General features: G+C 37.3%; 58 protein-coding genes and 2 pseudogenes (2 of these 60 cut by a window edge). 23 read left to right on the top strand and 37 right to left on the bottom strand.

Annotated elements, in window-relative coordinates; all coding sequences use genetic code 11:
* A protein-coding gene (locus DR017_RS05760; RefSeq protein WP_002677519.1) for an ABC transporter permease crosses the window boundary here: on the top strand, nt 1–374 show its 3' portion. It extends 883 nt beyond the left edge of the window; the window shows 374 of its 1,257 coding nt (coding positions 884–1,257); its start codon lies beyond the left edge, outside the window; the stop codon is at nt 372–374.
* Nucleotides 349–798 (top strand): acyl-CoA thioesterase, encoded by a 450-nt coding sequence (locus DR017_RS05755; protein WP_002677628.1) that lies wholly within the window; start codon nt 349–351, stop codon nt 796–798. The genes DR017_RS05760 and DR017_RS05755 overlap by 26 nt, the downstream gene beginning before the upstream one ends.
* 72 nt (nt 799–870) lie before the next feature.
* Here the strand turns inward: DR017_RS05755 and DR017_RS05750 are convergent, their stop codons facing one another.
* From DR017_RS05750 to DR017_RS05625, 26 genes and pseudogenes are all read right to left on the bottom strand, one after another.
* Nucleotides 871–1,485 carry a hypothetical protein gene (locus tag DR017_RS05750; protein WP_002677249.1) on the bottom strand — a complete coding sequence of 205 codons (615 nt, stop codon included), beginning with the start codon at nt 1,483–1,485 and terminating at the stop codon, nt 871–873.
* Between the two features lie 6 nt (nt 1,486–1,491).
* The gene (gene flxY / locus DR017_RS05745) at nt 1,492–2,802 is read right to left on the bottom strand and encodes a flexirubin biosynthesis putative acyl-CoA ligase FlxY (RefSeq protein ID WP_002677406.1); all 1,311 of its coding nucleotides are present in this window, start codon (nt 2,800–2,802) and stop codon (nt 1,492–1,494) included.
* 127 nt (nt 2,803–2,929) lie between these two features.
* Nucleotides 2,930–4,933, bottom strand: coding sequence for a DUF3857 domain-containing protein (locus tag DR017_RS05740; RefSeq protein ID WP_002677536.1), 2,004 nt, complete (start codon nt 4,931–4,933; stop codon nt 2,930–2,932).
* 79 nt (nt 4,934–5,012) lie between these two features.
* Nucleotides 5,013–6,266 carry an NAD(P)/FAD-dependent oxidoreductase gene (locus DR017_RS05735; protein WP_002677171.1) on the bottom strand — a complete coding sequence of 418 codons (1,254 nt, stop codon included), beginning with the start codon at nt 6,264–6,266 and terminating at the stop codon, nt 5,013–5,015.
* A gap of 45 nt (nt 6,267–6,311) precedes the next feature.
* A complete protein-coding gene (locus DR017_RS05730) occupies nt 6,312–7,985 on the bottom strand; it encodes a vWA domain-containing protein (RefSeq protein ID WP_040360616.1) in 1,674 nt (557 codons plus the stop codon).
* Nucleotides 7,986–8,037: 52 nt separating this feature from the next.
* A complete protein-coding gene (locus DR017_RS05725; protein ID WP_002677354.1) occupies nt 8,038–8,394 on the bottom strand; it encodes a 4Fe-4S binding protein in 357 nt (118 codons plus the stop codon).
* A gap of 79 nt (nt 8,395–8,473) precedes the next feature.
* Entirely contained in the window at nt 8,474–9,124 is a 651-nt protein-coding gene (locus DR017_RS05720) for a SanA/YdcF family protein (protein WP_002677390.1), read from the bottom strand.
* Between the two features lie 31 nt (nt 9,125–9,155).
* Nucleotides 9,156–10,319, bottom strand: coding sequence for a sigma-54-dependent transcriptional regulator (locus DR017_RS05715; protein ID WP_009414234.1), 1,164 nt, complete (start codon nt 10,317–10,319; stop codon nt 9,156–9,158).
* Nucleotides 10,320–10,456: 137 nt separating this feature from the next.
* Nucleotides 10,457–11,008, bottom strand: a complete 552-nt coding sequence (locus tag DR017_RS05710; protein ID WP_002677498.1) for a thioredoxin family protein — start codon at nt 11,006–11,008, stop codon at nt 10,457–10,459.
* A 30-nt stretch (nt 11,009–11,038) separates the two neighbouring features.
* Complete coding sequence (gene lpxK, locus DR017_RS05705; protein WP_002677393.1) at nt 11,039–12,049, bottom strand: tetraacyldisaccharide 4'-kinase; 1,011 nt, start codon at nt 12,047–12,049, stop codon at nt 11,039–11,041.
* Between the two features lie 42 nt (nt 12,050–12,091).
* Nucleotides 12,092–12,652 carry a hypothetical protein gene (locus tag DR017_RS05700; RefSeq protein WP_002677315.1) on the bottom strand — a complete coding sequence of 187 codons (561 nt, stop codon included), beginning with the start codon at nt 12,650–12,652 and terminating at the stop codon, nt 12,092–12,094.
* A gap of 40 nt (nt 12,653–12,692) precedes the next feature.
* Nucleotides 12,693–13,176: pseudogene (locus DR017_RS14490) on the bottom strand (hypothetical protein).
* A 257-nt stretch (nt 13,177–13,433) separates the two neighbouring features.
* A complete protein-coding gene (locus DR017_RS05690; protein ID WP_002677604.1) occupies nt 13,434–14,285 on the bottom strand; it encodes a hypothetical protein in 852 nt (283 codons plus the stop codon).
* 38 nt (nt 14,286–14,323) lie between these two features.
* Nucleotides 14,324–15,215 (bottom strand): annotated as a pseudogene (locus DR017_RS05685) (IS1595 family transposase).
* 58 nt (nt 15,216–15,273) lie between these two features.
* The gene (locus DR017_RS05680; protein ID WP_002677387.1) at nt 15,274–15,951 is read right to left on the bottom strand and encodes a TIGR02117 family protein; all 678 of its coding nucleotides are present in this window, start codon (nt 15,949–15,951) and stop codon (nt 15,274–15,276) included.
* A 232-nt stretch (nt 15,952–16,183) separates the two neighbouring features.
* The gene (locus DR017_RS05675) at nt 16,184–17,182 is read right to left on the bottom strand and encodes an NAD-dependent epimerase/dehydratase family protein (RefSeq protein WP_002677532.1); all 999 of its coding nucleotides are present in this window, start codon (nt 17,180–17,182) and stop codon (nt 16,184–16,186) included.
* Complete coding sequence (locus DR017_RS05670) at nt 17,182–17,712, bottom strand: ferritin (protein WP_040360619.1); 531 nt, start codon at nt 17,710–17,712, stop codon at nt 17,182–17,184. The genes DR017_RS05675 and DR017_RS05670 overlap by 1 nt, the downstream gene beginning before the upstream one ends.
* Before the next feature lie 80 nt (nt 17,713–17,792).
* Nucleotides 17,793–18,560 carry an ABC transporter ATP-binding protein gene (locus tag DR017_RS05665; protein ID WP_002677316.1) on the bottom strand — a complete coding sequence of 256 codons (768 nt, stop codon included), beginning with the start codon at nt 18,558–18,560 and terminating at the stop codon, nt 17,793–17,795.
* Nucleotides 18,557–19,438, bottom strand: coding sequence for an ACP S-malonyltransferase (fabD, locus tag DR017_RS05660; RefSeq protein ID WP_002677346.1), 882 nt, complete (start codon nt 19,436–19,438; stop codon nt 18,557–18,559). The genes DR017_RS05665 and fabD overlap by 4 nt, the downstream gene beginning before the upstream one ends.
* 36 nt (nt 19,439–19,474) lie before the next feature.
* Nucleotides 19,475–20,659 carry a bifunctional phosphopantothenoylcysteine decarboxylase/phosphopantothenate--cysteine ligase CoaBC gene (coaBC, locus tag DR017_RS05655; protein ID WP_002677521.1) on the bottom strand — a complete coding sequence of 395 codons (1,185 nt, stop codon included), beginning with the start codon at nt 20,657–20,659 and terminating at the stop codon, nt 19,475–19,477.
* Between the two features lie 84 nt (nt 20,660–20,743).
* On the bottom strand, nt 20,744–21,058 hold the full coding sequence (locus DR017_RS05650; protein WP_002677367.1) for a DNA-directed RNA polymerase subunit omega: 315 nt from the start codon (nt 21,056–21,058) through the stop codon (nt 20,744–20,746).
* Between the two features lie 7 nt (nt 21,059–21,065).
* Complete coding sequence (locus tag DR017_RS05645; RefSeq protein ID WP_002677223.1) at nt 21,066–21,872, bottom strand: outer membrane protein assembly factor BamD; 807 nt, start codon at nt 21,870–21,872, stop codon at nt 21,066–21,068.
* A gap of 36 nt (nt 21,873–21,908) precedes the next feature.
* Entirely contained in the window at nt 21,909–22,655 is a 747-nt protein-coding gene (gene fabG / locus DR017_RS05640; RefSeq protein WP_002677431.1) for a 3-oxoacyl-[acyl-carrier-protein] reductase, read from the bottom strand.
* Nucleotides 22,656–22,689: 34 nt separating this feature from the next.
* The gene (locus tag DR017_RS05635; RefSeq protein ID WP_002677555.1) at nt 22,690–23,013 is read right to left on the bottom strand and encodes a translation initiation factor; all 324 of its coding nucleotides are present in this window, start codon (nt 23,011–23,013) and stop codon (nt 22,690–22,692) included.
* A gap of 2 nt (nt 23,014–23,015) precedes the next feature.
* Nucleotides 23,016–24,539 carry a DUF4270 domain-containing protein gene (locus DR017_RS05630; RefSeq protein WP_002677588.1) on the bottom strand — a complete coding sequence of 508 codons (1,524 nt, stop codon included), beginning with the start codon at nt 24,537–24,539 and terminating at the stop codon, nt 23,016–23,018.
* Nucleotides 24,540–24,549: 10 nt separating this feature from the next.
* Nucleotides 24,550–25,359, bottom strand: a complete 810-nt coding sequence (locus DR017_RS05625; protein ID WP_002677247.1) for a glycogen/starch synthase — start codon at nt 25,357–25,359, stop codon at nt 24,550–24,552.
* 56 nt (nt 25,360–25,415) lie between these two features.
* Between DR017_RS05625 and panC the strand changes: the two genes are divergently transcribed.
* The gene (panC, locus tag DR017_RS05620; protein ID WP_002677163.1) at nt 25,416–26,312 is read left to right on the top strand and encodes a pantoate--beta-alanine ligase; all 897 of its coding nucleotides are present in this window, start codon (nt 25,416–25,418) and stop codon (nt 26,310–26,312) included.
* A 255-nt stretch (nt 26,313–26,567) separates the two neighbouring features.
* Here the strand turns inward: panC and DR017_RS05615 are convergent, their stop codons facing one another.
* The 3 genes from DR017_RS05615 to glmM all read right to left on the bottom strand — a co-directional run bounded on the left by DR017_RS05615 (nt 26,568) and on the right by glmM (nt 30,621).
* Complete coding sequence (locus DR017_RS05615; RefSeq protein ID WP_002677538.1) at nt 26,568–27,191, bottom strand: rhodanese-like domain-containing protein; 624 nt, start codon at nt 27,189–27,191, stop codon at nt 26,568–26,570.
* Between the two features lie 25 nt (nt 27,192–27,216).
* On the bottom strand, nt 27,217–29,040 hold the full coding sequence (locus DR017_RS05610; RefSeq protein ID WP_002677484.1) for a vWA domain-containing protein: 1,824 nt from the start codon (nt 29,038–29,040) through the stop codon (nt 27,217–27,219).
* A 195-nt stretch (nt 29,041–29,235) separates the two neighbouring features.
* Complete coding sequence (gene glmM / locus DR017_RS05605; RefSeq protein ID WP_002677229.1) at nt 29,236–30,621, bottom strand: phosphoglucosamine mutase; 1,386 nt, start codon at nt 30,619–30,621, stop codon at nt 29,236–29,238.
* Nucleotides 30,622–30,772: 151 nt separating this feature from the next.
* Between glmM and DR017_RS05600 the strand changes: the two genes are divergently transcribed.
* From DR017_RS05600 to DR017_RS05580, 5 genes are all read left to right on the top strand, one after another.
* Nucleotides 30,773–31,927, top strand: a complete 1,155-nt coding sequence (locus tag DR017_RS05600) for an ATP-binding cassette domain-containing protein (protein ID WP_002677453.1) — start codon at nt 30,773–30,775, stop codon at nt 31,925–31,927.
* A 59-nt stretch (nt 31,928–31,986) separates the two neighbouring features.
* Nucleotides 31,987–33,021, top strand: coding sequence for a hypothetical protein (locus DR017_RS05595; RefSeq protein WP_002677562.1), 1,035 nt, complete (start codon nt 31,987–31,989; stop codon nt 33,019–33,021).
* Nucleotides 33,022–33,095: 74 nt separating this feature from the next.
* On the top strand, nt 33,096–34,121 hold the full coding sequence (locus DR017_RS05590) for a hypothetical protein (RefSeq protein ID WP_002677180.1): 1,026 nt from the start codon (nt 33,096–33,098) through the stop codon (nt 34,119–34,121).
* 72 nt (nt 34,122–34,193) lie between these two features.
* Complete coding sequence (locus tag DR017_RS05585) at nt 34,194–35,057, top strand: hypothetical protein (RefSeq protein ID WP_002677286.1); 864 nt, start codon at nt 34,194–34,196, stop codon at nt 35,055–35,057.
* A 66-nt stretch (nt 35,058–35,123) separates the two neighbouring features.
* Nucleotides 35,124–35,969 (top strand): hypothetical protein, encoded by an 846-nt coding sequence (locus tag DR017_RS05580; protein WP_232501540.1) that lies wholly within the window; start codon nt 35,124–35,126, stop codon nt 35,967–35,969.
* A gap of 11 nt (nt 35,970–35,980) precedes the next feature.
* Here the strand turns inward: DR017_RS05580 and DR017_RS05575 are convergent, their stop codons facing one another.
* Together DR017_RS05575 and DR017_RS05570 are read right to left on the bottom strand one after the other, a co-directional pair.
* Complete coding sequence (locus DR017_RS05575; protein WP_040360625.1) at nt 35,981–38,011, bottom strand: transporter-like protein; 2,031 nt, start codon at nt 38,009–38,011, stop codon at nt 35,981–35,983.
* A 139-nt stretch (nt 38,012–38,150) separates the two neighbouring features.
* On the bottom strand, nt 38,151–41,027 hold the full coding sequence (locus tag DR017_RS05570) for a TonB-dependent receptor (RefSeq protein WP_002677420.1): 2,877 nt from the start codon (nt 41,025–41,027) through the stop codon (nt 38,151–38,153).
* A gap of 354 nt (nt 41,028–41,381) precedes the next feature.
* Between DR017_RS05570 and DR017_RS05565 the strand changes: the two genes are divergently transcribed.
* A complete protein-coding gene (locus DR017_RS05565; protein WP_002677503.1) occupies nt 41,382–42,701 on the top strand; it encodes a sugar MFS transporter in 1,320 nt (439 codons plus the stop codon).
* Between the two features lie 44 nt (nt 42,702–42,745).
* Here the strand turns inward: DR017_RS05565 and DR017_RS05560 are convergent, their stop codons facing one another.
* From DR017_RS05560 to DR017_RS05545, 4 genes are all read right to left on the bottom strand, one after another.
* Nucleotides 42,746–43,396: a hypothetical protein gene (locus tag DR017_RS05560; protein ID WP_002677625.1), complete on the bottom strand. Its 651-nt coding sequence runs from the start codon at nt 43,394–43,396 to the stop codon at nt 42,746–42,748.
* 78 nt (nt 43,397–43,474) lie between these two features.
* Nucleotides 43,475–45,163 carry a lysine--tRNA ligase gene (gene lysS, locus DR017_RS05555; RefSeq protein ID WP_002677212.1) on the bottom strand — a complete coding sequence of 563 codons (1,689 nt, stop codon included), beginning with the start codon at nt 45,161–45,163 and terminating at the stop codon, nt 43,475–43,477.
* Between the two features lie 32 nt (nt 45,164–45,195).
* Nucleotides 45,196–46,149, bottom strand: a complete 954-nt coding sequence (locus DR017_RS05550; RefSeq protein ID WP_002677623.1) for an acetyl-CoA carboxylase carboxyltransferase subunit alpha — start codon at nt 46,147–46,149, stop codon at nt 45,196–45,198.
* Between the two features lie 81 nt (nt 46,150–46,230).
* Nucleotides 46,231–47,247: a hypothetical protein gene (locus DR017_RS05545; protein WP_002677488.1), complete on the bottom strand. Its 1,017-nt coding sequence runs from the start codon at nt 47,245–47,247 to the stop codon at nt 46,231–46,233.
* A gap of 167 nt (nt 47,248–47,414) precedes the next feature.
* Here DR017_RS05545 and gcvH point away from each other — a divergent pair, with 167 nt between their 5' ends.
* The 13 genes from gcvH (at nt 47,415) to DR017_RS05480 (ending at nt 54,239) form a co-directional block, all read left to right on the top strand.
* Complete coding sequence (gene gcvH, locus DR017_RS05540; RefSeq protein WP_002677366.1) at nt 47,415–47,795, top strand: glycine cleavage system protein GcvH; 381 nt, start codon at nt 47,415–47,417, stop codon at nt 47,793–47,795.
* Nucleotides 47,788–48,168 carry a VanZ family protein gene (locus DR017_RS05535; protein ID WP_040360627.1) on the top strand — a complete coding sequence of 127 codons (381 nt, stop codon included), beginning with the start codon at nt 47,788–47,790 and terminating at the stop codon, nt 48,166–48,168. The genes gcvH and DR017_RS05535 overlap by 8 nt, the downstream gene beginning before the upstream one ends.
* Before the next feature lie 43 nt (nt 48,169–48,211).
* A complete protein-coding gene (locus tag DR017_RS05530) occupies nt 48,212–48,943 on the top strand; it encodes an energy transducer TonB (protein ID WP_002677414.1) in 732 nt (243 codons plus the stop codon).
* A gap of 98 nt (nt 48,944–49,041) precedes the next feature.
* Complete coding sequence (locus tag DR017_RS05525) at nt 49,042–49,467, top strand: energy transducer TonB (protein WP_050772779.1); 426 nt, start codon at nt 49,042–49,044, stop codon at nt 49,465–49,467.
* A gap of 13 nt (nt 49,468–49,480) precedes the next feature.
* Nucleotides 49,481–49,906 (top strand): energy transducer TonB, encoded by a 426-nt coding sequence (locus DR017_RS05520; RefSeq protein WP_002677182.1) that lies wholly within the window; start codon nt 49,481–49,483, stop codon nt 49,904–49,906.
* 40 nt (nt 49,907–49,946) lie between these two features.
* On the top strand, nt 49,947–50,381 hold the full coding sequence (locus DR017_RS05515; protein WP_040360629.1) for an energy transducer TonB: 435 nt from the start codon (nt 49,947–49,949) through the stop codon (nt 50,379–50,381).
* Between the two features lie 120 nt (nt 50,382–50,501).
* Nucleotides 50,502–51,224 carry an energy transducer TonB gene (locus tag DR017_RS05510; RefSeq protein ID WP_002677437.1) on the top strand — a complete coding sequence of 241 codons (723 nt, stop codon included), beginning with the start codon at nt 50,502–50,504 and terminating at the stop codon, nt 51,222–51,224.
* A gap of 80 nt (nt 51,225–51,304) precedes the next feature.
* Nucleotides 51,305–51,766, top strand: a complete 462-nt coding sequence (locus DR017_RS05505) for an energy transducer TonB (RefSeq protein ID WP_040360631.1) — start codon at nt 51,305–51,307, stop codon at nt 51,764–51,766.
* A gap of 1 nt (nt 51,767) precedes the next feature.
* Nucleotides 51,768–52,214 carry an energy transducer TonB gene (locus tag DR017_RS05500; RefSeq protein WP_040360633.1) on the top strand — a complete coding sequence of 149 codons (447 nt, stop codon included), beginning with the start codon at nt 51,768–51,770 and terminating at the stop codon, nt 52,212–52,214.
* Nucleotides 52,215–52,222: 8 nt separating this feature from the next.
* Nucleotides 52,223–52,642, top strand: a complete 420-nt coding sequence (locus DR017_RS05495) for an energy transducer TonB (protein WP_002677590.1) — start codon at nt 52,223–52,225, stop codon at nt 52,640–52,642.
* 15 nt (nt 52,643–52,657) lie between these two features.
* Complete coding sequence (locus DR017_RS05490; protein ID WP_002677199.1) at nt 52,658–53,113, top strand: energy transducer TonB; 456 nt, start codon at nt 52,658–52,660, stop codon at nt 53,111–53,113.
* A 14-nt stretch (nt 53,114–53,127) separates the two neighbouring features.
* Nucleotides 53,128–53,670 (top strand): energy transducer TonB, encoded by a 543-nt coding sequence (locus tag DR017_RS05485; protein WP_002677165.1) that lies wholly within the window; start codon nt 53,128–53,130, stop codon nt 53,668–53,670.
* A gap of 101 nt (nt 53,671–53,771) precedes the next feature.
* Nucleotides 53,772–54,239, top strand: coding sequence for an energy transducer TonB (locus DR017_RS05480; RefSeq protein WP_040360635.1), 468 nt, complete (start codon nt 53,772–53,774; stop codon nt 54,237–54,239).
* A gap of 64 nt (nt 54,240–54,303) precedes the next feature.
* Here the strand turns inward: DR017_RS05480 and DR017_RS05475 are convergent, their stop codons facing one another.
* On the bottom strand, nt 54,304–55,806 hold the full coding sequence (locus tag DR017_RS05475; protein WP_002677236.1) for a GH3 auxin-responsive promoter family protein: 1,503 nt from the start codon (nt 55,804–55,806) through the stop codon (nt 54,304–54,306).
* A 49-nt stretch (nt 55,807–55,855) separates the two neighbouring features.
* Between DR017_RS05475 and DR017_RS05470 the strand changes: the two genes are divergently transcribed.
* Entirely contained in the window at nt 55,856–57,544 is a 1,689-nt protein-coding gene (locus DR017_RS05470) for a hypothetical protein (RefSeq protein ID WP_002677269.1), read from the top strand.
* Here DR017_RS05470 and dnaB read toward each other — a convergent pair.
* On the bottom strand, nt 57,541–57,671 hold the final stretch of the coding sequence (dnaB, locus tag DR017_RS05465; RefSeq protein WP_002677577.1) for a replicative DNA helicase. 1,444 nt of this gene lie beyond the right edge of the window; only the last 131 of its 1,575 coding nucleotides appear in the window; its start codon lies beyond the right edge, outside the window; its stop codon occupies nt 57,541–57,543. The genes DR017_RS05470 and dnaB overlap by 4 nt on opposite strands.

Raw genomic sequence — 57,671 nt, 5'->3', positions numbered from 1 at the left:
CATTGGACGTGGGAGGTAAACTTTTACCCTTGTTGTTAGTCGCCATAGCCTCAGGGCTTTCAGCAATAGGATTGGGGGTACTCTTAGGTACTTTAGCAAAAACACAAGAACAATCAGCGCCCTTGGGAGCTACCCTCACAGTGCTTTTTGCAGCCATTGGAGGTGTGTGGATACCTACCTTTGCAATGCCCCATATTATGCAATTACTTTCTAATATTTCCCCTATGAACTGGGGATTACAAGCCTTCTACGAGGTATTACTAAGAGGCGGTTCTGCGAGTAGTTTGTTGCCTAAAATAGGCGCTTTACTGCTCTTTTTCATCACTTGTATTCTTATCTCTATTTATTATGACAAAGCCAAAAGAAACGTATAAACCTGCGAATTTATCTGAGAGTTTTATTATTACGGTACGCTTTAGCGAAACCGACCCGCTTGGTATTGTGTGGCACGGCAACTATATCAAATATTTTGAAGACGGACGAGAAGCCTTTGGGAGAAAGTACGGCATTTCTTACCTTGATGTAGAGCGCGAAGGCTATGCAACCCCTATTGTGAAGAGCGTATGCGAACACAAAAAAATGGTACGATATGGCGAACGCTTGCGTATTGAAACTCAATATATTCCCTCCAATGTAGCGAAACTCATCTTTCAGTATTTTATCTACAACGAAGCTAATGAGTTAGTTTGTACGGGAGAAACTGTACAGGTATTTACTTCATTAAAAGACAATAGCTTATCACTGTATAAACCGACTTTCTATGAAGAATGGGAGAAACAAATGACAAGTAACAGGTAATAAGTAGCAATACCCTTTGTCAAAGTTTTGAGACTTTGACAAAGGGTATTGCAATTAAGAGTGTTGTAATTATTATTTTTTAAGGCGTTTGACAATGAGCTTTCCAAAGGATTTAGCCGTTTTTGCAAAGCCCTCGCCTATACGTGATTCATTGCTAAAATTATTACCAAACTGATCACCTGGAGCCTCAATAGAACGCAACTGAAATAGTTCTTTATCTTTGTTTTGTGTTTCTACAAATTTCAAGACCATTGTTACTTTGGCAGCTTGTTTCATCACCCAAGCATCCCAACCTGGGTATATCCATTGTACATCCACAATGAGAGTATAAGGGGCATCAGTAGCTCCTTCTTTAAATTCAATACCTTTAGATGATGTAATAGTCTTTACCATAAGCTCTAAAAACTTGGGTTGCCAAATACCTTCTTTAGCATTTTCCCACTTCTTAAACCAAACATCGCCATTCCCTTTATCTTTGTTATTTAAATATTCGCGGCGTTCATCTACATATTCTTTTTCGGTAACATTGTCTTTCATTAGTCGCAAATTATCGTATTTGAACTCTACATTTACGACTTTTTGATCTTTTAGGAAAGACAAATTACCTCTTTCTTCTTGAAAATCTTGGGCTGTTACAGCTAAAGTAACACATAAAAATAAGATTGCTAATAGTTTTTTTGTCTTCATATATAATTAATTTAATGGTTTGCGTTTATCTACAAATTTCATCGGTTTGCGACTGCCTAACGGGTAGAGCTGCTGCTCAATGAGGGCTATATCGCAGAACTCAATCTTAGGGACTACCCTTAGTTTAGCGCGAAAATGGTTGCATATTTGCTCGCGAAGAGCTTCAGTAGGAGTTTTTGTTCCTATTTTGATAAGAATTTCATCGGTGAAGATATCATTGGTATTGATTTCTATAATGTAATTCTCTATAGCTTCAAACCCCGTAAGCAAATCCATTAGAGCTGGTGGGTAAAGAGTCGTTCCTTTGTATTTGATCATCTGCTGTTTACGACCCAATACAGGACTCACTCGTGCCGTATGTCGCCCGCACTTACAAGGGGTGTTGTGCATCGCTACTATATCGCCTGTGCGAAAACGCAATAGTGGCATACCTTCCACTCCCAAAGTAGTAATCGTTAGCTCTCCACTCTCGCCATCGGGTACGGGATGACCATCGTCGTCTAATACCTCAGTGATGATGAGCTCGGGGTGGTGATGCCCTCCGTGTTGGTACTCACACTCGGTGAAAGTAGTGCTCATCTCGGTAGAAGCATAAGTGGAGTAAAGTTGCAATCCCTGCCATTTTTCAGTAATCTTTTTTGCTAAGAGTGTAGGACTAAAATCCTGATTGCGCAACGCCTCACCTATACACACCACTCCTTTCACGGAAGAAGCGCGATAGTCGATACCATTCTTTTCGGCATATTCTATCATTTTCAGCACAAAGGAAGGCACTGCAATAAGGTATTTAGGTTCGTACAATCGGATAGAATCCCATTGCAATTCAGGAATTCCTGCCCCTACCCTAATGATGCTTGCCCCCATTTTGCGTATGCCTAAGAAATAAGCTAAACCTGCCATAAAACGGCGGTCGATAGTAGTCATCAGTTGGACTACATCGCCTTTTTGAATGCCTGCACAAGCCAATGAGATAGTTTCGTTGTACGCCAAACGATCTAAATCCTTGTCGGTAAGACCAAAAGTAACGGGCGTTCCCATAGTACCTGAGGTAGAAGCATAGTCTACAATAGCACTTTTAGGCACGCAGAGAAAAGCATCGTTTTCACGCTGCAAATCGTCTTTATGGGTTGTGGGTATTTTTTGTAAATCGGCAAGAGTGCGGATATCCTCTATACGGATATGGTGCTTGCGGAAGAGATTTTGATAAAAAACCGATTTTTTATTGAGATATTGCAATAGTTCTCTCAGTTTTTCTTCTTGAAAAGCAATAATTTCGGCTTCAGATTGGGTTTCTATGGTTGGAAGCAGTGTGTTCATTGTTATTTTATTGATAATACATCATAAAAACTTTGCCAAAGGTGCGAGCCGCACAGGCTGGAAACTTTGGCAAAGTGTAGTGACGCAAAAGTGATTTTGAGACTTTTTGGACAGCGCCATAAGTATCTTATTTAAAAAGTCGTTTTAAGGAGTTTAAAAATCCTTTTTCTACCACATCGATACCGATACCGAAGTTGCTATCAGCCATAGTGTGATAATCTTCACGAATAGGCTCCAACTTATGTAGTGGCAATTCGATATTTGTGAGCGGATTGTACTCTACAATCACCTTACCAGAGTTTTTAGTGATGAACTTTTGGGTTTTATGAGTAAAATACTCATTTTTGATATCACACTCTTGTACGGTGTATTTTTCCTTAGTATCGATATTCTCATCGGTTTTGAGTTCGATTTCATAACGCTCGCTATCGAAGTTATGCCAAAAACTCGCATCGCTGTGCTGGTGTTCACGAATGCTGTTTTTCAACACACTACCATCGTAGTACATCAAGAAACGACGACCTTCACTATCTACAAAGTAAGGTTGCTCAATAGTTGCTTCGTACTTCACTACAAATTCATTTTCTACCTTGTCATCCTTTACTATTTGCAAAGTAGCATCTTTGAATATCTCGCGAAAATCTTTGCCTTTGCGGTCGTTCACATAGTTGAGCGCATAGAACAAAGAGTTGTTCCAGCTGTCCAAACGTTCGTTTTTGTTGCTTGACTTGAAGTAACCACGCATAGAATTAGCACGATTATAACGATAAGTAGTTAGCAGTTGGATTTTACCTATATTGCCTTTGGCTTCTAAAGTGATGCGTTCATCGATACAAAAATCATCGAAATAAGTAGGTTTGCGCACTTGTAACTCTTGGTTAGGCAAGATTTCCATAAAGTGACAGAAAGAAATCACAGCGCGTTTCTCCAATCTACCAAACTCATTACGAGCAGTGGCATCCACAAAATACTCTTTCCCTTTATAGTTGATTTTCACTATCACGTGGTTGAACGAAAGCAATGAAGGAAGGTAGAACTGCATATAATAATCGGAATTGTAGTTCACCAATACCACTGAAGCCTCTACACCTAGATAGTTGAGGATAGATTTCAACAATACACATTTCGCCTTACAGTCACCTTGTTTATTTTGGTAAGTAAGCGCGGGCGCTTGTGGTTTGTGTCCGTTCATCTCATCGGCGTTGTACACGTAGTAGATATTATTTTGCACGAACTCTATAGCGTATTGCAATTTTTCGTCGAGGGTAGCCATACTGTTGAGTTTCTCTACCAAATCGGGGGCGAAATCAGCGGGCTGTGCTTTGAACACCTCTTCATAAAGCGGATAGATATAGTTAGACAAGTCTTTCCAAGTACTATCGGTAGCAAAGTCTATAAAAGGGAAGATTTCGCGGTTAGGGTCTACTGGGTTGATGTAGTTTTCTTGTACTATTTCAAATGCCTCTCCTTGCGCTAAGTATTTCACCTGACTTGGGATTACGTTACCTTGCTCGTCGCGGAAGAACACATCTTTATAAGCTACGCGTTTGTTGCGATTGTTGATGAGCTTGAAGTGGTATTTGCCATACGCCCAATAAGTATCGGGGGTTACATATACGTACTTCATAAAGTCGCGACGCAAGAATTCTTTTTCGGTAAACACTTTTTCTTTAGTGTCTTCCAAAATGAGGATATCGTCTAGGTGAAGGTCTTTGATAGAGAAGTTCAGTTTTTTAGAACTGCTAATAATACCACGACCGCTTTGTCCTTCGTTATCCAATACTTTTATAGTGGTATCGGCAGTTTTATCAATCAGCTGACCGTTGCGATACACACTAATACGATGGATGCTAAAGTACTCATTTTCCTCAAGTACCATATCGTACATAGAGGCACGTTCCAAGTTTTCGGGTTGAGTGAGGGTGTAAGCCATCAACGTATAATCGGAAGTACTATTATTATCTACTTTGCTGTATTTATGTAAGAAATAGCAGTAGTCACGTCCCTCATCAGTTTGTTCACGAGAGAAATCAGTTTCTACTAAAAGTTGTACCATTTCATTATCTGAAAGGGATTTAGCCCAATCAGGTGCTTCTGAGAAGCTGTATAGTTCTTTTTCTTCTGTTTGCACTTTTTTGTTTAGAGTTTTTAAATTAAGAGTTATGAAAGGCGCAAAGGTAATACTTTTTTACTATTTAGCCAAAAAACACTTACGCTTCTTTCATTCCCAAGCCGTTGTTGATAGCATACGCCATATTTTCGATGATGTGTTTGTGTTTGGTTACAAACGGATTGGTGGTATCCCACACATAACCTGCTAATACTGCACAGATTTTTTCTTTTACATCCTCGTTACCAGGCTGGTGGAAGAAAAGCGTTTGCAAATTACCTGTATACCACTCTCTTACATAAGAAGTAAACACATCGATACCGCGTTGCATATACTCTGTATATTCTTTTTGCCAATCTACTTTTTCACCTGCAAGTTCGCGTTTTACCAATTTGGCTGCCAACATACCCGATTCGGTAGCAAAAGCCACTCCTGATGAGAACACAGGATCTAAGAACTCAGTGCTATTACCTGTGAGTACAAAGCCATTGCCAAAGAGTTTTTTCACTGAACAAGAGTAGCTTTGTATCTTGTTAGGTTCAAATAGAAAATCGGAATGCTGGAAGCGCTCTCTATAAAAATCTGAAGTTACGATAGCCTTGCGCAAAGCTTCAGCAGTATCACCAGAAGCCGATAGACTATTGATGTAGTGCGTAGGCCCTACGACTCCTACACTGGTATTGCCATTAGAGAAAGGAATCACCCAGAGCCATACTTCTCTCTCTAAAATATCAAAAGAAATGAGTGTTCCTTCTTCACCTTCAGGACGTACCTTATCTTCTTTGATATGCGTGAATATAGCAGAGTGATCGTCTAATTTAGAAGGAGAATTCAAGTCTAACAAGCGAGGCAATACACGACCGTAGCCACTGGCATCAATGACGAATTTAGAGGTGATTTCATACACTTCCCCATTCTTGTCTTTAACAGTAGTAACTTGATGATCGTCAAAAAACTGTACGTTCGTAACTTCGGTTTCAAAACTAAGAGGCACACCTTTGCGGATGATTTCTTGAGCCAAAACATTATCGAAATCAGCGCGAGGCACTTGCCACGTCCAATCCCAACCTTTGCCGTACTTCTTACCAAAATCAAACTGACATACTTGTTCACCACGGATAAAACGGGCACCCCATTTTACTTCGTACTTTTGGGCTTCCAAGGCAGGCATAAAACCCGCTTCGTCAAAATGATCCATCACACGCGGAATAAGGCTCTCCCCCACTACCAAACGCGGGAATTTAGTTTTTTCTACTACGCGTACTTTTACGCCATTATTGTGCAAATAGGCAGCTGACACACATCCTGAAGGTCCTGCGCCTATTACTAATACATCAGTTACTTCTTTTTTCATAAAAACTTTTTTTTAAAGCTACGGGGCAAATATAGTATTTTTTTACTATTTAGCCAACAATTTTGCACTTTTTACCAAGCGCACAAATTCTTTGCGATAGCCTTCTTCATCTTTGCCTATAGCACCATTAGCTAATTCTACTACTTGATCGTAAGTAGCTTGGGCTTTATTGCTATTACCACGCAGAAGGATACCAAACTCGGCTACACTGGCTGCAAAGCGAAAATCTACAGAAGTTTCATTTAAAGATTTCTTAGCAAATAACAAAGGTTCGGTTACTTCTACACTTTTGGCATCTTTTACCTTAGGGTCTTTATAACGTATTTTGAGGAATCCTAACTCATTGCCTTTACCTTTTTCGTTGAGTTCTTTTGTTTGATAACGGAGATTTTGAGCCACTTTACCTTCCGATGGAATGAGTTCATAGAGGGCTGTGACAGTATGCCCAGCACCTATTTCACCTGCATCTTTCTTATCATCAGTAAAATCCTCATTGGCAAGCATACGGTTTTCATAACCTATGAGCTTATACTCTTTCACGTATTTAGGGTTGAACTCGATTTGCAACTTCACATCTTTTGCTACGGCGAAAAGCATACCGCTAAACTCGTTTACCAATACTTTTTTAGCTTCGGTAAGATCATCGATATAAGCGTAGTTACCATTACCTTTATCGGCTATGGTTTCGGCCATATCATCGCGATAATTACCCATACCAAAACCTAAAACTGACATATAAATACCACTTTCGCGCTGTTTTTCAATGAATTTTTCTAACTCTCTTGGATTACTAATCCCCACATTGAAATCGCCATCAGTAGCTAAAATAATACGGTTATTACCATTTTTAATGAAGTTTTTTTGAGCTTCTTTGTAAGCTAATTGAATACCACTACTACCTGAGGTAGAACCACTTGCATACAGATTATCAAGTACTTTTTCTATTTTTTGTCTCTCTTTTACAGGAGTAGACGAAAGGGCTACTTTTGTACCGCTGGCATAAGTTACAATCGCCACTCGGTCAGTAGGTTTGAGCTGAGTAAGCAAGAGTTTGAAAGAAGATTTTAGCAAAGGGAGCTTGTTAGGCTCATCCATTGATCCCGACACATCAATCAGGAAGACAATATTAGAAGGGGGTGCTTGAGCCAAATCGAGTTTTTTAGCTTGCAAACCGATGCGTAATAGCAAATGTTCAGGATTCCAAGGTGTAGGAGCTAATTCGGGGGTCACGCGCAAAGGAGAAGTAGCCTCCTTAGTAGGTGCAGGATAGTCGTAATCGAAGTAGTTTATCATCTCCTCTATGCGAATGGCATCTTTAGGAGGTAACTGACCATAACCTAACATACGACGCAAATTAGCATACGAAGCGCGATCAACATCGGCAGAGAAAGTGGTAACGGGTTGTTGCGCTACTGCTACAAATGGATTTTCAGAAATCTCTTTGTAGGTTTCATTACTACGCAGTTGCTGTTGAGAAGGTTCTTCAGAATTGGCAATTTCCATTTCTTCTACTACAGCATCATACGCAGGTGGTGGGGGTGGCGGAGGTGGTGTTTCAGGCGAAGCCATTTTGTTCGCTGTAAGTTCTTCCACTGTTGTAGCAGGTGCAGGAGGTGGAAGCTGGTTGGCTGAATTGCTTGAATTTCGGTGACCTTCGGGGTTACCACAAGCCGCTAATAACAAAGCTGATAACAGCATTAAAGATACATTTGTTTTCATAAGGGTAATACATTAAAAATCTTACCCTTATAAAGTCAAATGTTATGCCAAACTAAGCTTCTTCATTGTGAATAAATCGCTTTTTAGCATAGAGTTCCTCATCAGTTTCTTGATGGGCATCATCGGGTACACAACAATCTACAGGGCATACCGCAGCACATTGAGGTTCATCGTGGAAACCTATACACTCGGTGCATTTATCGGCAATGATAAAATAAATATCATCGCTGATAGCTTGTTGAGGCTCATCAGCATCTACTTCCAATCCGCTGGGCAATACTACTCGTCCTTTTAGGGCTGTACCATCGCTATAGCGCCAATCATCGGCACCTTCGTAGATAGCGTTGTTAGGACATTCAGGTTCGCAAGCCCCGCAGTTGATACAATCATCTGTTATTATTATAGCCATTTTTAGTCGTTAGTGATTATAGTGTTTAAAGGTTGTGGATTAGGAAAGGGCGCAAAGATAATACTTTTTTATCAATTTACTACTTTTTGAATTTGGGTTGTACCTCAAACCACAAGTCTACAAAGAGTTTGGTGCGTGCTAAATACTCGCGTACACGTGTTTTAAAACCGTAGTAGGCAGTAACATCTTGCGCATCAAAACCAATAGCTTGTATATCGTGATGCTTTGCCAAGAAAAGGGCACGCTCATTGTGAAAACGTTGTGAGATAACAATGAATGTATCATAGCCAAATACTTCTTTGGCTCGCACTACGGAGTCTAAGGTTCTGAAACCCGCATAGTCTAAGATAATACGTTCTTCAGGGATTCCGTTATTCATCAAGGCTCTTTTCATTTCTTCGGGCTCGTTGTAGTCATTTCTATGATTATCGCCACTCACTAAAATATATTCAATTTTCCCTGCCTTATATAGGGCAACCGCAGCATCTATTCTATAAAGAAAATACTTATTGGGTGCCCCACTTCTTAAATAAGGATTCGTACCTAAAAGCAAACCTACTTTATGTGCAGGCACTTCAGCTATATCAGTATACAACAAGTTTTTAGTTTCTTTGCTTACCTGCACGTTACAAGCGATGATTACTAAGAGCAACCACAGTGATAGTAGAGCAGTAACTTTCCAGAAACGTTTGGTTTTTAAGGGTTTTAGAAAAGATTTTATTTTGTTCATTTTGTTTAGGTAAGAAGTAAGAGGTAAAAGGTTACTTACCGGCAAAGGCTTTGACATCATCTTCTGAGATTTCTTTACCTCCTAAGATGATAAGCCGCTCTACTACATTGCGCAATTCGCGAATATTACCTGTCCAATCTTGCTTTTGGAGAAGTTCTACCGCTTTTTTGCTAAATTTCTTGGGACTAATACCTTGTTCTTCGGCTATTTTTACTGAAAAATAATCAATAAGTAATGGAATATCATCTCTTCTTTCATTGAGTGAAGGCACACGAATAAGAATTACTGCCAAACGGTGGTACAAATCCTCGCGAAAACGACCTTCAGCTATCTCTTTTTTCAAATCCTTATTGGTTGCGGCTATCACTCGTACATCTACATTGATATCTTTATCACTACCTACACGGGTAATCTTATTTTCTTGCAAAGCACGCAATACTTTGGCTTGTGCAGAGAGGCTCATATCTCCTATCTCATCTAAGAAAATTGTACCATTGTTAGCGGCTTCAAACTTACCTGCACGATCTTTAACTGCTGAAGTAAATGCCCCTTTGATATGCCCAAAGAGTTCACTCTCTATCAGTTCTGAAGGGATAGCAGCACAGTTCACTTCTATCATAGGGGCTTCACTGCGCTCACTTTGGTAGTGAATAGCGTGAGCTACTAACTCTTTACCTGTACCATTAGAGCCCGTGATGAGTACTCGCGCTTCGGTAGGCGCTACTTTTTCTATCATCTGACGGATTTGTTGCAAAGGAGCACTTTCTCCTATCATCTCATAACTCTTGCTCACCTTCTTTTTGAGGTGTTTATTCTCTACTACTAACTTCTTCTTATCGAGAGCATTACGTACTGTATTGAGCAAGCGGTTCAAATCGGGTGGTTTTGAGATATAGTCGTAAGCCCCAAGACGCATTGCATTTACAGCGGTTTCAAGGTCGCCGTGACCAGAAATCATTACAAAAGGGATTTCAGGTTTCACCTTTTTAATCTCGGTGAGTACCTCCATACCGTCCATTTTAGGCATTTTGATGTCGCAAAGCACCAAATCGTAGTCCTCTTTTTTGAGTTTTTCTACGCCTTCGATACCATCAACCGCCTCCTCTACTTCGTACTCTTTGCTTTCTTCTACTAATATTTTGCTGAGTACACGACGAATAGCCGATTCGTCTTCTATAATAAGTATTTTTGCCATAATTCTAATTTGCCAATTTAGTGCGAGCCGCACGGGCATTAATTTGCCAATTTATGTGGCAAAGATAATAAAAAATTAAAAAACTCTTGACATTTTGCCAAGAGTTTTTCGCGTGTGTTTATGAAAAAGTGTATTTATTAGTTTTTAAATGTAGGTTTGAACTTTGACTGATATACTTGGAACTCTTGTTGGTTAGTAATGCTTTTATGTTCGTCATTTTTAAACATTTTCAAGTAGAGTTCTAATTGGGTAGGTGACATATAGCCAGTGATACCTGTAATCAAATCGTTTTTCTCGTCTAAGAACACCATTGTAGGGTATGCTTGCACTTGCAAGTAATTGGTGAGCGGGTGGAGTGAGTTGCGCGATTGAGCTCTTGCAGGATCATAATCCTTATTCTCAAACTTTTGACCTTTGTAATTTACTACTTCGTTACCTTCACCATTGAATTTCACAGCGTAGTAGTTATCATTTACATAGTTCACTAAGTCTTTGTTCTTAAAGGTGTTATTAGCTAACATTTTGCAAGGACCACACCAATTAGTGTATACATCTACAAATATTTTTTTAGGTTTTTTCTTTTGAGCAGCAATAGCTTGGTCAAAAGTCATCCATTTAATTTCTTGAGCTTCGAGGGTAGCAGTTGTTGCTAAAATAAAAGCTACAATAGCGATGAGTTTTTTTGTCATAGTTGATAAAAGTTTGAAATTATTTCGTGTTTACAGATTTTCAAAAACCGTGCCAAATATATGTTCATCGGAAGGGGTGAGGAACTGCATTGCAATGGGCAAATAGTATAAGTTTTGTAAATGAGATTGTAGGCGCACATAGTCTTTTTCGGTAGTGAGAATACATTTATCTTGCAATTGCTGTATTTCTTCTGAACTAAAATGGTGATGATCGGGGAAGTTTAAGTGCTGAAAATCTGCTCCTTGTTCTTTTAAATACACTAATAGAGGTTGTGGATTAGCAATACCTGTTACCAAAGTAAAAGGTTTTTTGATAAAGTTTGACAAAGAGATAGCTTCATCTTGTTTGAACACTTGTTCATCATAAGCTATAGTAGCAAAAACTATAGGGCAATGAGCCTTTTTTTGTAACTGTTTTTCAATAAGAGAACGTTCACTTTGAGACAAGGAAGTAGGACATTTGGTTACTACCACTATATCAGCTTGTTGCACTCGACTTACTACATCACGGAGTTGCCCCATTGGCAGTAGCCAATCGTTAGTAAATAACTGTTTATAAGCTGTAAGTACTATATTGATTTTTGCTTTTACGGGACGATGTTGGAAAGCATCGTCTAAAATGATTACTTCGGGAGGCTCTGGTAGCGCAAGCATCTGCTCTATTCCTTCCACCCTATTACCACATACAGCTAATATAATATTATCTTTAAATTTCTTCCAAAACTGAAAAGGTTCATCGCCTAAATCGTATACTGTACTATTTCCATTAGCTAATACAAAACCTTTAGATTTGCGTTTATACCCTCTGCTCAACACCCCTACGCGCTGGGTTGTTTTTAGCTGCCTAATTAGATACTCCACCATCGGACTTTTACCGGTACCTCCTACTGCTACATTGCCCACACAAATTGTAGGCACTGCAAAGGTATGTACTTTAAAAATGCCAACGTTATAGCACCAATGGCGCAAACGAACGATTGCCCCATAGATCACTGCAAAGGGGAAAAGCAAATAACGAATGACGAATGACGAATGACGCATTATTAAGTTAATTATATTAATTGACACCTCAATTTTTCTTTATTAATTTGAGCTTTTATTCTGTCTTAATTTCCTTACAACCCATACCAAAAACAGTACAATCATCACACTGAAAGTCATCATCCCGCTAATGTTTTTTAGAAATGTGCAGACACTTCCCAATTGAACAAGCGTAGGGGACAACTCAGGATAACTTTTGAGAGTAATGAAGATACTGATATTCTCAGAATAATCAAAAAAACTGGTAATCAATGGTAAATAACACAAACCTTTTAACCATTTATTTTGTATGGAGAGTTGTTGTAATAGCCTGATGATAATCCAAGTATAAGTCACTGCAAAAAGCCCTGGATAAAATATATCAAAAAATAACTGAGGAAAAAGATAGTAACTTCGCCCCTCACTTCCTAAGGCTGTATATAGTGCTTGCACCTCTTCCAAAGTATAGCCGCCTGCCCTCATATCCAATATAGGTAAGCCTTGCGAAAGTTTTTGCAAATGAGGGATACTCATAAAAATCATTAATGAATAAAGCAAATTAGCTACAATAAATATTATCCATATCTGGCGATTATTCTTATTTCCAAATAAAAATTTATTCATATATCTATTATTTTGTTAAATTATTTTTTGAGGTGTCAAGTTAATGGCATATTAACAGAGGTTGGAAAATAGGTTCTCTTTCAATCAATCTTTTTATTAGATTGTTAAAGATAGTCTCTTTGCTCTGTGAGCGATTGATTCTAAAACTGTATTCTGCTAAATAGCGGTCTATATTAAACTCTGAAACCCAAGAATATATACCTCGTATCCAAGACTTTACTTGGTGTATTTCCTTTCTCTTTTCCTCCTATGGTAAATTCATCAACCTAAACGCTATCATTCAATTTGTGCAATTCACGGGATTTCATAGTTTTGCGGACTTTTTGCTTAAAATAGTGTTTCTGCAGTAGGACTTTCTGTATCAAATCCATAAAAATCTTTTCTGACTTGGTATTTTTTATGACTACATTTGCGACAGCAATATCCATCTTCCCACTTTAAAGAAGCAGATATTCTTCGCAATCTAAGTCTGTTTTAAAGCGTTCAGTAAACTCTAAGAGGCTTTGTCCCTTAAATAATTCCATAATACATTCATTTTCAGAGTGCAAATATATGAAATTATTTTGACACCTCAATTTATAAAATTGGATACGATTTTTATGATGATTTTTTATTATAAAGCTAATTAGTTGGTTTTTTAACAAGAATCATTTTCTATAGAGTTTCTTACTAAAATAAGACTGGGTATGGTTTCAGACTGTATAAACTCCATTTTTCTATTACAAGAAATAAAAATAACTAATACTAAAAAGAATATTTTCTTCATAATTGTGGTTTTCATTTAAAGATTTCCTCTGCGCTTTGTTTTCTTCTTTCCATTTTTATAATACTCTTTATGTATATTTCCTTTCCAATCTATCTCTTCCCAGTATCCATACTTTTTATTTTTCTTATAATAGCCTTGTTTAGTAAAATTAGAGTTATCTGTTTCATAGTAATAACCATCTAAATAATTATTAGAATAAGTTTCTATTTTTTTTAACACTGGATCATCACTATATTTTAGCAAATAAGTTCTCCACTCTCCATTTTTATTACTATTTAGTTTACTTCCTATGACTAAAACATGAGTCTTATTATCCTCATAGTAGAAATCTCCATTTTTTAATTGGTTTATTTCTTCTATATTACTTAAATGAATTCTATCTTCTGTAAGATATTTAGTAGAATAAATAATATCTCTATCAGAAATGGTCCCACATTCGGATAAAGATGTTCTATAAAAATTATCATAAGTATCTTTTGTTATAATATTCTTATCTTTAATAAGAGTAATATTTTTATCAGAATTAATAAAATCATTTAATAAAATTGTTTTAGGAGAGTAATCATTTAAAATAATTTCTATATAACTATCTCTTCTAATACAAGTTGTATCCAAATATATATAAAAAGTATGATCCATATCAGAAGAAGTAAAACTACATAAAGTACTATCTAATAGTATTTTTATAGCAGCTTTATAATATCTATCTTTTGGCAATCCTTCAATCTTTCCTTTATATTCCTTAAAGTTTCTTGTGTCTTCAGAATAATCCTTTTTCAAACTAATAGGCGGATAAACTAAAGGAATTAATTTTGAATTACAAGATATAAAAAGAAATAATATTAATATATAGTAAGTTTTTTTCATATTTTTACAGAATAATATTCTTTAATTGAGGTGTCAAGTTAAGGGCATACCAACTGAGATTGGAAAATAGGTTTTCTTTCAATCAATCTTTTTTATTAGATTGTTAAAGATAGTCTCTTTGCTCTGTGAACGATTGATTCTAAAACTATACTCAGCTAAATATCGGTCTATGTTAAATTCTGATACCCAAGAATATATACCTCGTATCCAAGATTTTACTTGATGTATTACCTTATGTAATGTAGGAAAATTCTTTCCGTCATTACTAGAAATTTGAGTTATATTATAGTCCTTTATAGGTCTATAGCCTTTCCATTCATCAGTCGTTATATAAGCTGTCTTATCAATGTGTTTATCAAATATTGTTCGTAATGATTTTGAAGAATAGTCAGGAATTTTAAATGCATAAAAACGTTTAACTTTACCTTGGTTACTAAGTTGTATCACACAAAGAACTTTCTTTTTCTTTGTGTCATAACTTCTACCTTGTTTTCCTTCTTCTTTTCCTCCTATGGTAAATTCATCGACTTGCACTTTGCCATCCATTTTCTGTGACTCACTGGATTTCATAGCTTCACGAACCTTGTGCATAAAATAATGTGCTGTTTGTCGACTAATATCATAACGGCGAGCAACTTGTGATGCTGATAGACTTTTTGTAGTTGTTGACATCTCAAAACATATATAAAATGCTTTGAGAAGTCCAAATTTTAGCTTGTGAAACAAAGTCCCAGCTATAGGACTTTCTGTATCTGAACAGATATTGCAAGTGCGTGAAAAATCTTTGCGAACTTGGTATTTTGTATGTCCACATTTACGGCAACAATACCCTTTTTCCCATTTTATGGAAGCTAAGTATTCTTCGCAATCTAAGTCTGTTTTAAAGCGTTCAGTAAACTCTAAGAGGCTTTGTCCCTTAAATAATTTCATAATACATTAATTTTCAGAGCGCAAATACATGAAATTATTTTGACACCTCAATTATTAATTATTTATAATGCCTAAATATCCCTGAATCGGTAGCTGTCCAGAGGGCGTATTTTTGTCCGGCAGCGCGAAGCCCGTAGTCTGCCCAAGTGTTGCAGGTATAGAGAAAGTTGTAAGTTCTTTTGGCTTCGTAGAAAGCATCGGTAGTGCCATAAACGGCATTGGTGGGAATAGGAATGTATTTACCTTGTGCATCTTTGTCAAACTGCTGGTCGATATAGCTTACCAAGCGCTTGTATTGTGCAGCTGTAAGACTTAGTTGTGCTACTTTTTCATATCCTTCGGTACCTCCTAAATAGGTGGTGTGCATAGCCGAATCACTCATCCAAAAAGCAGCTTTTACTGCTGTAGAGAACTTTAAATCAGCCCAAGTGGGGGTGTTGAGGTAAAAGCCTTTGTCGCCCCAACCAAAAGCCAACCAATCACCTCTCATTTTCCCTTTGGTATCATCAGGGGAAACTTTAGTTGTCCAATTAATGTATTCATTTTGAGTAGGTAGTACCAAATCGGTGTGCATTCCGTTAGAGAGAAGGTAAATGGTAATAGTTTTGGGCTCTGTAGTTTTTTCTGCAGAAATGGGAATTAATGGCAACAGCAAGCACAGTAGCACATAAAGTACTACAAAACCTACTACAAAGAGTAGGGTTTTTAGGAAATATTTTAAAAGTTTTTTTATCATAGAGAGCTTCCAAAAGTTGTAGTTTTTATTTTAACGTGAGTTCGACGTAAGTAATTATTTAATAATCAGCAAAATATTTTTAATCTCCCACGAATTTCACGAATTTTCACGAAATTTGGAGTGCACAAAACTCTTTACTTTATATTATCTCACAAATTTTCACCTGACGGTGAATTATTTTGTAAATAAATTGTGATACAGTGCTGTAAATCAACATTCTGTTATATCTAACTCACGTTATTTTATGACAAATTCCTTGGATTACTTCATCAATGTCACTGTATTGAAAATCAACAAACTTTTTAATTTTATCACCATTATAAGTGGTTACCAATCCGAGAGCATCGGCTGTTTGTAGAGTGAGGGTTCGCTTTTTAATACCCAAGAAACTTAAAAAGCCGTCTAAACGCGCCAAACGACGCAATACTTTATGTGAAATCTTTTTAGTAGGAGCTTTCACTCCTAATCCTTTGGCTATCTTTTCAAAAACTGATTGATAAGTAAGGTTAGCCGTATTCAGCACAAAGCGTTCTCCCGTAACTTCGGAGAATTGTAAGGCAATCATTGCACGTACCACATCATCTACCGCCACAAAGCCTGTACCTCCTGTGGGGTAATATTTTAGTCCGTTAGCTACTTTTTTGAACAATAAACCAGATCCTTGCTCGTAGAAATCAGCACCTAACACCACTGAAGGATTTACAATAACTACTGGCAATCCTTCTTGAGAGCCACGCCATACTTCCATCTCACCGCCATTCTTACTGATAGCATAATCGGTATTATTTTCCTCATTATTCCAATCGTTTTCCTCGTCAATAGGTGTGTGAGGCAAGGCAGAAAGGGTAGCTACAGAACTTACATAACAGAGTTTTTTTACCTTAAAATCAATACACAAGTTTACAATATTAGCCGTTCCCTCTACATTCACTTTGAGGAGTTGAGCAAAATCTTTAGGTTGGAAAGAGATAAAGCCTGCACAATGAAAAACAAAAGTAACATTCGCAAATGCTTGTTCAAGCGCTGGAATGTTACTTATATCGGTTTGTACCCACTCAATAGAGCGGAATTGTTCCGCTCCATTGGGGGATTGTTGTATAAAAAGTTGTTCGACTTTCTCTAACGAATGGGCACTGCGATAGATAGCCCTTACTTTATGCGCCTTGTTTTGAGTAAGGTAAAAAAGCAAGCGGCTGCCAATCAGCCCTGTTCCGCCAGTTACTAAAATCATTATTTTTCGTCTAAAGGAATACGTTCGTCGATAAGTTTGAGAGCTATAGGCGAATCGTTCTCGTTGTAGAATTCGAAGAGGTCGAGGATAGAGTGTACCAAACGTTCTTCTTCTAACTGTTCTTGAACGAACCATTGCAAGAAGTTTTCGGAAGCGTAATCATCTACTTGGCGTGCTTTTTTGAAGATCGCGAAGATAGATTGAGTAACTTTGATTTCGTGTTCCAAAGTTTTTTCGTAAACTTCTTTAAGTGAATCAAATTCTTGTTGTACCTCACCTACTTTAGGAGCAAAAGCACGTGCGCCATTTTCGTTGAGGAAGCGGAAGATTTTCATCATGTGATCTCTTTCTTCTACAGCGTGGTCATAAAAGAACTCGGCACTGCGAGAGTAGCCATTATATTCAGCCCAAGAAGCCATAGCTAAATAGAGAGAGCTTGCTTCAGCTTCTTTACTTACTTGGTCGTTCAATAGGTCAATGATTTCAGGGTGCAAACTAGTTTGCGATCTGGTGTACTTGTGTTTTGTCATTTTAATAAATTGTTTTTAAGTTTTTTTAGTGGGTGCAAAGATAGTAATTATTTGCTAAATACGGACAAAAGAGTTGTAATTTAGACGTGTTCTTCCAAATACGCCTTTCGCACTTTTTTGAAGAGTTCCGATGAATACACGAAATCGGTAACGGCTTCATTGTCTGTACGGAAAATAGTATCTTTAGAACCTTCCCACTCTTTGTATCCATTTTTCAAGAAAACAATCTTAGCCCCTATTTCCATTACGGAGTTCATATCGTGAGTATTGATTACAGTAGTGATATTGAACTCTTGGGTAATTTCCTGAATAAGGTTATCTATTACGATAGAAGTTTTTGGATCGAGACCTGAGTTAGGTTCGTCGCAGAACAAGTAGTTAGGATTATTTACAATTGCACGAGCAATAGCCACCCGTTTTTGCATACCTCCAGAAATTTCGGAAGGCAATTTGTTTTCGGCATTTACCAAATTCACCCTGCTGAGCACTATATCAGCGCGTTCACGGATTTCATCAGCTGATTTTTGGGAAAACATCTTCAAAGGAAACATCACATTTTCGAGCACCGTCATCGAGTCGAATAAGGCACTACCTTGAAATACCATTCCCATTTTTTGGCGGAGGGCTACTTGTTCTTTGCGTTTCATATCGGCGTATTTTACCCCATCGTAGATGATATCACCTGAATCGGGGGTGAAGAGTCCTAAGAGTGATTTGAGGAATACTGTTTTTCCTGAACCACTTTGCCCAATAATAAGATTTGTTTTGCCTTTTTCAAATACGGTGGAAATGCCTTTCAGCACTTCAGTTCCATTGAAAGATTTATGTAAATTTTCTACTTGTATCATAGTTCAGCCGAGGCTACCACAGCCTCTTTATTTATCTTTTTCACCAAACCTTGTAGTACTTTACCAGGTCCTACTTCAATAAATTCGGTAGCGCCATCAGCAATCATTTGTTGTACGCTTTGTGTCCATTTCACAGGAGCGGTAAGTTGCTTGATAAGGTTGGTTTTGATAGCATTTTCATCGCTTACGGCTGTAGTGGTTACATTTTGATAAACAGGGCATAACGGCTTGTGGAATGTTGTTTGCTCAATTGCTGCAGCTAATTCTTCTTCAGCAGGTTTCATCAGTACTGAGTGGAATGCACCACCTACGGGAAGAACAAGAGCGCGTTTAGCGCCTGCTTCTTTCATCTTTTCGCAAGCCGCCTCTACAGCTTTGAGTTCGCCTGAAATCACCAACTGACCTGGGCAATTATAGTTGGCAGGAGTTACAATCCCATCGACTGTAGCACAAAGTTCTTCCACTTTAGCATCCTCTAAACCCAATACGGCAGCCATTGTACCAGGTTGTAATTCGCAAGCCTTTTGCATAGCAGCAGCACGCTTGGCTACTAATTGCAAACCATCTTCAAATGAGAGAGCCCCATTGGCTACTAAAGCAGAAAATTCACCTAATGAATGTCCTGCAACCATTTGAGGAGCAAAATTTTTACCGAGCACCTTGCTAAGGATTACTGAGTGCAAGAATATAGCAGGCTGGGTAACTTTAGTTTGTTTGAGGTCTTCATCAGTACCACTGAACATTATATCGGTAATAGAGAATCCAAGAATGCCATTAGCCGCTTCAAAAAGCGCTTTAGCTTCGGCAGATTTTTCATATAAGTCAAGCCCCATACCTACAAATTGGGCTCCTTGACCAGGGAAGATGTATGCTTTCATTTATTTTATTTTTATAAGATTGAAAGTACAAAGATATTACTTTTCTATAAGAATGCCAAATATTTGCGCCAAAATATCTTTAGCAACTTCTTCTTTAGTTTTTAAAGGAAAACTGATTTGTGTTTCTTTAGTAATAAAAGTAACTTTATTAGTATCGGTACCAAAACCTGCCCCTGCATCGCGCAATGAGTTGAGTACAATGCCATTTAAGTTTTTTTTCTCCAATTTGGTTTGGGCATTAGCCACCTCATTTTCAGTTTCTAAAGCAAAGCCTATAAGCGTTTGAGTAGTTTTGATTTTACCCAAAGAAGCTAATATATCGACGGTAGGAACTAAAGTTAAACTGAGGTTACCGCCTTTCTTTTTAATTTTTTCGGGAGCTACAAATTCAGGCGTATAGTCGGCGACGGCTGCGGCGAGGATAGCGATATCACAAGTAGAAAATTCGGTTACAGCAGCTTCATACATTTGCTGAGCACTTACCACACGATGTAAGTGTATTTGTGAGTGAATATTTTTTTCGGAAGAAGGTCCTAACACTAAATGTACTTCAGCGCCTTGTCGTACGGCTTCATTAGCAAGAGCAATCCCCATTTTGCCAGAGGAGAAGTTTCCTATAAATCGCACGGGGTCGATAGCCTCGTAAGTAGGACCAGCGGTGATAAGTATTTTTTTACCTTTAAGAGGAAGATTTTCGGAGAGCGTATTCTCTAAAAACAGTATTATATCTTCAGGTTCAGCCATACGTCCCTGTCCTACAAGTCCGCTAGCGAGTTCACCATAAGTTGCGGGAATAATATGATTGCCATAGGATGCTAATTTTGCTAAATTCTCGGTAACCGTGGGGTGGGCATACATATCCAAATCCATTGCGGGAGCTATGAATACGGGTGCTTTAGCGGAAAAATAAGTAGCTAACAGCAGATTATCACATACCCCGTGAGCCATTTTAGCAATGGTATTGGCAGTAGCAGGAGCGATGAGCATTCTATCTGCCCAGAGTGCTAACTCCACGTGACTATGCCAATCGCCCTCAGGAGATGAAAAACTCGTAAGCACCTGATTTTTAGACACTGTACTGAGAGTAAGAGGTGTTACGAACTCTTTCGCATTTTCGGTAAGGATAACCTTTACATTATGTCCTTTTTTAGTGAGCAAACGTACCAATTGAGGCGTTTTGTAGGCGGCAATTCCTGCTGTAATACCAAGTACTATATTCATAATTAAACAGATTGAAAAAGGCTTTAAACGGCAAGCGATAGCTTACTACTTAAAGCCTAACAAACAATTTATAAATACCCATTTTTATTCGGTTTCACGGTAGTATACCTTACCATCTAACCATTCTTTTACAGCAATGGCTTGAGGTTTAGGCAAACGCTCGTAGAAACGAGATACTTCTATTTGCTCTTTGTTCTCAAAGATTTCCTCTAAACTGTCGTTATTAGTAGCAAAAGCCTCTAACTTTTCTACCAATTCTTTTTTAATTTCGGCGTTTATTTGGTTAGCACGTTTGGCAATAATAGAGATCGCCTCGTAAATATTACCAGTAGGTGCTTCTATAGCCGATTTGTTGTAAGTAACCGTAGAGGTAGGAGCATCTATTTTTTTAAAATCCATAATGTAATTATTTTTGTGATGTAAAACTTTTTAGTGATGTATTAATTTTAGCAAGCATATTCTCAGCTTCCTTTTTGAATTTGCTTTCAGGATAAGCGCGCAACAAGTTGTCGTAGGCTTCTTTAGCTGTATTGAGGCGTTCTTCTTTTTTGCTTTCGACACTATTGATCGCCCACTCATAGGCTGAGTGCAAACGGGTGTATAGGGCTTCTTCTCTGAAAGGACTTCCAGGGTTATTGGTCAAGAAATTATCTAACGATTTCATTGCAGCCTGATAGTCGCGTATTTTATCATACTGTTTGGCAATTTCAAAATCTTTTTTCTCTAAACGTGTTACCAAATCTAAGGTAAGTTCGTTAGCCTCTTTGGTATACTCACTATTAGGGTATCTATCCAAAAAGTACTGCAATTTTTCGAGAGCCTGATAAGTATAGGTTTGATCTACACTATATTTAGGTGTTTCTAAGTAAAGCGATTTTGCTTCTAAAAAGGAGGCTTCGGTAGCTTTTTCACTACGAGGATACAATTTCTGCAAACGTTCGAACTGATAGGAAGCTAAACTGTACTGCTTGAGTTGATAACAAGCGTCACCATACATATAGTAGATGCGTTCCCCTTGAGGTTTTCCTGCATATTCTGAGGCTATTTGTTCAAAAAGGCGATTCGCTTTTTTGTATTTTTTAGCCTTATAGAGCTTTTCAGCTTCTATGTATTTTACGCTCCCATCTGTAGATTTCAGAGCTTTTTGGTACTCACCACAGGAGGCAAAAAGCACACCGAGCAGACCGATGATGATATATTTTTTCATTAACATTCGGCAAAAGTAAAAAGTTTTTCTGATATAACAAAATTATGTGAGCATTCCGCCATCTACATTGAGCACTTGCCCAGTGATATAAGCCGACATATCGGAGGCTAAAAACACGCAAGCATTGGCTACATCTTCTGGCTGTCCGCCACGTTTAAGAGGAATAGCATCACGCCATCCTTGTACTACTTTTTCATCAAGCACAGCTGTCATTTCAGTTTCTATAAATCCTGGTGCAATAGCATTGCAACGGATGTTACGAGACCCCAATTCTAAAGCTATAGATTTAGTAAAACCGATAATTCCCGCTTTAGAGGCTGCATAGTTAGACTGACCAGCATTACCTTTTACCCCTACCACGCTACTCATATTGATAATAGAGCCTTTGCGCTGTTTGAGCATCACACGTTGTACTGCTTTGGTCATATTAAACACTGATTTGAGGTTTACTTCAATTACTTTATCGAAATCCTCTTCGCTGATGCGCATTAGCAAGTTGTCTTTGGTGATACCAGCGTTGTTTACAAGGATATCAACGGTGCCAAACTCAGCAACAACGGCATCGACAAATTCTTGTGATTGTGCAAAGTTGGAGGCATCACTTTGATAGCCTTTCACTTTTACACCTTGTGCAGCTAATTCTTTTTCTAGAGCTTTTGCAGCATCTACCGATGAGCTATATGAAAAAGCAATATTCGCTCCGTGAGCGGCAAACACTTCGGCTATACCACGACCGATACCACGACTAGCACCAGTGATAATAGCTGTTTTTCCTTCTAATAATTTCATATTATAATTGTTAATTATGAATTGTTAATTATCTTTAACCTCCTACGCGTTTTACTTTAAATCCTTTTTCTTTAAGGAGTTGCATAATAGTATCGCGGTAATCACCTTGTATGAGAATCGTATCATCTTTTATTGTTCCGCCCACTCCAAGGTATGTTTTTAGTTCTTTAGCTAATATTTTGAAATCGCTATCGGCTCCGTTATAACCTTCGATTACTGTTACAGGTTTGCCTTTGCGCTTCTCGTATTTACAAAGTAGAGGTTCATCTTGCAACCATATAGTAGATGGTGTTTCTTGAGGTACTTCCTCTTCTATATGGTCGGGGAAAAGATTTTTAAGTTGGTCTCTTAAGTCCATACTTATTTTACTTTGGTATAGTTGACAATCAATTTTACATCTTTAATCACTACTCCTAAAGGGGTAGCAAGGGCTGTATTGGCAATTTTGCCTTCACCACTTGCACTTTTATAACTACCTGCTGTAGTTTGCTTTATATTAGACCCTATAGCAATTGCTAAAGGAACATTAGTAGTATTATTTGTTACCATATTAAGAATATGGTTAGTAATCCTTAGTTGGTAATATTTACCTACCCCATTTTCTTTTTGTAATTTCCCTAAATGCACCAAGTGTGAATAGGCTGAAGTAGTGTTGTTAGCGGTAGGGTCGTACTGATAATCGGCTAACACAGCCCCCGTTTGAGCATTATAAATATAAAGGCGTTCAGGAGTTTTGCTATAAGTCACGCTTTCATCTACATAAAAGAACAAGCTCGCATCGGTAACTAACCATTTTTCAGATTTGATACGAGCAATATCGGTATCTGAAATAGTAATAGAAGCAGTTTGCCCTAAAGCACCACTCAAATAAGTTTTACTAGTATCCGTAAGACTTTCGCCTGCATTGTTGAAAAGGTTTACAGCAATACCATTGAGAGGCAAATCATAACGGCTGTACTGAGTTTTAGTAGCTGTGCTACCACTTACATAAGCGGTATAACTATACTCCAACTGTATTTTGGCATTTGCCATATTGAGGAGCATCATCACATCTTTAGAGAAGTTAGAGGCACTGACTTGTATTCCTTTAAAATACTTTTTAAAGTCGGTAACACTTGCTAATTCACTACTACCTTCTTTGTCTAATATTTTAGATTGAAAGAAAGAAGTACTAAGAGGAATACGCAAACCAGGGGCTAAGACATCGTGTACAGTTTTAGATTCATCGGCAGTAGTTTTGGGATCATCAAACTGGAAACGAGCGATTGCCTTATTACTAATAGTTGTAGCTGAAGTAGTGGTTGAAACTATTGAGCTACCTAAGTTTGTGAGTATATCAGTATTATTAGAATAATAGACTTTTGATTTTAGGTCGGTACCTATATCGCTGAGGAAGTAGTTAGTTTCTTTCACTTCTACACGAAAAGAAGCACTTTTGTCGCCATAGATGGAATCTAATTGATATTCAACATTTTGGCTATAGGTAGCATTGTTGCTTGAACTATTGGGATTGAAGAAAGGGATATACAAATAAGCATTCATCACCTTTTCATTTTCAGGTTTATTTTCACTAATTTCTAGTGCTTGAGTTTTGCTACCAAAAGAAGGATTAGCGGCTGGAAGCCCTACTTGTGCAACAATAGTAGCCGATTTAGTACCAAAAGGAGCTTGAGTGTATTGCCCGAGCAAATATCCTCCTAAACCATTGGTTTGTACGGCAGTTTGTTTGACTTGGTTCACTGAAATAGTAGCTGTGAACACGTTGGTTTCGTAGTTAGGATTTTTGAGAAGTGCGCCATCTATTTCGTTGAAATCATCGGAAGAACAAGCGCTAAAAAGTGTTAGTACAGTAAGGAAAAAAAGTAATTTGTAAGTATTATTCATTCGTTTGCTGTTATTTCTTTAGTATTTTAGTGTAAAAATCGCGATAGGAATCTTGGAAAGTTTCTTTATCGCTGTTATAAATCACTGGTTTTCTTAAGTTTTTGAGATAAGTTTTAAAATCTTCGGGCATATCTTCGCTCACTACAATTACGCCATCAGAATGCTTGATAGCGATACGCATCAGGTTGTAGTAAGTAGGATTTTTGAGGGGGTCAATTGTTTTTTTACTAATGCCATCAAAAGCTACTTTATTGATAAGTGAGGCATCGAGAGCGCCTTCGTAATCACTATCAAACACAGAGGTAATAATTTTGCTTTCGGAAAAGATAGGTTCATCTTTGTAGTAAGTGCGTAAATAAAGAGGCAACAAAGCAGAAACCCAACCGTGTATATGGATGATATCGGGTAACCAATTGAGTTTTTTAACTGTTTCTACAATGCCTTTTGCAAAGAAGATACAGCGCTCATCGTTATCCGGATACATATTGTTTTCCTCATCAAAGAGTGTGCCAGTACGTGCGAAATACTCATCATTATCAATAAAGTACACTTGAATGCGTTCTTTGGGGATAGAGGCTACTTTGATAATGAGCGGCACATCGATGTCGTTGATAACAATATTCATACCTGATAGGCGTATCACCTCGTGCAACTGGTGACGACGCTCGTTGATATTACCAAACTTAGGCATAAAAATACGTATTTGTCCGCCGTTAGTATTCACCATTCTAGGGGTTTCAAACGACATTTTAGCCAACTCACTATAAGGCGAATAAGGCAATACTTCCGACGACACGTAGAGTACTTTTTTATCTTTCATAAAGAGTATTTCTTTAATTTATTTTGCTCTTAGAAGGCACAAAAGTACAAAAAAATATGCACATATCCATAAAATTATATAAGTTTGCACCCAAAAAAGATTTTATACCGATGATTTACACACAGCAAAAGGAACTCCATTCACTTATGGAAACCCTTAAAAATCAAGGAAAAACAATAGGTTTAGTACCTACTATGGGCGCTTTACACGACGGACATTTATCACTCATAAAAAAAGCTAAAAAAGAGAATGATATAGCAGTTGTGAGCATTTTTGTGAACCCTACACAGTTCAATAATCCTACGGATTTAGAGAAATATCCGCGTACCCTAACAGCAGATGCTGAGAAGATTGCCCAATACAGTGAAGAGGTAATTATATTTGCCCCTACCGTTGATGATATTTACGGTGAAGAGGTAGTGGCTCAACCTTTTGACTTTGCAGGATTAGACAAAGTAATGGAAGGCAGTTCACGACCTGGGCATTTTGATGGTGTAGGTACGATTGTTAAAAAACTTTTTGAGATTGTAATGCCCAACAGAGCTTACTTTGGTGAAAAAGACTACCAACAACTGCTCATTATCCAGCAAATGGTACGACAAACAGGCTTACCAGTGACTATTGTTCCCTGCCCTATCGTGCGCAATAGTGAAGGGTTAGCCCTCAGCTCACGCAATGCTCTGCTAAGTGAAGCTATGACACAGCGCGCTTCATTTATCTATCGCACTCTTTTGGCTGCCAAAGAGCGTTTTGCCACTCATACACCTGCTGAAGTAGAAGCGTGGGTGGTAGATACTTTTGCAAAAGAGCCTGATTTCACCTTAGAGTATTTTACCATCACTGATGCTCATACCTTGCAACATATCACTACAAAAGAAGCAGGCAAAGAGTATCGCGCTTTTATAGTGGTATACGCAGAAGGTGTGAGATTAATTGACAATTTGGCAATGTGATGATTTGGCGATTAACCCCCGCCCCCTCTGAAGGAGGACAATCTAGAAAAGTGAGAGTGGTGGGAGTTGTAGGAGCGACAGATAACAATTTGATGATTTAGTAGGGGCGTTTGCAGCACATACCCAGCTATTGCTGGCATTCCTACATAACATACTCTAAAAAAACAAACAACTTTGGCAAAGTGTAATAACAAGTAACCAGCAACACAAATTTGTGTTGGTGGTTACTTGTTACCTATTACTTGTTACTTGAAGTTAATTTCCTTTGGTTACTATAAATACATTTTCTTTCTCTACTCCTATCACTTCGTGTTCTACATCTACAGGGATTTGATAGGTATCAAGGTCTTTGAGAACAACTTCTTCACCATTGATAAGAAAACGTACAGTTCCTTTTACCATAATAAGGGTTGCTGGAATATTAGTAGTATGTTTTTTTAGTACAGCTCCTTCACCTAAAGCTATGGCTACTTGTCTCACATTTTGACCATCTTTTACAAAATAGGTAGTTTGTTTATCATTGCGGAAAGTAAGTTTATCGGCTAAATTTACTTTTTGCAAAGATTTTATATGCTCTACTGTTTTACCATTCACGGCTGCAATATTATGCTTCTTGAGGATATCTTGTGCTTTGCCAGCACGAATCCCCCTACGACAAAAGAGTACAACATTCTCTTTTCCTTTTAATTCTTGCCATCGGGTTCCTATTTCTTCCAACGGGATATTAATTGCTCCTTCGGCTGTACCCTTAGCAAATTCTTCGGGGGTACGCACATCAATTAAAGTAGCATTTTTAGCATTAATACGCTCGGCGAGCGTTTGAGCTTTTGCTGTAATCATCGTAAGCAAAAGCATTCCTAAAGTTATTGGATATTTCATTATTGTTAGTTTGTTTATTAGTTTATTATTTTATTTTTTCAGAAAGTTCGACCAAGCGAATGAACTCTTTGCGATAGCCCTCTTCATCTTTTCCAATCGCATTCTTAGCTAAATCTATTACTTGTTTATATGAGGATTTTGCTTTGTATTTAGAATTTCTTAGGAGCATTCCCCATTCGGCAACAGCGGCAGCAAAGCGATAATCATCATCAGTTTGGGTGAGATCAGTGAGAGAAAAAGGAATAGGAGTGCTTTCTTCTACACTTTTAGCATCTTTTACCACAGGGTCTTTATAGCGTATTTTGAGGAAAGCTAATTCGTTAGCAAATCCTTCTTTCACTTGTTTTTGATAGCGCAACCCATCGGTAGTAGCACCTTTGGCAGGTATCAATTCATACAAAGCAGTTACGGTATGTCCTGCACCTATCTCACCAGCATCTTTCTTGTCGTCTTCAAAATCCTCATTGGCTAAAGCGCGGTTTTCATAGCCTACCAAGCGGTATTCTTTCACGTATTGAGGATTGAATTCTAATTGTAATTTCACATCTTTAGCTACGGTGTAGAGCGTACCGCCAAATTCATTTACCAATACTTTTTTAGCTTCAGTAAAATTATCGATATAAGCATAGTTACCATTCCCTTTGTTGGCAATAGTTTCTGCCATATCATCGCGGTAATTACCCATACCATAGCCCAATACCGAAATGTAAATTCCATTATTGCGCTTCTCTTCTACCAAACGTTGTAGTTCATCACGTGAAGAAATTCCTACGTTGAAATCACCATCGGTAGCCAAGATAATACGGTTATTACCTTTGGGTAAAAAGTTTTTTTCGGCTACTTCATAGGCAGTTTGCAATCCTGCTCCTCCTGCAGTAGATCCACTAGCCACCAAATCGTCTATCACTTTGGAGATTTTCTCTTTTTCTTTCGCTGGAGTAGAAGGTAAAGCGATACCCGTTTGGCTTGCATAAACTACAATCGCTATCCTATCTTCTGGACGTAAGTTATCCAAAAGCAATTTGAACGATGCTTTGAGTAGAGGCATTTTATTGGGCTCATCCATAGAACCTGAGGTATCTATTAGAAATACTATATTAGAAGGTGGCGCTTTGGTAAAATCTATTTTCTTTGCTTGTAATCCAATGCGCAACAGATAATTATCAGGATTCCAAGGACAACTACTTAGCGTGGTAGTAGCTTTCAAAGGGGTTTTGCCTCCTTCGGCTGGTGGAGCATAATCATAGTCAAAATAGTTGATAAGCTCCTCTATACGCACAGCATCTTTATGAGGCTTTTGTCCGTAGTTGAGCATACGGCGCACATTGCTATAAGAAGCTCTATCTACATCGGCAGAGAAAGTAGTTACGGGGTCTTTTGTTGTTTTCTTAAAGCCGCCTTCATCTATCGCTTTATAAGTCTCGAGAGAACTATTTAAAGTATAGCTATTTTTTGTTCGATAATTTCTACTAACACTTCCTGCACCTCTTATACGTATAGAAGAACTAGTTACATCTCGCCTTTTTGCAGTTTCATAACTTGTTACCACCACTTCTTGAAGTGCAACATTATCTTCTTCTAAAACTACATTGATAATCTTCTGTCCGGAAAATTTTACTTGCTTGATTTTCATTCCTATAAAAGAAAACTCTAAAATATCACCATTCTTTACTTTGATAGTGTATTTACCATCAAAATCAGTAGTAACTCCTTGGGTAGTTCCTTTGATGAGTACTGAAGCTCCAAGTAAAGGTTCATTAAAAACATCAGTAACCTTTCCTGTTACTTCATACTCTTGTGCATAGAGGCTTCCTATAAACAGAAAGCAGAATAATAAAATTTGTTTCATATTGTTAGTTATTAGATGTTAGTTCATTAGGGGTTAATTGTTAGTCCTTAGGGGACTACCTAACAATTGATTAAGTACTAAAATTTATTTTATTGGACAAGTTAGACGAGTCGGACAATTCGGACTAGTTGGGCGGGTATTTTACAAAGGAAATGTAGTGTTAAAAGAGTACAACTGATTATCAAGCAATCAACCTTAACTAATCGCTGCCATTTCCTCCATAAAGCGAGTGGCTAAAGCATCGGCTTCTGCTTGGGTTTTAGCCTCAGTATAGATGCGGATAATCGGCTCGGTATTCGATTTGCGCAAATGTACCCAGCTGAAAGGAAAATCAATTTTAAGTCCGTCGATAGTGGTGATTTGCTCGTGTGCGTACTTTTCTTGCATTGCGTGCAACACCTTGTCCGGATTAAGTCTGCTAGTGAGTTGGATTTTATTTTTGCTCATAAAATAAGCAGGGTAACTACGGCGCAAAGCGCTCACAGTAGTACCTTTTTCTACCAAAAGTGAGAGGAAAAACACTACCCCCACTAAGGCATCACGACCATAATGCAATTCGGGAAAAATGACACCACCATTGCCTTCACCTCCTATCACAGCATTTACTTCTTTCATTTTTGTTACTACATTCACCTCACCAACAGCAGCAGCTGCATATTCTACCCCGTGTTTTTCGGCTATATCGCGCAAAGCACGTGAAGAGGAGAGATTAGACACCACATTTCCTTTCTTTTTACCGAGGTAATAATCGGCGCAGGCAACAAGGGTATATTCTTCACCAAACATTTCGCCTTCTTCGGTAATAAGCGCAAGGCGGTCTACATCGGGGTCTACCACCACCCCTAAATCGGCTTTTACTTCCAATACCTTAGCACAAATATCAGAAAGATATTCTTTAAGAGGTTCGGGATTATGCGGGAACTGACCGTTAGGTTCACAGTAGAGTGGTACCACCTCAGCACCCAAGCGTTCTAACAAAAGTGGGATAGCAATACCTCCAGTAGAGTTTACAGCATCGACCGCTACTTTGAATTTGCGTTTGCGAATAGCTTCCAAAGTTGCTAATGGCAAGAGCGAAAGCACCGCATCGATATGGCGTTGTATATAAGTATCGTTGTGAGTGATATGCCCTAGTGCATCTACTTCGGCAAAAGTAAACTCATTGGCAGCAGCAATGCGCAAGATTTCTTCGCCTTCCTGAGCGTTGAGAAACTCACCTTTGTTGTTCAGCAATTTGAGGGCATTCCACTGTTTAGGATTATGACTGGCAGTGAGGATAATACCGCCATCGGCTTGTTCCATAATAACCGCCACTTCCACAGTAGGGGTGGTACTCAAGCCTATATCTACCACATCAATTCCTAAACCTACAAGGGTGTATTGGACGAGATTCTGCACCATTTCACCCGAAATACGTGCATCGCGACCTACAACCACCTTCACACGGGTTTTATAAATATGTTTTTTGAGCCAAGTGCCATAAGCAGCGGCAAATTTTACAGCATCAATGGGGGTTAAGTTGTCATCGGGTACTCCCCCTATAGTACCGCGAATGCCTGATATAGATTTTATTAGAGACATATTCTTACAATTAAAATTTTATAATTTAGAATTAATAAGCGCAAAGGTAATAAATTATTGCGAATTACAAGTTACGAAAGTGATTTTTTTTATCGTTAATTTGCTAATTTACTAATTATTGACTACTTTTGTCGCATCAAACCATTCGTTTATGACAAAACATCAACTCCGCGTGCAAGACGCTCTTAAATTCTTTACACAAAAAGATACTGAATTAGGCTTTCGCAAACTCTTAGATTGTGTAGCCGACACACAACAAATGCCTCTCTACCTAAAGGCTATAGAACTTACCAACTGGAAGGAAAACAATCCTAATGAGTTGGATCAACTTACAGAAAAGGCTTCTGCCTTACTTGAAGAAGTAGGGCGATGCACCGTAGAGGAGGTAATAACTGAAAAAGCTGTGCTTGTTGCTAAAGACATTAAAAAAACCTACAATTCGGGAATGTTTTCATTAGGTCCTGTATCACTTACTATTAATAAAGGACAAGTTTATGGCTTAGTAGGTGAAAATGGCAATGGGAAAACAACCCTTTTGCGCATCTTAGCACACGACCTCTCTTATAATTCGGGCGAAATAACCTATTACTTCAAAAAAACGCCCACTAATGAATACGATTTACGCACTAAATTAGCTTACATTCCCCAACGCACCGACAAATGGTATGGTAGTTTGAAAGACAATCTCAAATTTACTTTGGCGTGCTATGGTATCCCTGCTGAAGAAAACGAACCACGCACTCTGCTAATGATTGCCCGTTTAGGTTTGTGGAAATACCGCAATCTAAACTGGAATGCGCTATCATCAGGGTATAAAATGCGTTTTGAATTAGCGCGCACCCTATTACGTCAGCCAGAATTATTGCTTTTAGACGAGCCTTTAGGGAACTTAGATGTATTGGCACAACAGGTAATATTAGAAGACCTCAAAATGATAGCCAACTCAGTAAATCACCCTATCGCTTTGATATTGAGCTCTCAACAACTCTTTGAAGTGGAAAAAATATCTGACAAGGTAATTTTCCTCAAAAACGGACAATACCGCGAAAATGTTGAGACTACCCAAGAGAACACCCCTACCCCACTCATCGTAGAAATTGACACTACTAACAGCAGAGAGGAATTATTAGCAGTATTTAGCACTTTTAATCTTGAAAAATTGCAGTACAATGGAGGTATTTACATCGCTTATTTTGCTGAAGGTACAGAATATTCTACTGTGTTAGAAGCTCTTGGTAAAGCTAAAATAGAGCTCACTTATATACGAAATATTTCGGCTAGTACAAGGAGATTTTTTGTGAGTTAGGGGTCAGGTGTTAGGTTTTAGGAGGTATAGGTTATTAATTATAAAACACTCATTATCAATTGAAAAAATATTTATTAGAACGCTTTCCTTTGGTTTGGAACACCCATTTAATATGGGCGTTGCCTCTTATTCTCGCGACCCACTTGTTCTTTTTTACGTGGGGGTTTACTATGGTTACTGATGAGGCTATGGGTAACTATTATTTCAGTTCGAGAAACCGATTTGAAGGCTTGCCTATGGTGATGAACTTTATCGCCATTGTATTGCTATTAGTGGGATGGCTCATTCGCTTATTTAGGAATAATGCTTTTGAACGCTTTTACCCTGTGAGCCGATGGCAACTATTCAGGCAGTTTGTGATATATCTGTTTATTATGGGAGGCATACTCAGTTCAGGACTTTCATTTATGGTAGGCGAGAATACTAAAGTGCATTGGCGATACACCGACAGCTATATACACAATGTATTACGACAATATCCTGAAAATTTTAACTTTGAGGATGTAGAGAGACTTCCTGAAGCACAACAAAGGGAATACCACATAGCCAACAATGCTAAAGATATCAAAGAACGTTTATTTATAGTGGGGCACGATGAGGAAATCACAATGGTTGCAACAGCTACTTTTGTGCTCACATTATTGCTCTTTGCTGTACGTATTACCTCGTTGCGTACAGTGTTACTCTCTATTGTTTGTGGTGGAGTGCTGTGCTTGCTGCTCGGCTTAGTGCTCATATTTGTTTTGAGTAGCAATATGTTTGGAATGCGAGATGTATATGTAGTGCTGGAAATTTTATGGTTGACTTACCTTTCAATAATTGCTTTATCTATTTTCTCTGATAAAAAACAATATCGAGGTATTGCAATGAATATTTCACTATTTGGTTTTTTGCCTATAACAATCACTACTCTAATAGCTATCTGTGAGAGATATGATTGGTGGTATCCTTCATCAATTACTGAGGAGGTTTATTATTACTTTTGGTACGATATAAAAGAACTTATAGTTTCGATAGGAGGAATACTGCTTTCACTTGTGTTTATAGGACTCTATACGGGAGTTATCAAACGATGGAAGGCAATGCCGGAGTAGAGTGTCAGTGGTCAGGGGTCAGGTGTCAGGGGGGGTAAATTGTTAATTATTAATTGTAAATTGTAAATTGTAAATTGAAAAAATATTTATTAGAACGTTATCCAGCAATTTGGAATACGCAGGTGGTACTGTTATTACCACTGATATTCTTATCTCATTTAGTCTTTTTCGCTTTGGGATTTATAATGCTCACCGACGGAAAGTTATGTAAGGGGTATTACCCGTGGGGGGACTCGTTTAATGGCTTACCAATGTTGTTAAACTTTATTATAATTGTTTTGCTATTGGTAGGGTGGTTTATCTATTTGTTTAGAAACAATGCTTTTGATCGTTTCTACCCTGTGAGTCGTTGGCAATTGTTTTGGCGTTTTGTAGTGTATTTCGCTGTTATTTTGGGGATTATCAGTACTGGTTTTTCATTTATGACAGGCGAGAAAGCTAAAGTATATTGGCGGTATACTGATAGTTACCTTCACAGTGTGCTACAACAATATCCTGAGTATATTAGCGATTCTGAAATGAAACAATTTTCTGAAGCTCAGCGAGAAGAGTATTACATAGCTCATAATGCATCACTTATAAAAGAGCGAGTGTTTATAGAAAAATTTGATGCGCAAATTAACTTTATAATTATTATCGCTTTTTTACTCACATTATTACTCTTTGCGGTACGTATTACCTCATTGCGTACAGTGTTACTCTCTATTGTATTTAGCGGATTGTTGTGTTTGCTGCTTTCCTTAGTAGTAACACTTATTGTATATGTAGACACAAGTATAAAATTCAAAATATTTGCTGCTTTATCCCTGCTATGGATTAGCTATCTATCGGTGGTTTTCCTATCAATTACATCTAAAAAGAAACTATACCGAGGCATCGCAATGAATGCCTCTCTATTTGGCTTTTTTCCTGCTATAGTTATTACTTTTGTAATTATAGAAGATAGGTACAATTTGTGGGAGTTTATAGAATATTATTTAGATCCTATTAAGAATGATATAAAAATACTTATCCTTTGGGGAATTGGAATATTGCTTTCACTTGTGTTTGTAGGACTCTATACGGGAGTTATCAAACGATGGAAGGCAATGCCAGAGTAGAGGTTAGGTTTCAGGGGTCAGGGGTCAGGTGTCAGGGGGGTAAATTGTTAATTATTAATTGTAAATTGTAAATTGAAAAAATATTTATTAGAAAATTATCCGTTGATTTGGAACACTAAGTTGTTGCCAATGTTAGGTCTCGCTGCTTGCGGACACGTTTTTTTCTTTCTGTTGGGCTATATCGTTGATAAAGGCAGTATATATGAAAGAGTTTATACCATAGGAGAAGAATTTTTCCCTCTTCCTTTTTTGTTACACCTTATTGTGAGTATCTTGCTATTAGTGTTCTGGCTAATGCAACTCTCTAAAAACAATGCTTTTAAACATTTTTACCCCAGCAATCAGCTGCAATTAATCGGTTTATATACACAATACTTTATAATTATATTTGCGGTACTCACTTTCTCTCTTTCGTTTATGGCTGGTGAAAAAACGCACTTACTTGTGATTGATAGACCGTTTTATGGCGCTGAGGAAGGAACTATTGTGCAAGGGCTGCTCATCGCATCGCTTTTTATCTCACTGTTAGTGCTTTGTGTACGGATTACTGAGGTTAGAACCTTATTGCTTACAATTGTATTTTCGGGGGTATTATCACTCGCGTTAGGGACGGTGTCGGCATTTTTATTCAGTATTTTTTCTGATGCCAATTTGTTTTTTTCACTTGTTGTTTGGATGTATGTGGCAATTCCTTTTATTGCTATATTGATAGTTGTCACTAATTTAGCAACAATGCCCAAACTCTTTTCGGGGATTCTCATCAACTTTTCACTGCTGTTCTTTACTCCTGCCCTTTACGGAGCTATCTTATTAATTTTCAAAGAAGAGACTTTTGACAATATGCCTGTATTGAATTATGGGGTACTCTTGTCTAATTTCCTTTTCATATTGTTATACGCTCCCGTACTGCACCAATGGAGAGCAGTGCCAGAATAGGGGTCAGGTGCTAGGTGTCAGGTTTTAGGAGGCAGATTTTATTAATTATTAATTGTTGATTATCAATTGAAAAAGTATCTTTTAGAACATTATCCATTAATTTGGAGTACGCGAGCAGTGCCAATGCTAATTGTAGCTCTTGGCGCGCATTTGTTATTCTTTTTGTTAGGACTTATTGCTTCTAACAGAGGAGGAATGGGGTTTGCTGAAGACTTTTGGGCACTTCCGTTTGAAATCTATCGCATTGGACTTATCGTCTTCTTTGTAAAATGGCTGATGGATTTGTACAGATTCAATGCCTTTAATTGGTTTTATCCTAACAGTCCGCTAAAGTTGTTTGGAACTTTTGTACTCTTTTTTCTTGTAACGCTCAGTGTGATTGGTTTGCCAGTATCATTTGCTTTAGGGGTGTTATGCACTTCTTCTTTTGCAGGCACCGAGATTAGTGATTTAACTGATATTCATTTGTTTATCACCAAAGCTCCTTTTTCACTTTTTGCCTTAGGGATTGCACTTATCATCTTTTGTGTGTATATTACCAAATTGCGAACTTTCTTACTCACCATTGTTTTCACCAGTATTTTAGCACTCATTTTAGCGATGTTGTGCATTATAATTGCTATTGTAGGTAATATTGATTTTCAGTTAGTTGTATGGATATATCTATTTGCTTACTTTGCTGTAGCGATAGCCTCGGTTATAGGAGCACCTTTGCTTCCCAAACTCTATAGTGGTATTCTCATCTGTTTCAGCCTATTGCTCTTCCCTGCTGCTATTTTCACCATTGCTTTGCTAAAAGTAGGTATCGACCAATTTTCTCAATCACTTTACTACCAACTTTTAGCTGTGGCTTTCCTATTTATATTTCTATACAATTACCATATTCAGCAGTGGAAGGCAATGCCAGAATAGGTTTTAGGAGATTAAGATTTTTTATTTCTTACGGGGAAGAAAAAAGCTCTGGGGCGTTCTTTGAAGGCTTGCCATACACACCTAACTAAGTATTTGAGCTCGGAAGCTGGAACTTCACGAGAGCGCAAGGCTATCCACAACGACAGACCAAAACTCACTATAAAATTCCCTAAACCAATGATACCTATTCCAAAAACACACCAAAGGATATTTTCTAAACTGATGATAAAATTCATACCATACAAGCCATAAGCGAAATTACCGCTTGAAAAAGTGATGTGGCGTATATCGATAGGTAAACCAAAGAACTCACCTACAGCCCAAGCGCTCCCCATAAACACTCCAAACCAAATATTTGAAACAATACTTGGCCACTTTTTTTGCATCCAATTGGCAACGCGTTGCATACGCATTTTGCCAAAAAATCCTTTGAGGAAAGGGTGCTCGGATAGGCGGTAATAGAAGTTATTGAAGTTATTCACACTGGCAACATTACCGGCAATAATACCCGATAAAAACAAAAATACCCCAGCAATACAAGCGTGTAAAAATACTGGTGAGTGCCATATATTGAGATCTTCTAACAGATGCAAACTCTTTTTAGTGGCAATATTATAGCCCTCTAAATAACTCATTCCTATCACCAAAAGCATTGACACGGGGAAAGCTCCAAACACATTGCCCACAAAAGCGATGAACTGCGAACGGAATAAACGCGTGAAGAGTGCTGAGAACTCAGTATATTGACGGCGTTTTTGTTTATCATTGTTGTCATTTAGGTTCTCTAAGGTTTTGGCAATGGTAGAAGCCGTCATTGCAGGTTGCTTGGTAGCTAAAGTAGATCCTGTGAGGTAAATAATCACAAAACCAATAGCATAGTTTAAACTATAGTTCAAAGCACGGAAAAACGCACTTTGGTCAGGTACCATAGACATATAGAGCTTTATCAAGCACATAAAACTCACAATTACCCCTCCCCATAAAGCGGTTTTGAGCATTTTGAAATACTCCCTACCTGTGGAAGTGATGTAATGTTCCCCCGTTTTACCGGTATAATTTGTAATCTCGTAGGTAATGTTGTAAACACTATCATTTATCAATTTGCGAATATTGTTTTTCTTAGAATTGGTTTTTACCATATCTAAATAGAAAGCAATTGCTTTTTCGCGTTTATCAGCTTCTTTTTCTATAAACAAGTAGTTATAAAGACGCTTGATGCGTTTAATCTGCTGACGGATAAGCAAAAGTGTTTGGTTCACGCTAAAGGTTACCCCATATTTTTCGGCGTTAGCATCGGCTTTATTTACAAAGTCTTCACATTGGGCAGCTAAGATATTTAGTTGTTTGTAGTCTAATTCGTGTTCTTGTATATAAAGGTAAGGTTTATCTTCTTCATCAAGGGTACGCGCAAGTTGGTTCAGTTCGTCGTCAAGAGCGATAAAAGGACTGTTTAGGTGAGCGTATTCAGGCACCATACGGTGTACATCGGTTTGCAAAGCAAATCCTCCCATACGTTGTGAGAGAATCATTATTGCCAAAAGAATTTGCTTAGAGGTAGCTTTGATTTCACTATCCTCATAAAAAGTAGGTACAGTGAGGATATCAAAAAGCTCTTTCCAATTATCTAACGGGATTTGCAACACCCATTTAGCATCGGAAGGGCTGTAAAAAATCTGATTTAGTACGTATTGAATATTTTCTTGTGAAGGCTGATCGGGCAGGAGTTGCCTACTGATACGGCGGCGCAATTCCTTAAAAAATGAAACGCTGTTGAGCAAGCCTGCATCGGTGAATAGAAGTACTTTTTGTTTGTTAGCAAATACATTGTGGAGTTTTTCTCGGAAGAAAGCGATACGCTCGGGTTCGTGTTTTATTTCAGCGATGAGCTCATCGATATTAAAAGGAGATTTTTTATCTTTACTTTTGCGGCGAAAGTAGTTCACTACATCAAACACGAAGTCTATATCTTCGTAGTTAGATGAGTACATATAAGTCTCAAAGATTTCATAGATAGATTTATATTTTTTTGCGAATAGCAACATATTTTACAATTAATAATTTAGAATGGGGCAAAGATACGAAAAATTTGTCAATTCCCCAATTTGTTAATTTATCAATAAAAAAGCTGCCCAAGTGATGGACAGCCTTTTTATTACTTATTATTTGTTACTTAATTACTTATTAGAAGTTATATCGTACAGCAAAGCTAAAGGTACGACCTTCGCCGAAGTATACTTGGTTTCTTACATCGATACCTTGATAAGTTTTACTACGATCAGTAGTATGGATACTTGTGTATGATTCAGCGATGTAGTAAGTATCTAATAGGTTATAAGCGTGAGCTGAGAAAGTGAGACGTTGTTTATCAGTAAGTTGCCATTTATAAGAAGCTGAAAGGTCAAACAAATGATAAGCAGGTAATTTTATAGCTCCTTTTTCGGCTACTTCTTTTTTAGAAAAAGTACCTATATTCAAATTAGCATATAGATTATCTACATAACGCCAATCTACATCAATATTTAATCCTTTAGCAAAACGAGGGAGGAAAGATAACCCTAAAGCAGCTGTAGTTTGAGCTGTTTGTCCTACTTTTGCTTTATCTAAGTATAATTTAAGTTCAGCAGCTCTACCAGCAGGCACCTCATTACCTTGTAAATCTATTGCATTACCATTTTCATTCAAAAGGGTACCTGAAGCATCTCCTTTGTAATACCAATCACCAAATGAGAACATACCATTGAGCTTTAAGTAATCGGTGATAGTAGCTTTGAAATCTACTTCTACCCCATTGTGTATCTCTTGGATACCCAAAATATTGGCAAATCCTGTATTGCTACCTCTACCTGAGAAATTTTCGATAATATAAGTTTGACGAAGGAATCTATCTTTCCAAGTAGTGTGATAAAGGTTTAAATTACCACTAAAAACTCTTGATTTAAAACCATATCCAGCTTCTACTCCAAATATTTTTTCATTGGTAAGTGAAGGATTTAAATAGTTTAGATTGTTAGGATATACAGAGTTAAAGAAAGGTTGTTTAGAATAATATCCTATGTTAGCATATACATTATGTTGTTCGTTGATATTATAATTCACTCCTCCTTTGATATTATAACCTATTAAGTTTTTAAATCCTGTTTTAGTATACATTACTGTATTAGGATTTGTAGTTACAGCACGAGAAACTCCATCTTTCAAAAAGTTATCGATACGCTGGTAGGACTGCATTGAGGTAGATCCTTGTACGAAAGCTGAAAAATGGTCATCAGAGTATTCAAATTGAGAGAAAAGTCCCATCCATTTCACCTCTCCTTCACTACTATAACCTATACGATTTTCAAGAGGTTCTACTTTTTGGAAAGGATTCCAAGAAGGCTTAGTAGATACCGCAGAGCGAATTACAGTAGGAGTTGCCAAATTCTTGTTGTTATTTCGTGTATTATCGGTATAACTGTTGTTACCCAACAAATCAGTTACTACTTGATAGTGATAACCATAGTAATAACGACCATCTAATCCCATATTCACAGTGAAACGGTCATTAATTTGGTGTTGCAAGTTAGTAAGGATACCATACCAGTCGTGTGAATTTACTGAGCCATTTAAGGTAAAGCCTTCACCATAACCTGTAAATGCACGACCACCACCTGGGTTAGCTATTGTTACGTTCTTACCAGCTTCTCTTGGGTGTTGCATAGGTAGCAAATTATCTACAGTTTCACCGTTATTATAGCGTACTACTTTATCAAAATCTATTTGCCCGTCATCTTTACGGAAAGAATTTAGATAGTTTTTTTGAAGTGAATAAGTAGTAGTACCACTAGAAGTTTTTGAAGAGATTGAGTGTGCTACCCCTGATGAGTTTGTACCCATACCACGACCTAATGAACCATATATCACGGTACTAAGAGAAGTACTTTCGTTGATATTCCAATCCCAGTTGAGCATTGCTACGGGTTTGTGGTAAATATTCTTTTTAATAGTATGTTCTTCACCATTTAAGTATCCCCAATCAGAATTGTATCGACGGTTAGGTTTATCTTCAGAACCATATTTTTGATAATCGGAGATAAGCGGGCTCACATTGCGTTGATTATGCCATTGAGGAGCCCCTGTGAAGGTAAATTGGAAACTGTGTTTTTTAGAAGGTTCATAACCTAATGCAAAATAATAGCTATAGCCATCGAACTGAGTTCCATCAACATATTTACGTCCAGTATTTTTGCTGAATAATACAGAAGCAGACCAACCAGTGAGGCTTTTCCCTGTATTGTAAGAAACAGTACCTTTATACTCTTTGTTAGTACCATAATTAAAGGCAATATTTCCGCCTTCTTGCATATCGGAAGCGCGCAAAATAAAGTTCATAGTTCCCCCTACTGATGCAATTGCTAACTTAGAAGCTCCCAAGCCGCGTTGTACTTGCATTGCAGAAGTTACATCTGAAAGTCCTGACCAGTTACTGAAGTATACGGTACCGCCTTCCATATCGTTTACAGGCATACCATTTACCATTACAGCAATGTTTTTACTATCAAAACCGCGCATATTGATTTTAGAGTCGCCAAATCCTCCTCCGCCTTTGGTGGCGTAGACAGAAGGTGTGCGATTGAGTACTTCAGGAAGTTCACGTGTACCCAATTTTTCGACAATTTCAGTAGCTTGAATAGTAGAGACAGCTACTGGTGTTTTACGCTCTTTAGCAATGTCTAACAGCGTACTTTTTGCAGTTACGACTACTTCGCCCAACGATTGTTGGTCGGTAGAAAGAGTAACCTTTACGTGTGCTTTACCGTTTACTAATTTGTAAGGAACGGTCTTGGTTACATACCCGAGGTATGAAAACTCCAAGGTGCCTGTAGGGGCATTTACATTTAAGGAATACTTACCCTGCATATCGGTGGAGACACCGTGGGAGGTACCCTTAACCAATACATTAGCCCCCATCAGAGGTGCATTGTACTCACCATCAATTACTTCACCCGTTATTGTTCCGCTTTGGGCATAGGTAATTGTTGCAAGCAATAAAATTGCGACATTTAAAAACCAGCTTTTCATTTATATTTAGTTAATTAGTTTCTCAGCCGATAGTTAGTAGATTGCTCATACACAAAGTGACTAAAAAAACAAAAAGCCGTTTCACTTCTTATTTCAGCGGCAAAATTAGTGTTTTTTTATGAAATGCAAACTTTTTTGTTGGTTTTTTTATAAACAGAGTAATCAACATATTATCAAGCATTGAATATATAGGTAATTTATAAATTTTATCTCTAACAATAAAAAACCACAACAAGGTTGATAATAAGACGCTTACATTTATTAGTTGCAATTATAACAAAAATATATTGTTAAAATTTAACGTTTATTTAGATATAAAATGTATTTTTGCAGGCTAAAATTTGACCAATTACAATGAATAAAACAAAAAAATGTATTAAAACTTTTGTATTTATTGGAATTCTATTTTTCTTATTTGGTGGTATTACAGTATTAGTACAACTATTAGTTCCCTACCTAAAAGATATTTTTGAACTCAATTACACTCAAGCAGGACTTATACTCTTTTTTTTCTTTTTACCTTATTTGTTATTTTCCATCCCTGCAGGATTGATTATCAACAAAATAGGATATCAACGAAGTATTACCTTAGGACTTATTATTGTTGCCCTAGGTGCTATGCTTTTTTACCCTGCTGCCGAAATACGCTCTTTTTGGGCATTTATGACAGCTATTTTTATACTAGGTAGTGGCATTACCTTCTTACAAGTAGCCGCTAACCCTTACATTGCTGCCTTAGGCAGGGAAAGCTCTACCCCCAGAAGACTCACTTTCTCTCAAGCTTTCAACGCTTTAGGGACTACTTTGGCTCCTATTATTGGGGGCGTCTATTTATTAAGGGATAAAGTGAAAACAGGGGGCGAAATACAACTTTTAGATTCTTTTGAAAAAAGTATCTATTTACAAAATGAGGCACTAGCTGTACAAATTCCTTTTCTATATATTTCATTAATAGTAATTGCTTTGGCTATTGCATTTAGTATTGCGAAACTGCCTTGTCATCCCGCCGAGGAGGAAGAAACTATAAATCACACTAATTATTTTTCTCTTTTAAAAAGAAAATCATTGCTTTTAGGGAGCATTGCTATTTTTTTATATGTAGGTGCTGAAGTTGTTATAGGGAGTTTTACTATTAATTATCTAGTAAAAATCAATATGGCTGAAATATCGGAATGCCCTATAGGAGAACCTATGTGGCAAGCCTTAGGAGTCATTTTCGACAATCCCAACCTCATCAATGCCGATCCAAAGGCTATGGTTGCCATATTCTTGTGTTTCTATTGGGGGGGAGCTATGGTAGGAAGATTTATAGGAGCACGAATTAGCCGGCGTTTTTCTCCCTCTAAAATGCTGACGACAGTAGCTTTATGCAATGTTGCGCTCATCTTACTAGCTATCAACACTACAGGCCTTTTTTCAATGATAAGTTTGCTATCAGTAGGCCTTTTCAATTCTATTATGTTCCCTACTATTTTTGCTTTGGCTTGTGAGGGTATTGACGAACTGAAATCTCAGGCTTCTGGACTATTATGTACTATGATTGTAGGTGGCGGACTGATTCCTATCTTATTTGGTTTCTTTACCGACCAAGTAGGATTTATTTTGGCTTTTCTCACCTTAGTAGCGTGTTATGGTTATATCACTTTCTTTGGATTCTACAAAAGCAGTAGATGATTTTCAATTGATAATTCATAATTGCTAATTGACAAAAAAATCTGTTAATTTGCTTTAACAAATTGGCTGATTTTTTTGAATCCTTTATAAATTCCTAAAAGTGCTGCCAATCTCACCCCTTCATAAACCAATGGGGTTGCTAAATTTGCCAACTTCATTTTAGCTTCGTGTCTTGAAGCAAGCACATCGGCATCAATAAAATACAAAAAAGGAGAGGGGACTTGCCATACTATTAGTTCTATAATATAAAACAATAGAAATACATAAAATAACTGCCAGTGGTAATGCAACAACTTCTTTTTCTCTGTAGCCAAATACAACAGCAAAGCGCTGTTTAGCAAGCTCAATACACCAAAAATACCATTGTTGTTGAATTGCATCACAACACTAATTCCTACTAATATAGCTGTTATCAAAAGTAAATAACCTATATTTTTGCACAACATAAATCCATATAAATAATCTTTAAACTTTATATTTAGAGCCAACAAACGGTCACGTTGTTGTTTTTCTTCATCGTTTAAAAGCTCGTAAGCTGTTCCTGCTGAGGGCATCATTTCCTTCATTACCTCTTTGAGCAAACGTTCATCTTTAATCTGTTCAAGGAGTTCAGTAGGGTATTTCCCTTGTGCTAAAATCACTTTTGTTCGGGTAATTAATCTTTCTTTATAAGCTATTTTTTCAGTGATATTCATTACTATATTTTAAAGAAGAAAATGCCAAAGATTATAATACAACCTTTGGCATCTATAATTTACTAATTGAAAAATTGACTAATTTGTTAATTCTACAAACAGTTCTTCTCCTTCTTTTACTACTTTAGCAACTTTCTTGCTAGTAAGTCCTTTGATAGCCTTATCCCATTTCTTGTTAGAGAAAGCTGTTTGCGTTTTAAGAGTTTCTAAAAGAAGTTTTTCTGAAGTTTTTAGTAGTTCGAACACTACTTTTTCATCTTCTGACAACTCTACCGCTTTCTTTTCAGGACGCATTTGTGGGAAGAAAAGTACTTCTTGTATGCTTTCATTATTGGTAAGGAACATAATCAATCTATCCATACCGATACCCAAACCAGAAGTAGGTGGCATACCATATTCAAGAGCGCGCAAGAAATCTTGATCGATGAACATAGCCTCATCATCACCTTTCTCAGAGAGTCGCAATTGTTCTTCAAAACGCTCTCGTTGGTCGATAGGGTCATTGAGTTCAGAGTAAGCATTAGCAATCTCTTTACCACATACCATTAGTTCAAAACGCTCAGTAAGTGCAGGGTTGTCACGGTGTTCTTTGGTAAGTGGCGACATCTCTTTAGGATAATCAGTGATGAAAGTAGGCTGAATGAAGTTGCCCTCGCATTTTTCGCCAAATATCTCATCTATGAGCTTGCCCTTGCCCATTGTTTCATCTACTGCAATACCAATAGAATGTGCAAAGGCTCTTAATTCTTCTTCTGTTTTCCCTGTGATATCAAAACCTGTAAAGTGTTTGATAGCGTCGGTCATTGTAACACGAGGATAAGGAGCTTTAAAGTCTACTTCGTGTTTACCAAAAGTAGCTTTGGTAGTACCATTCACTGCCATAGCACAGTGTTCAAGCAAACGCTCGGTGAAGTTCATCATCCAATGGTAATCTTTATAAGCCACATAGATTTCCATCGCAGTAAATTCTGGGTTATGAGTTCTATCCATTCCCTCATTGCGGAAGTTTTTAGAAAACTCATACACCCCATCAAAACCTCCTACAATAAGGCGTTTTAGATAGAGTTCGTTGGCAATACGCATATAGAGTGGAATATCCAACGCATTGTGGTGAGTGATAAACGGACGCGCACTAGCTCCCCCTGGAATCGCTTGCAACACAGGTGTTTCTACCTCCAAATAACCTGCATCGTTAAAAAACTGACGCATCGCATTGAACAGTTTCGTACGCTTGATAAACACCTCTTTCACGTGTGGATTTACTACCAAATCTACGTAACGCATACGGTAGCGTTGTTCAGGGTCGGTGAAAGCATCGTGCACTTTGCCATCGGCATCTACTTTAGGCATTGGCAGTGGGCGCAATACTTTAGACAAGAGAGTAAAGTTCTTAACGGCTACAGTTTTCTCACCCATCTTGGTGATGAATAAATAACCTTCTACACCTATAAAGTCGCCTAAGTCGAGGAGTTTTTTAAATACCTCGTTGTAGAGTGTTTTATCTTCCCCAGGGCACATCTCATCGCGATTGAAATACAACTGCATTGTGCCCTCGCTGTCTTGCAAAGTAGCAAACGAAGCTTTTCCTTGTACGCGCAACGACATCAAACGACCGGCAACCACTACTTGCTTGCCTTCTTCATAATGATCGGCTACATCCTTAGAAGTAGTATCGACAGGATATAATGGAGCGGGATATGGATTAATCCCTAATTCTTTCAATTTAGAGAGTTTTTCTCTACGAATGATTTCTTGTTCTGATAACATTTTTTTTAATGATTAATGTTCAATGATTGATACTACTCTTTATACACTCCCATATTGAGGTATTTGTTCATACGCTTTTCAACTAAGCGGTCGGCAGGAAGTTTTTTGAGTTCTTTATAGGCGTCGAGAATTACCTTGCGCACTGTATTGAACATCATTTCACGATCGTGATGTGCCCCTCCAAGAGGTTCTTTGATGATTTCGTCAATGAGTTTGAGTTTTTTCATATCAGGAGCGGTAAGTTTAAGAGCTTCAGCAGCCTCTTTTTTATACTCCCAACTACGCCATAAAATAGAAGAACAAGATTCTGGTGAAATTACTGAATACCACGTGTTTTCAAGCATATATACCTTATCACCAATACCGATACCCAATGCTCCTCCTGAGGCGCCTTCACCTATGATAAACACAATCGTAGGTACTTTGAGCCGAGCCATTTCCAAAAGATTACGAGCAATAGCTTCCCCTTGTCCGCGTTCTTCGGCTTCAATACCAGGGAAAGCACCTGGGGTATCTACAAAACACACTACAGGAATATTAAATTTCTCGGCTTGTTTCATCAAACGGAGGGCTTTGCGATATCCCTCAGGGTTAGCCATACCAAAATTGCGATATTGGCGCATCTTAGTATTTGATCCTTTTTGTTGACCAATAAATAAAAAACTTTGATTATCTATTTTGCCAAAACCTCCTATCATTGCCTTGTCGTCTTTTACAGTACGATCACCGTGCAATTCTAAGAATGTATCACCTGCAAGCGCCTTAATATAATCCAAAGTATAAGGACGCTCAAGGTGTCGAGAGATTTGCACCCTTTGCCAAGCCGTAAGGTTACCATAAATCTCTTTTTTTACTTGGTTGAGCTTCTTTTCTATTTTTTTGCAAGCGTCGGTCATATCCACATCACTCTCATCTCCAATGGTTTGACACTTTTGCATTTGTTCTTCTAACTCTTTGATTGGCTGTTCAAAATCTAAATATTCCATAGACTTAACTATTAATTTGGTTTATTTTCAGAGGGCAAAGATATAAATTAATTAACAATTGACAATGAACGAGTAACAATTTTAGTTTGAGGTGCCATATATTCTGCGTTTTGAAGGTTGTTCACATTCGTAGTGAAAAATAGTTTGAGGCTCTATTTTCAGCTTTTTAAGATCTGTAGTACTTTGTTGCAGTTCTAATATTTTAAACTTGTGATACTCAATATTGTTATAAGGATCTTTATAAACATTTTTAGAGGCGTCATACTGCAAAAAAGAGTCTTCAATATCAGACGAAACTGTCTCATCTTTAAGCTCCATATACATTGCTTGAGGATCGTTTAATACATCAAATCGAAGCATTTCTTCCAGCTCTTTATCAACTTCATCCTCGTCTTCTTTAGCAAAAGCGAATTCACTAAGTTCCTCTATAGGTATTTTTTTTATTTGCTTTTTAATACTTCTTACAGCTTCTTGATTCTGTTCAAGTGTCCCCACATTGATAAAAATCAAACAAGTATGCCCTTCTTTTTCTACCAAAGCTCCTGCTCCATCAAGTTGATAATGAGAACGCTCGCCATACCAAATGAGAAAATCATTATTGTCATTCAAAGTAAAACGAGCTGTATTTTTAAGTCCTTGCGTTAGCAAAGGCAACTCATTTGAAAAATCAGCAATAAGTGTTAGGGTATTGCCTATCTCTTTTTTACTAAATGTATGTACGTAACGACTTGGTAAACAATTAGGATTCTCATTGAACACAGAGAACGTTTTGCCGTTCTCATACTGAAGATAATTTTTTCCATCTTCAAAGTTGGCAAATCGAATACGTACCTCATCTGGTTTTAAGTTTTTGTTGTGATTGCCATAAACTAAAAAGAGAGGACTCTTCTTAGGTTTAAAGAGTACTATTCCATCGGGGAGCACTTCATAAGTACCTGGTATCATAGTCATATACCCATATAGCGCAAACATTTTGTTAGGAAAGAGAAAAATTCCTCCTCCTCTACCTTTGTAACTTCCCACTAAATCTTTATTTTGAGCAGAAAGCACACCAAAAAGCATTAAAAAAATGAGTGGTATAAGAGTTTTGTTTTTCATAACGCTATTTTTTAGGGACAAAGATAGTAAAATAATTGACATTTAACAATTAACAACCGATATTTAACAATTAGCCAATTTCTTTTTATAAACTTTTTTTAAGAAAAATTTGGCAGTTTCAAAAAAACATCTTACCTTTGGCTCGTTTTTAAAAAATATTATTTTCTATGACTTTCCCTACTGAACTGAAATATACCGCCGATCACGCTTGGATTCGCCTTGAAGGTGATATTGCAACTGTAGGTATTACCGATTTTGCTCAAGAGCAACTCAGTGATATTGTATATGTTGAAGTAGAAACCGTAGGAAGTACATTAGCTAAAGACACTATTTTTGGTACTGTTGAAGCTATTAAAACTATTTCAGACCTCTTTATGCCAATGAGTGGTGAGGTGCTTACCTTTCACGAAGCCTTAATTAAAAAACCTGAAATGGTAAATACCGACCCTTATGGTGAGGGCTGGATGATACAAATAAAAATTAGCGCACCACAAGAGTGGGATAACTTGCTTTCTGCAAGTGATTATCAATCCCTTATCAATGCTTAAAAATTATAAATACTCTTGGTTATGGGTGATTTGTACCATAGCAGTTATCTGCTTGAGTCTCATCTCCTCTAACAAAATGCCCAAACCTCCGCGTATTCCTTATGCTGATAAGATAGTGCATTTTGGGTTTTATTTTAGTTATACCACCTTGTTTGTACTCTCATTTGGGAAAGAAACACGATGGATACAACCTATTAAAAAAGTATACCTATGGGCACTTGTTACTGCCCTTTTATTAGGAACTACAATGGAGATTTTACAAGGGGTGCTCACCACTACTCGTAGTGCCGACCCTATAGATATGCTTTTCAATACATTTGGCACAATTGTTGCTTTAATATTTATAGCAAGATATAAAGAATTATTTAAATAATTTCTTTCAACTATATTAGTAACCTTTAAAAAGAAAAATCATTATGCAACCTAAAAAAAATCCAAAAGCCGACTTGGCTAAAAGCAGTGGATTGTTCTTTGCAATAGGATTTGCTCTTGTTTCTGGACTATCTCTTTTCGCTTTTGAGTACACTCGCGAAGACAAAGGGCCAGATAAAGTCACCTTATCCGATGCCGACAAAAACCTCGACGAAGAACAGGAACAATTCGTAATGGAGCACCCCGACACTCCACCGCCACCGCCACCACCACCAGCTCCTGCTGTTGTAGAAGATGTGAAAGTGGTAGATAACAAAACTGATATTAAAGAAGAAATTCTCGCTAGTACCGAAACCAGCAAAAAAGAAGAAGTAGTAGCTGTACAAAAAATTGAAACTCCTCAAGAAGAAGAAGTTGCTATTGATGTGCCTTTTGCTGTAATTGAAGATAAACCAATGTTTGAAGTTTGCAAAAACGTTCCTAAAGACAAACAAATGCAATGCTTCAAAGAGAACTTGGACAAACACGTGAAAAACACCTTCAAATATCCACCAGCTGCTCTTGAAATGGGTATCCAAGGACGTGTGAATGTGAGTTTCCGTATCAATACTGATGGTACTGTATCTATTCTTGGTGTTCGTGGTACTGATAAATTACTTGAAGAAGAAGCTAAACGCATCATCAAGTCTATACCTAAATTGATTCCTGGTAAACAACGTGGTAAACCTACCCCTGTAACGTTCGCTTACCCTATCAACTTTACACTTTCTAACTAATTAAATTAACAAAATATAAAGTCAGTAGTGAGGACTCCTTACTACTGACTTTTTTAATTACACAACTTTTATCAACCCCTATCACCATTCATATCATTATGAAAAATCTAATCTTTACACTTTTAGCTATGTTCTTCACTATTGTTAGCTATGCTCAATTAAAAGACCCTGACGGTAATCTTATCAGTCGTTACCCTAAATTCGACAAATGTAAAAATGCAACTGAAGAAGAGGCAGCGTTGTGCTTTAAAACAGAATTAAACAAATTCGTGAAAAGACATTTTATCTACCCTAAAAAAGCTAAAGAAAAAGGACTACAAGGGAAAGCTATCGTTTCTTTTTGTATCAATGCCCAAGGGAAAGTTGAAATCATTAATGTTAGTGCAACCGATAAAATCTTCGAGGAAAACGCAAGACGTCTTATTGAAAAACTTCCACAATTGATTCCTGCTGAAGAAAACGGAATTCCTACCCCTATAATGTTTGCTTACCCTATTAATTACTTATTAGGCAATAACTTTTAAAATTCTCCAAAAAATGAAAAAATATACACTTATACTCTTAACACTACTTTTTGTAGGTTTTAGCTACGCACAAAACAAAGAAGAAGAAACTGATATACCCTACTCCAGAGTAGAACAAAAACCAAGATTTCAGGAATGTAAAGATGTTCCTGAAGGTGAAACTTTCAAATGTTTTCAAGAAGTACTGAACAAACACATAGAAAACACACTAAAATATCCTACTGATGCTAAAGAGGTTGGGATAGAAGGAAGAGTAAATGTATCTTTTCGCATTAAAAAAGATGGCAGTACAGAAGTTATAGGACTAAGAGGTGTTGATAAACTTTTAGAACAAGAGGCTAAACGCATTATCGAAAGTATGCCTAAACTTATTCCTGCCAAACAAAACGGGAAACCTATAACTGTAACTATTGCTTACCCTATTTTTTTTAAATTATAGTTATCAACTGATTAGATAATAACTTTCAAATCTTTTTGAAATGAAAAAATATATACTTATACTCTTAACACTACTTTTTGTAGGTTTTAGCTATGCACAAACAGAGGATAAAAAAGAAAAAACTACTGAAGTAGTAACATTTCCCCAATTTAAAGAATGTGAAAATGATAAAATGTCAAAAAAAGAACAATATATTTGTTTTATAAAAAACTTAGATAGGCATGTAGGAAAAATTTTTGAATATCCTGAAGAAGCTATAAAGGAACATATAACAGGTAGGGTTTACATAACTTTTTGTATCCGCACTGATGGGAGTATTAGTGTTATAAGTATTAAAGGTCCTCATAAACTTCTAGAAAATGAAGGTAAACGTATTATTGAGAGTCTCCCTATACTTATTCCTGCCAAAGATAAAGATGGGAAACCAGTAGAAATAACACTAAATTATCCTATCAACTTTGACCTTCACGGTTAGTAATTTTTAACCCTCTTATACTTTGGCACACTTGTTGAATTACAGCTTATAACAAACAGTTAGAAAGCTTTTTAAACCTTTGTTGATAGTATTTTAATAACCTTTTAAAGAAAAATCATTATGCAACTCAAAAAGAACCCTAAAGCCGATTTGGCTAAACAAAGTGGGTTGTTCTTTGCAATTGGTTTTGCCGCTATCTCTGGGTTTACCTTATGGGGATTTGAGGCAAAAACTTATAATGAAGGCAACCCGAATTATTATATAGATGATAAAATAGTAGTTTGTGAAGAACCAGACCCTATCATCGAATTGCCTACCCCCGAAATGCCTCAACAAGCCCCTCCACCACAGCTTGTTCAGGAAATAGAAGTAGTTCACGGTACCGATCCTGTGGATGAAGTGCCTATCGGGAGTACTGACCCTAGTGATCCTACTCCCCCTGCGCCACCTGAAAGTATCCCAGTGGTAGAAGATGAAAATCCAGAAATAGTAGTACCTTTTGCAGTAATTGAAGACAAACCTCTTTTCCAAGAATGTAAAAATGTACCTAGAAGTGAGCAAATGAGTTGTTTTAAAGAACACTTAGACAAACACGTGAAAAACAACTTCAGATATCCACAAGCTGCTCTTGATATGGGCATTGAAGGACGTGTGAATGTGAGTTTCCGCATCAATACCGATGGCTCTATCAGTATTTTGGGTGTGCGTGGTACCGATAGAATATTAGAGGACGAAGCAAAACGCATCATCAGTTCTATTCCTAAACTGATTCCTGGCAAACAGCGCGACAAACCTACTGCTGTAACTTTTGCTTATCCTATCAATTTCAAATTAAGTCATTAATTTTTAAACCTTAGTCGTTAGTATTGTGTTGTTTAACAACCAATTACTAACGACTATTTTTATAAACAATTTTAAACCCAATGAAAACAAAGATATTCATACTATTTACATTTCTTTTTGTAGGTTATAGCTATGCACAAATAGTAAGTCGCCATTTTAATGCTAAAGGAGTGCAAGAAAAAGAAGACCCTATTCCTTTTCTATTAGTAGAAGAAAAACCTAAATTTATGGCTTGTGAAGATGTTCCCAAAGAAAAAGAAACAGAGTGTTTTAAAGAACAGCTCAACAAACACATAATTAGGTATTTCTATTACCCTAAAGAAGCGCTTGACAAAGGTATACAAGGCAGGGTAAATGTAAGTTTTCAAATTAACTCTAATGGCTCTGTAACCATTAGGGATGTTCGTGGAATTAGCAAACTCTTAGAAGTTGCTGCCAAAGAGATTTTTGAAAAACTACCTACTTTTATTCCAGGCAAACAAGGCGGAAAACCTGTGCCAGTAACCTTTAATTATCCTATCAATTTCAAATTGAGTAACTAAAATGAAAGCTAAAACTTTTGTATTCTTATTGTGTTTTGCTGTCATAGCGAATAGTTATGCCCAGCAAGATAATGATGAAGAAACAAATTATAGTGTGCTTTGTTTAATTTATGAACAAAAACCTTTATTTGTGGATTGTAAAGACTTAGGATGGGATAAACAATTTCAATGCTTTGAAGAACAATTAGAAAAACATATCAAAACGCATTTCTGCTACCCCAAAAAAGCATTAGAAGAAGGAATACAAGACAGAGTAGTAGTAGATTTTACAGTCCAAATTAATGGAACTGTCAAAATTCTCAAAATAACAGGTACTGACAAGGAGCTCAAAGCAGCAGCAAGATCTGTTATTGAGAGTTTACCCCGACTTATCCCTGGTAAAAAGCGCGGCAAACCTATAGCTGTAAAATTTAGCTGTCCTATCAATTTCAAACTAACAAACGATTAATAACAAATATGAAAAAGTTATTACTAATACTTTTATTTGCAATTACTTACTACAACAGCTATTCGCAAACTGATACCCTTTTCTATGCTAATGTAGAGGAAAAACCGAGATTCGCAGAATGTAAAGAGGTAGCTAAAACTCAAGAAATCCAGTGTTTCAAAGAACAGATGGATAAAATTATAAGGGAATATATCAAAAGCATCACCTCTCAAGGGACTTGCGGCTTTATTCAAGGAAGGGTGAATGTGAGTTTCTGTATCAATCCCGATGGCACAACTAAAGTCCTTCAAATGAAAAGTACAGATAAAGATTGGGAAGTTGTCGCACAATCTATTATTGAAAGTCTTCCGCCTTTTATTCCTGCCAAACAGAATGGGAAACCTGTAGTAGTAAAAATGCTGTGGCCTATACGATTTGAGCTATTTTAAAAACTAAAGATACTAATGAAAGCAATAATTACCTTTATAATATTCTTTTTTGTAACTTTAACAAGTTACTCACAAGCACGTTGTGGAGAACCAATAGCTTCAGATGTATCAAATCTTGATACGATTCCTTATGGGATAGTAGAAAAAAAGCCAATATTTAAAGAATGCGAAAACTTAGCTAACAATGAACAACTTCTTTGTTTTAAACAACAGCTTGACAAACATATCGCAACACATTTGTGCTACCCTATAGAATTTTGCGGGCAAGGTAGAGTGCTTGTAAGTTTTTGTATAGGTACTGATGGTTTTTCAAAAGTATTGAGAGTAAATAGTTTTGGATTACCTAAAGTATTTGAAGAAGAAGCTAAACGCATTATCGAAAGTTTACCGTGTCTTATTCCTGGTCAACAAAATGGAAAACCCGTAGCTGTAACTTTTGGTTATCCTGTGAAGTTTATAGTTCAACACTAACGATTTTTTATATTATGCGAAATAGTATCTTTATATTTTTAGTACTTTTACTGATGGAAATAGGTAATAGTTATGGACAAAAGAAAAAGAACAAGGCTACTCCACTACCAATATTGAAGGTAGATATACAAACGTGTACTTTACCTAAATACAATGATAATACTTATTATAGTGCTCCTACTGAAATAGAAGAAAATGACACGATTCCTTATCATTGGGTAGAGGAAAAACCGCGATTTAAGGAGTGTGAAGATATTCCAGAGGTACAACAATTGGAGTGCTTTAAAAAGCAGTTAGACAAACACGTAAATACATATATACGTAAGATTGTACCTCAAGAGACTGCTTGTGAAATGACACAAGGAAGGGTTATTGTACAATTCTGTATCAATACTAATGGCTCTGTAACAGTGCTCGCTACACGCGGTAAAGATGAAAGTTTGAAGCGCGAAGCCAAACGCATTATTGAAGCATTACCCCATTTTACTGTAGGAAAAATAAAAGGAAAGCCCATAACAGCAACTTTTGCTTACCCTATTAATTTTGTCATTCAATAATAAAAGACAGCTACAAGAAACACATCGTCAATAGAATTAACTAATTTGGTAATTGCTAATTAGCCAATCATTCCTATCTTTGCTTCTTTAAATTTATATTTATGAAAAAAATTGCACTTTTATTTGTAATGGCAGTACTGATAATAGCTTGTAAAAGCTCTAATTCTATCACAGCCAATAGCTATACACAAGAAGATGAAGATGAAGGTATATACGACATTCCTTTTGCTATTATAGAGCAAAAACCTATGTTTGAGGCTTGTAAGGATGTAGATAAAAACGAACAAGAACATTGTTTCAAGCAACATCTCAACGAACATATTATCACTCATCTTCGCTATCCTAAAAGAGCTTTAAGGAAAGGAATACAAGAGAAGGTGGTAGTAGAGTTTGCTATCAGGAAAAATGGTACCGTAAAAGTACTTGAAGTTATTGGCACTGATAAAGACCTCAAAGCAGAAGCTAAATTCCTAATTGAAAGTTTACCTTGTTTCATTCCCGCTCTCCAACGTGGTAAGCCAATAGCGGTGCGTTTTCGATGCCCTATCAAATTTAGTTTGGAAGATTAAACTTGCTTCTATTTGTAACCTTGTGGTTTTCATCCATAGCTCATATCGTTACAGCCATTAGCCTCTAATGCCTAACCGGACTACTAACAACTAATCGCTCCACCACGCTTCTATCGTTTGCTAATCGTTGTATTTTGTTCTGTCCACCGAGTTTGCCTTGTGACTTCATATAAGAGGCAAAACCACCTTCGGAGACTTCAGTAATTTTGAGCGGTTGGAGTACTTTTCCTTGTATAAGGTCGTAATAGTACATATTCTGTTTTTGCAATGCCTCATCTATCACTTGGGCAAAACGTTTCATATCAGTAGGTTTTTGCTCAAATTCTACAAACCATTCGTGATAAGGCAATTCACCTCCTGCCGGATTCACCTGAGGGGCAACCGTAAATTCTGTAATACGCGCTCCCGTAGCCTCTAAGCCCTCACGCATTGCCTCTTCCACTTCTTTGCCAATCACGTGTTCGCCAAAAGCCGAAATAAAATGTTTGATGCGCCCCGTAACTACTATACGGTAAGGCACTAATGAGGTAAATTGCACGGTGTCGCCTATGTTATAACCCCAAAGTCCGGCATTGGTAGATATAATAAGCGCATAATTTACCCCCAGTTGTACATCCTGCAAAGCCACTCGTTTGGGCACATCGCTGAAGAAAGTATCGGCTTCTACAAACTCGTAGAAAATACCTGAATTGAGCAATAAGAGCATTCCCTTCTCTTTCTGGCTATCTTGATAGGCAAAGAATCCCTCGCTGGCAGGATAGAGTTCTATGCTATCCACTTTGCGACCAATAAGATGCTCAAACTGTTGGCGATAAGGCTCAAAATTCACGCCTCCATAAATAAATAAATTGAAATTAGGAAACAATTTTCCTATCTTGATACCTGAACGCGTGTACAATCGCTCGAAGTACATCAGCACCCACGAAGGAATCCCGCTGATGAGGGTCATTTTTTTAGAAAAAGTTTCAGTAACAATAGCTTCTACTTTGGTTTCCCAATCTTCTATGCAATTGGTTTTGTATGACGGCATACGATTGCGCTGCAAATAAGCAGGTACATAGTGTGCTACTATACCCGAAAGTCGCCCTGTTTTGATACCGTTTTTTTCACCTAAAATAGGACTTCCTTGTAAGAAAATCATCTTTCCTTCTACAAAATCGGCTTTTTTAGTTTCGTTTATATAACACAAAATCGCATCGCGTGCTGCCTGAATATGGAAGGGCATCGAGGCTTTGGTAATAGGGATATACTTCGCCCCGCTGGTAGTACCCGAAGTTTTGGCAAAGTAGAGCGGTTTTCCTTTCCAAAGTACATCTTTTTCGCCCTCCACTACCCTATCGATATAAGGGCGCAAGGCTTCATAATCACGTATAGGTACGCGAACCACAAAATCTTGATAGGTTTTGATTTCCTCAAAATGATGGTCACGCCCAAAAGCCGTATTTTTAGCTTGTTCTATAAGTGACTGGAATACTTTTTGTTGTGTGTCTATTGGAGCCTTAGCCCAACGGTCTATCTTTTTTTTAACGATAGAGGCAAATATTTTGGATAAATATGATTTGATCATAATGAAGTCTGTTTGACTCCGCAAAGATACTACTTTTTTTAATTTCAATATGATGAAAGCACTAATTTTATGCGTTTTGTGTGGGATATTGCCCTTACAAGCGCAATTTATTCTTCCTTCTAAAGAAATTTCGCTCATAGCAGTTATCGATAAAGAATTTCATTTTTATCATCAAAAGAAGAACGGTAGCTATGTGGCTATGCTACTCAACTTTCGCAGGGAATCCTTGCCCGATAGTACTTTCTATGCCTATACTCCTTATTGGAAAATGGATGACAAAGAACTTAGCTACAATGATTTACACTTGCGAAAAGACGCTTTTATTGAAATGAAAGATGTGCGACCTACTATACTTGATGAAATGATTGGCAAAAACTTTGGTAACCCTACTGTGATGCTAAAAAAGCAGAAGACACATTGCTTTAGTTTGCTCAATTCTTCGGTAGCCAGCGAAAGAAAATTAGAATTTGAAACCAAAGCATATAAGGGTGAGAGACTTATCCTTGAAGACAAGGAGGGGTGGTCTCATATTGTTAAAGACACACTACCGCGATGGGAATCTTACGAATTTCAATATTATGCTTATTTCGTTTTAGATGCAGGTAAAGGAAGATACCTTTTCTTACTCTCCGACTTAAAAGGCAGAGATAACATTCCTTATATCTCAAAAATTTATTTTCCTCCAAAAGAAAAAAATACAATTGCAGCATTAGATCGCTATAGTTGGCAAGAAAACATTAGCAAAATGGAAGAACTGCCTCCTATAGAGATGCGTTATACCAAATGGATAAACTATTGGAATGTAAATGAGTTTTTAACACTTCGACCCCAAGGAAAACAATATGAGTTGGTAAATCGCTTTAACCACAAAGTGTTACCTAAATCCTATGACACCATTTACTACAATGAATACGGAGTCATTGGCAAGAATAAAAATTCTTTAGAGTTTTATAATTACCAGCATCAACCTATCAAATTCAAAGGGGTAAAAGTAGCGTATTTATACAACATAGGTATAGAAGCTCTTACTGAAAAAGGAGTAGAACTATACGATATGGATGGACAGAAAGTTGCAAAATTACCAAAAGCTTATAGAGGTTATTGTGGGCTCAGTTTTCGCGAGGAAGTGTATCGCCTCAATAAAGATACGATTGAGAAAAACATTACTCATTATATAGATTTTAAAGATACTCCTCTGATAAGTGACAGTGAAGTAGCTGACGAGAGATACCGCCTCATAGACCGCAATGCTGAAGAGGAAATCGCTTTTATAAATGCAAGAGACTATTACGAGAGAAGCTACTTAAGTTGGGATAAAAAAGAAGAGCAAAGAACGCGTTTATTCCCGCACTTAGTCAGTGTAAAACGCAAGGGAAAAGTAGGTCTTTTTTACTACGATTATTCAAAAGCTACAAACTATACAGATGAAGAAATACAAAATCTCTACAACAATTTCTTTTTTAAAGACAAAGAAGGAAGCTCCGTCTTTATACTTGGGATGCTCCCTACTGTTATAAAATATATGAAAGGCAAACAGTTATTGCCTTTTGTATTCGATAAAATTGAGCAGAAAGAAAACGATGTGATCTACTTATACAAGGACGGCAAGATAGGATTCTACCTGCAAACCTCAACCCAATATGACAAAGCCATTCCTCTCTCAACATCATTTTATGCAATAGAGAAGAATGGCAAAAAAGGTTTCTTGGATATTCACACGCTCCAAGAGTATTTTTAGTAAGGTATATCGCCCTCGGGTGAGGTGGTGGAAGGAGCACCAAAAGCCTGAGCAGGATTTGCCATTGGCACGGCATCAAAAGCTACATTTTGGTTCATTTTAGAAGTAAACTCTTGAGGTACTGCCG

The sequence above is a fragment of the Capnocytophaga sputigena genome (assembly GCF_900446695.1).
Taxonomy (GTDB): Bacteria; Bacteroidota; Bacteroidia; order Flavobacteriales; family Flavobacteriaceae; genus Capnocytophaga; species Capnocytophaga sputigena.
The sequence above is the reverse complement of the archived record's forward strand: the minus strand, read 5'-3'. Positions and strand labels throughout refer to the sequence as shown.

Coding starts and splice junctions, on each gene's coding strand:
- DR017_RS05475 (WP_002677236.1), bottom strand. CDS start 55,806: ATGATCAAATCATATTTATCCAAAATATTTGCCTCTATCGTTAAAAAA.
- glmM (WP_002677229.1), bottom strand. CDS start 30,621: ATGTCTCTAATAAAATCTATATCAGGCATTCGCGGTACTATAGGGGGA.
- DR017_RS05720 (WP_002677390.1), bottom strand. CDS start 9,124: ATGAACAAAATAAAATCTTTTCTAAAACCCTTAAAAACCAAACGTTTC.
- DR017_RS05675 (WP_002677532.1), bottom strand. CDS start 17,182: ATGATTTTAGTAACTGGCGGAACAGGGCTGATTGGCAGCCGCTTGCTT.
- DR017_RS05610 (WP_002677484.1), bottom strand. CDS start 29,040: ATGAAACAAATTTTATTATTCTGCTTTCTGTTTATAGGAAGCCTCTAT.
- DR017_RS05495 (WP_002677590.1), top strand. CDS start 52,223: ATGAAAAAGTTATTACTAATACTTTTATTTGCAATTACTTACTACAAC.
- DR017_RS05615 (WP_002677538.1), bottom strand. CDS start 27,191: ATGAAATATCCAATAACTTTAGGAATGCTTTTGCTTACGATGATTACA.
- DR017_RS05680 (WP_002677387.1), bottom strand. CDS start 15,951: ATGATAAAAAAACTTTTAAAATATTTCCTAAAAACCCTACTCTTTGTA.
- DR017_RS05710 (WP_002677498.1), bottom strand. CDS start 11,008: ATGACAAAAAAACTCATCGCTATTGTAGCTTTTATTTTAGCAACAACT.
- DR017_RS05715 (WP_009414234.1), bottom strand. CDS start 10,319: ATGGCAAAAATACTTATTATAGAAGACGAATCGGCTATTCGTCGTGTA.
- DR017_RS05545 (WP_002677488.1), bottom strand. CDS start 47,247: ATGAAAAACAAAACTCTTATACCACTCATTTTTTTAATGCTTTTTGGT.
- fabD (WP_002677346.1), bottom strand. CDS start 19,438: ATGAAAGCATACATCTTCCCTGGTCAAGGAGCCCAATTTGTAGGTATG.
- DR017_RS05510 (WP_002677437.1), top strand. CDS start 50,502: ATGCAACTCAAAAAGAACCCTAAAGCCGATTTGGCTAAACAAAGTGGG.
- DR017_RS05515 (WP_040360629.1), top strand. CDS start 49,947: ATGAAAAAATATATACTTATACTCTTAACACTACTTTTTGTAGGTTTT.
- DR017_RS05600 (WP_002677453.1), top strand. CDS start 30,773: ATGACAAAACATCAACTCCGCGTGCAAGACGCTCTTAAATTCTTTACA.
- DR017_RS05625 (WP_002677247.1), bottom strand. CDS start 25,359: ATGAAAGATAAAAAAGTACTCTACGTGTCGTCGGAAGTATTGCCTTAT.
- DR017_RS05480 (WP_040360635.1), top strand. CDS start 53,772: ATGAAAAAAATTGCACTTTTATTTGTAATGGCAGTACTGATAATAGCT.
- lysS (WP_002677212.1), bottom strand. CDS start 45,163: ATGTTATCAGAACAAGAAATCATTCGTAGAGAAAAACTCTCTAAATTG.
- DR017_RS05560 (WP_002677625.1), bottom strand. CDS start 43,396: ATGAATATCACTGAAAAAATAGCTTATAAAGAAAGATTAATTACCCGA.
- flxY (WP_002677406.1), bottom strand. CDS start 2,802: ATGAACACACTGCTTCCAACCATAGAAACCCAATCTGAAGCCGAAATT.
- DR017_RS05485 (WP_002677165.1), top strand. CDS start 53,128: ATGCGAAATAGTATCTTTATATTTTTAGTACTTTTACTGATGGAAATA.
- DR017_RS05490 (WP_002677199.1), top strand. CDS start 52,658: ATGAAAGCAATAATTACCTTTATAATATTCTTTTTTGTAACTTTAACA.
- DR017_RS05670 (WP_040360619.1), bottom strand. CDS start 17,712: ATGACAAAACACAAGTACACCAGATCGCAAACTAGTTTGCACCCTGAA.
- DR017_RS05725 (WP_002677354.1), bottom strand. CDS start 8,394: ATGGCTATAATAATAACAGATGATTGTATCAACTGCGGGGCTTGCGAA.
- coaBC (WP_002677521.1), bottom strand. CDS start 20,659: ATGAATATAGTACTTGGTATTACAGCAGGAATTGCCGCCTACAAAACG.
- DR017_RS05520 (WP_002677182.1), top strand. CDS start 49,481: ATGAAAAAATATACACTTATACTCTTAACACTACTTTTTGTAGGTTTT.
- DR017_RS05650 (WP_002677367.1), bottom strand. CDS start 21,058: ATGGATTTTAAAAAAATAGATGCTCCTACCTCTACGGTTACTTACAAC.
- DR017_RS05525 (WP_050772779.1), top strand. CDS start 49,042: ATGAAAAATCTAATCTTTACACTTTTAGCTATGTTCTTCACTATTGTT.
- lpxK (WP_002677393.1), bottom strand. CDS start 12,049: ATGCGTCATTCGTCATTCGTCATTCGTTATTTGCTTTTCCCCTTTGCA.
- DR017_RS05635 (WP_002677555.1), bottom strand. CDS start 23,013: ATGGACTTAAGAGACCAACTTAAAAATCTTTTCCCCGACCATATAGAA.
- DR017_RS05550 (WP_002677623.1), bottom strand. CDS start 46,149: ATGGAATATTTAGATTTTGAACAGCCAATCAAAGAGTTAGAAGAACAA.
- DR017_RS05665 (WP_002677316.1), bottom strand. CDS start 18,560: ATGATACAAGTAGAAAATTTACATAAATCTTTCAATGGAACTGAAGTG.
- DR017_RS05470 (WP_002677269.1), top strand. CDS start 55,856: ATGATGAAAGCACTAATTTTATGCGTTTTGTGTGGGATATTGCCCTTA.
- DR017_RS05500 (WP_040360633.1), top strand. CDS start 51,768: ATGAAAGCTAAAACTTTTGTATTCTTATTGTGTTTTGCTGTCATAGCG.
- DR017_RS05735 (WP_002677171.1), bottom strand. CDS start 6,266: ATGAAAAAAGAAGTAACTGATGTATTAGTAATAGGCGCAGGACCTTCA.
- fabG (WP_002677431.1), bottom strand. CDS start 22,655: ATGAAATTATTAGAAGGAAAAACAGCTATTATCACTGGTGCTAGTCGT.
- DR017_RS05535 (WP_040360627.1), top strand. CDS start 47,788: ATGCTTAAAAATTATAAATACTCTTGGTTATGGGTGATTTGTACCATA.
- DR017_RS05505 (WP_040360631.1), top strand. CDS start 51,305: ATGAAAACAAAGATATTCATACTATTTACATTTCTTTTTGTAGGTTAT.
- gcvH (WP_002677366.1), top strand. CDS start 47,415: ATGACTTTCCCTACTGAACTGAAATATACCGCCGATCACGCTTGGATT.
- DR017_RS05565 (WP_002677503.1), top strand. CDS start 41,382: ATGAATAAAACAAAAAAATGTATTAAAACTTTTGTATTTATTGGAATT.
- DR017_RS05645 (WP_002677223.1), bottom strand. CDS start 21,872: ATGTTAATGAAAAAATATATCATCATCGGTCTGCTCGGTGTGCTTTTT.
- DR017_RS05700 (WP_002677315.1), bottom strand. CDS start 12,652: ATGAATAAATTTTTATTTGGAAATAAGAATAATCGCCAGATATGGATA.
- DR017_RS05730 (WP_040360616.1), bottom strand. CDS start 7,985: ATGAAAACAAATGTATCTTTAATGCTGTTATCAGCTTTGTTATTAGCG.
- DR017_RS05570 (WP_002677420.1), bottom strand. CDS start 41,027: ATGAAAAGCTGGTTTTTAAATGTCGCAATTTTATTGCTTGCAACAATT.
- DR017_RS05750 (WP_002677249.1), bottom strand. CDS start 1,485: ATGAAGACAAAAAAACTATTAGCAATCTTATTTTTATGTGTTACTTTA.
- panC (WP_002677163.1), top strand. CDS start 25,416: ATGCACATATCCATAAAATTATATAAGTTTGCACCCAAAAAAGATTTT.
- DR017_RS05630 (WP_002677588.1), bottom strand. CDS start 24,539: ATGAATAATACTTACAAATTACTTTTTTTCCTTACTGTACTAACACTT.
- DR017_RS05755 (WP_002677628.1), top strand. CDS start 349: ATGACAAAGCCAAAAGAAACGTATAAACCTGCGAATTTATCTGAGAGT.
- DR017_RS05530 (WP_002677414.1), top strand. CDS start 48,212: ATGCAACCTAAAAAAAATCCAAAAGCCGACTTGGCTAAAAGCAGTGGA.
- DR017_RS05575 (WP_040360625.1), bottom strand. CDS start 38,011: ATGTTGCTATTCGCAAAAAAATATAAATCTATCTATGAAATCTTTGAG.
- DR017_RS05690 (WP_002677604.1), bottom strand. CDS start 14,285: ATGAAAAAAACTTACTATATATTAATATTATTTCTTTTTATATCTTGT.